The following is a 54,011-nucleotide window of genomic DNA, read 5'->3' as shown; positions in this document are numbered from 1 at the left end:
GTCACACCTTTCCGGCCCGCGAGGCATAGCCATGGCCCCCAATGGCAAGCTCTATATCGCTGACACCGACAACGGTCGCATCCGACAGCTAGCGCCGCCATTCCCTGACGCCGGACTCGAAAACATGCTAATACCGTCGACCGACGGAAACGAACTGTATTACTTCGATTCGAAAGGGCGTCATCTGAAGACGGAGAACGCCTTGACTCGCGCGGTGCTGTACCGCTTCGGCTACGATAGCGCGGGGCGCCTGATTTCGGTCACGGACGTTGACGGTAATGTGACCACCATTGAGCGAGACGCAGCGGGCAACCCCACGGCCATTGTCGCCCCGGATGGCCAGCGCACCGCTTTGACCCAAGATGCTAACGGCTATCTCGCGACGGTTGTGAATCCCGCCGGCGAAACTCACGCGATGAGCTACACCGCGGATGGCCTTCTCACCGGCTTTACCGCCCCGAAGGGGAACACGAATACCTTTACCTATGATGATCGGGGACGGTTGATCCAGGATGTCAACGCCGGGGGCGGCGGCTGGATGCTGCTCCGGTCCGAAGGGAGTTCCGGATTCAGCACCGCCATGACCACGGCGGAGGGACGGACCACCACGTTTGGGGTGGAGTATCTCGCGACCGGCGATCGCCGGCAGCTCAACACCTATCCGGACGGCACGGTGCTCGATCGCCTGTTCCAAACCAACGGCGAGGAAATCGGCACCGCTCCGGACGACACCGTCACCACGGTCCTGGAGGGCCCCGATCCGCGCTTTGGTATGCAAGCGCCGGTGGCAACCTCGACTACCGTGAAAACCCCGAGCGGCCTTACGGCCACGGTGACCCGGAACCGCGCCGCCACCCTGGTCGATCCCGGCAATCTTCTGAGCCTCACCACGTTCAGCGAGACTCAAACGGTCAACGGCCGAACCTCCCGAACGGTCTTCGACGTCCTCAGCCGGATCTTCACGGCCACCTCTCCCGTGGGACGGACCCTCACCACGGTCGTGAACGATCGGGGCCGACCGGTGAGCCGCCAAATCCCGGGACTGGAGCCGGAGCAGTTCGCTTATGATGTGCGCGGACGCCTGCAGGAGGTGATCCTGGGCCAAGGCTCGGATGCGCGTACGGTACATTACGACTACTATGCCGACGGTCCGAGCCAAGGCTGGCTCCACACCGTCACCGATCCGCTCGGTCGGACGGTGAGCTACGAGTACGACCTCGCCGGCCGAGTGATCCTCAAAACCCTGCCCGACGGCCGGTCCGTGCAGTTCGGCTACGATGCCAACGGCAATCTCACCTCGCTCCTGCCGCCGGGCCAGCCCGCGCACCTCTTCGACTACACGCCCCTCGACCTGACCGAGCACTACACCCCGCCCACGGTCGAGGCGACGGACCCGGCCACCCGCTACCAGTACAATCTGGACAAGCAACTCACCCGGATCACCCGGCCGGGCGGCGAGACCGTGACCTTCGCCTACGATGCGGGAGGACGGCTCCAGACGGTGACGGCGCCCCAGGGCGAGACCACGTACGCCTACGCCTACGACGCGGCCGGGCGCCTCCAAAACCTGACCGCGCCGGGAAGCCTCGGGCTCAACTACGCCTACGACGGCGCGCTCCTCACCCAAACCGCCTGGACCGGGTCCATCGCCGGCACGGTCGGCTACGCCTACGACACCGACTTCCGCGTGAAGACGGTTTCGGTTAACGGCTCGCCGATCAGTTTTGGCTACGATGCCGATAGTCTACTGACCTCCGCCGGTGCCCTGACCCTGACTCGCCATGCCCAAAACGGTCTCTTGACCGGTACGGCGCTCGGGACGGTGACCGACAGCCTCACCTACAGCGGTTTCGGCGAGGTGCAAGGCTACACGGCCAATGTCGACAGCAGCCCCGTCTTTTCGACTGGCTACACCCGAGATGCCCTCGGCCGGATCACTCAAAAGACCGAGACCGTCAACGGCCAGATCGACACCACCGTCTACACTTACGACCTCGCGGGTCGCCTCACCGAAGTTAAGCATAACGGGACCGTCCAGGCCACCTACGGTTACGACGCCAACGGCAATCGGACTCACGTCAATGGCCTCGAAGTCGCCAGCTACGACACCCAGGACCGGCTCACGATCTACAACGGGACCGCCTTTGCCTACACCGCCAACGGCGACTTGAAAACGAAAACGGTGGGCGGGCAGGTCACCGGCTTCAGCTATGATGTGTTCGGCAACTTACGGCAGGTGACCCTGCCGGGCGGTACGGTGATCGACTACCTGATCGACGGACGCAACCGACGGATCGGTAAAACGGTGAACGGCACCCTGGTCCAAGGTTTCCTCTACCAGGACGGGCTCCGCCCGATCGCGGAACTGCATGGCCAGAACCAGATCGTCAGCCGCTTTGTCTATGCCGATAAGGCCAACGTGCCGGCCTACCTGATCCGGGGCGGCAGCACCTACCGGATCATCTCGGATCACCTTGGGAGTCCCAGGCTCGTCGTCAACACGGTCGACGGCACCGTCGTCCAGCGGCTGGACTACGACGCCTGGGGCCAAGTCATCCTCGACACGAATCCCGGCTTCCAGCCGTTCGGCTTTTCCGGCGGCCTCTACGACCGCGACACCGGCCTGGTCCGCTTCGGCGCAAGGGATTACGATCCGGAAACAGGACGCTGGACGGCCAAGGATCCGATTCGGTTCGAAGGAGGCGATGCGAATCTGTATGCCTATGTTCTGGATGACCCGATAAATTGGATTGATGCTCTTGGGCTGGCAGGCGAAAAATTGCCGATCTCTCCGGGCAGTCTAGTGCTAGATTTACTATTTCACGTCAATGAATTAGGAAACGGTGAGCTTCCGGTTCAGCCCCCTGCTGGACTGCCACCTGATTGGATATTGAAGCCAACCAAAAAGGGAGGTGGACTCCAATGCATTAATCCAAACAACCCTCACGAGCGGTTCCGATTTATGCCAGGAAATCCTAATAGTCCAAATCCGGCTCAACAGAAGCCATATTTCAAATACACGAAAGATGGTACAGCTTACGATATTAATGGGAATCCCGTTAATACGAATTCCCCGGAAGCTCACATTCCTATAAACGAGTTTAAATTCCCATTCCCATGATTCAAAGAGAAGAATGGTCGTAAGAGGGTTTTTGCCATGATGGACAGAGAAAAATGGATTTCAGGGATCTTATCAGTCATTGGTAACATCGCAAATGCAGAAAAGCAGTATAGAGCATGGGTCCTTCATGAGAATATCTGTTTTCCCTCGTTAGATGAAATCTATTGCCAGATTTTTGATGACTACGATCTTGATAACCTAATTGATAACTATGCGGATCAATTTGGATTAACAAGCCAACAAAAAGTAAGCCTCAATAGATTAAGAAATCTTCTAAATAGTTTCGATTATGAGGCAATAGAAAATATTGATATAAAAGTTTTACTTGATAGCCAAGAGTGGAGTGTCATTACCCACTCTGCCTCTGAAGTTTTACACGAACTGAGCCAATGTATATGAGCTCGGGAGGAATGATCTGTGCAATTTGGCGAGCCAGCTCGCATAGGATGCGCCGAGGCACGAACCGCATCGATCGCGAACTTACGGTCATGACGCCAACAGCGACCTGTAAACGAAAACGGTGGGTGGCCAGGTCACCGCCTTCAGCTATGATGCGTTCGGCTACTTAAGACACGTCACCCTGCCGGACGGCACGGTGATCGACTACCGGATCGACGGCCAACACCGGCGCATAGGCAAGCAGGTGAACGGGACTCCGGTCCAAGGCTTCCTCTACCAGGACGGGCTCTGCCCGATCGCGGAGCTGGACGGTGAGAACCAGATCGTCAGCCGCTTCGTCTATGCCGATAAGAGCCACGTGCCGGCGTATTTGATCCGGGACGGCCACACCTACCGGATTATTTCCGATCACCTCGGCAGCCCCCGACTGGTCGTCCACACCGCAGACGGCACCGTGATGCAGCGGCTCGACTACGACGCCTGGGGCCAGATCATCCTCGATACGAACCCGGGCTTCCAGCCCTTCGGCTTTGCCGGCGGCCTCTACGACCGCGACACCGGCCTGGTCCGCTTCGGTGCGCGGGATTATGATCCGGAGACGGGGCGCTGGACGGCGAAGGATCCGATACGGTTCCGCGGCGGCGATAGTAATCTCTATGCCTATGTTCTGAATGATCCGATCAATTGGGTTGATCCTTTAGGGCTTGTTAACACCGATCCTGCCAGCCCTTTTGGCCCATTCGGTCCGGGAGGTGGGGGTGGCGGTGGTGGCGGCAGTGGTTTTGGCGCCGGTTTAGGGGGAGCTAAATTTGCGCCCCCTGCAAGTGCGCCAAGCGGTAGAAATGGATTTCCGTTACAAAATGCTCCATATCAACAAACTCGTAATCCGGATGCAGTTGTCAATGGTCGCCGGTATTGCGGACATGCACTAGATCAGATGCAGAATCGTGGTTTAACACCATCAGTTATTGAAGACACAATTAAGAATGGCCAACGTTCGCCAGATCCTATTCCCGATCGAACGAGAATTTACAACTCAGACAATAACATCACCGTAATAGTTGAGGGTAATGACGTTGTTACCGTAATTCCAGGGAAGCGATAGCTGTGAATGAACACGATATCCGGCAATTAGCATTAATGCATAAGCAGATTGACTCCTATACCAAAGGGACAATTGGCTTGAGCGCTTTGATAGGTGATCTTATTTTTTTGAGAGATGCACTATCGAAAGTGGAGTCAGATTGGGAGCATCAATTTACAAGTTGTATCTCAGATTTGGAGTCGGCATGGTCATATGCGCTTGAAAAAAATAATGGTGTTCTGGACTCCATTAGCGAAAAGGTTGTAAATGAAGCTCTTTTCAAGTTGCGTCAACTACTGGAACAGCCCGCATAGGTTGCGCTGAGGCACGAAGCGCATCGGTCGCGGAACTCAACGGCCAGAACCAAGTTGTCAGCCGCTTCGTCTATGCCGATAAGCCGGCGTAGATACTGTTATACGGGTCAAGCGCCATGAAGCCCGCGTAGGATGCGGTGACGCAGGAACCGCATCGTTCGAGTTCACGATCGATGCGCCTCCTTCGTCGGCACATCCTACGCGGGCTATGCCTACACCGCCAACGGCGACTTGAAATCGAAAACGGTGGGCGGGCAGGTCACCGGCTTCAGCTATGACGTGTTCGGGAACTTACGGCAGGTGACCCTGCCGGACGGTACGGTGATCGACTACCGGATCGACGGGCGCAACCGGCGCATCGGCAAGCAGGTGAACGGCACTCGGGTCCAAGGCTTCCTTTACCAGGACGGGCTCCGCCCGATCGCGGAACTGCATGGCCAGAACCAGATCGTCAGCCGTTTCGTCTATGCCGATAAGAGCCACGTGCCGGCGTATTTGATCCGGGACGGCCACACCTACCGGATTATTTCCGATCACCTCGGCAGCCCCCGACTGGTCGTCCACACCGCAGACGGCACCGTGATGCAGCGGCTCGACTACGACGCCTGGGGCCAGATCATCCTCGATACGAACCCGGGCTTCCAGCCCTTCGGCTTTGCCGGCGGCCTCTACGACCGCGACACCGGCCTGGTCCGCTTCGGCGCAAGGGATTATGATCCGGAGACGGGGCGCTGGACGGCGAAGGATCCGATTCGGTTTGCCGGTGGGGACACCAACCTATACGGATATGTATTGAATGATCCGATAAATTCTATTGATGCCGAAGGCACATTATCCCCAGCGGCAGCCATTGGTATTATTGCTACTGGCTATGCAATTTATAACGTCATAGATAATCTTATGACCGCACAAAATGCAGCAAAGAAAGCAAATGACGCAGGGAAACAAAGACATCAAGAGCTAGATAAGTTATTAAAAGGGGAGCCAAACAATGCTGAAAAAGCAGACGATAAATACCAAGATGCCACAAAGCAGCTAGCAAAAGATGCATCAGAATTCGGTGTTGCTAGCAAGAAGCTTGAATTCAATTTCGGTAACAAATTGCCAAAGATAGCCTCAAAGCGCTGCCCTTAATCTAAGCAATTAATTAATGAGCATGACAATTAACTCGAATTCTATCGCTAAGGTTTTGATCGTAATTGGGGTCGCGTTTCTAGTTAACTACTTTTCCAACCATATCTTAAGATATGGTTGGAAAATGTGGATAGGAAAAGAGATTTGTTGGCGTAACATAAAGCTATTTGTCGATGATGATTATTTTGTTTTCCCAAATACTGATTCATCTTTATTTTCAATTTCGAATGATCAGCCTATATTAATCGGTAAATTTGACACATCTAAAACAACCTTCCCTAATGAAAGCTATATTATGATTGGAGATGCAAAATTTGATATTGACCGATTATCAGAAGCATTAAGTAAGTTGTGTGCAAGAATAAACTGCGAGAACTATAAGAAATACTCCTATATTGAGAATGGCGTGCCTGTAACATGCATTCAGTTCGAAGGTACTTCAGAGACTTTGGATAATCGGCAGTTCCACGTATTTTGCAAAGTGCAAGCAAGCAAGATTTTAGTTGAGTATCACGGAAGTCAAGACAATTTTGATGAGTTCAAAACACAACAACAGCAGACTATAAAAGCTATTGCAACGAGCGTAATCAACCCGTAAAAGGGTTAGCCCGCGTAGGGCGAAATAGCGTACTCGCGTATCCCAATCGCAAACGGTTGTCCGGGGAGCGCCCGGATAACCCTTCCGCCGTATGAGAGCGGTCCATTCGGCGCATTACGCTGACGCTAATACGGTATCTACACGAGCTGAAGTCAGGCAGAACGGAGCCGTCCAGGCCACCTACGGCTATGACGCCAACGGCAACCGGACCACCGTCAACGGTGTCGAAGTCGCCACCTACGACGCCCAGGACCGGCTCACGAGCTACAACGGAGCCGCCTACGCCTACACCGCCCACGGCGACTTGACATCGAAAACGGTGGGCGGGCAAGTCACCGGCTTCCGCTATGACGGTTTCGGTAACTTAAGGCAGGTGACCCAGCCGGGCGGCACGGTGATCGACTACCGGATCGACGGCCAACACCGGCGCATCGGCAAGCAGGTGAACGGGACTCCGGTCCAAGGCTTCCTCTACCAGGACAGGCTCCGCCCGATCGCGGAACTGCATGGCCAGAACCAGATCGTCAGCCGCTTTGTCTATGCCGATAAGGCCAACGTGCCGGCCTACCTGATCCGGGGCGGTAACACCTACCGGATCCTCACGGATCACCTCGGTAGCCCCCGGCTCGTCGTTAACACGGCCGACGGCACCGTGATGCAGCGGCTGGACTACGACCCTTGGGGCCAGGTCATCCTCGACACGAACCCCGGCTTCCAGCCCTTCGGCTATGCCGGCGGCCTCTACGATCGCGACACCGGCCTGGTCCGTTTCGGCGCGCGGGATTATGATCCGGAGACGGGGCGCTGGACGACGAAGGATCCGATAAGGTTTGCCGGCGGGGACACTAACTTATACGGATATGTCTTGAATGACCCGGTGAATTGGATCGACTCGGATGGGCAACTTTTTCAGCAAATAGCGGCCGCTGTCGTTGTTATTGCTGCTGGAAAAGCAATTTATGATTTTATCGACGCGTACTCAGAAGGTATGCGAGACGCGGAACGCGTGAAGAAGGCTAAACGTGACGACGATGAAGTGATGAGCAACATTCTAGCGGGCAAACCAATCCCGAAGAATTATTGCCCAAATGCAACCTCTGATGCGATTAAGGACCTGACGAAATCAGCAGCAGACGCTGCGCTGAAAGGCGCACAGGTTCCTGGGACATATGCTGGAGGAGCTCTTGCTGACCCCGTCCCAACATTCAAAGACCCTTAAAGATCGCAACCAAATTTCTTGCTCTATGAAAATTCGGCGGAGTTTCGTTCTTCTTGTCGCAGTGTGCATAATTTCGTTGGCATCGTTTGACATCGACAGGAGTGCTTTATTTGTCCAGAAATATTTGAGGATATATGACACGATTTTCGTTGGAAGTGCTATTGTTAATCGTCCAAAAAACTGGGTAGTCTCATATTCAAAGGAAAAGAGCTCGAAACGCGGATTTATTTACGGTATTTTTCCTGCTATTAATGCTGACGAAGCGGTTGATGAAGTTATTTATGTTTTCGAGAAGGTCAGCGAACCTAATAAGAAAGTAATATTTTCTGAGCTTGGTCCTTCAATGGTCAGAAAAGCTAACGATGTAATGGTTATGCTTGAAAAGGAGCCAAGCCATAACCCTTATGCTCGTGTTCAGGTGTTCGGATTTGATGCTATTCTTAAAAAAAATAATAGGAATTCTGAGAAGCAATATACAATTAACATTCCGGATCTTTCGGTATTTATCGTTACGGAATGTTTAGAAGATTTGCCGGAGTTTAAAATCACTGGTCAGAAGAATCTGCATTGAATGCGGTGAGCCACGAAGTGCCCTTCGATTAAACTCCGCATAGGCATCGATCGCGAACTTATACCTACACTGCCAACGGCGACTTGACATCGAAAACGGTGGGCGGGCTGGTCACTGGCTTCACCTATGACCTGTTCGGCAACTTAAGGCACGTCACCCTGCCAGCCGGCACGGTGATCGACTACCGGATCGACGGCCAACACCGGCGCATCGGCAAGCAGGTGAACGGGACTCCGGTCCAAGGCTTCCTCTACCAGGACAGGCTCCGCCCGATCGCCGAACTGGACGGTGAGAACCAGATCGTCAGCGCCTTCGTCTATGCCGATAAGGGCAACGTACCGGCGTACCTCATCCGGGGCGGCCACGCCTATCACATCATTTCCGACCACCTGGGGAGCTCCCCGCTCGAGCATTTTCATACCTACTGTACGGGTACTTGCGAGTAGGTCGGAAATCCTTTTCCGACGGTACAGTTGGGCCAACGGGTTCGTCGGCAAAGGATTGCCGACCTACGACTGTAGCACCCTGTAGGTCGGGAGTCCTTTCTCGACGCCACGCCCCGGCCGAGCGTCTGTCTATTTCAGCGTGCATCTCCAGCCGTCCGACGAAAACCAGGATGCAAGATTAACGAAAGAGTTATTCCGCTCGTACTGCCAAGATATACCAACACCCGGCAAGGTGTTTTTTACAGCGGATCTGGTCGGTAACGAACCGAGGAGCATGCCTATCGGCATCCGGATCGTCGAACAGGAGTTTACGGGCGGCGATGAAAGCGATGCTGAAAACTTCAAGGATCTGCGCACCATATCGGAGGTTCTCGCCAAAACTTATTCCAAAGGTGTCATCGAATCGCATTTTGACCTTGATACGAATGGGTATTACGCGATCTACCTGATCAAGGGTGGAACAGATGCCGTTCCGGAACAAGACATACTGAGAATCCCGCTCAATGTCGGCGCCGACTCCGGCGTAGAGCGCTTGACGACACGAATCGTAAGCCTGTTCGGTATCGCATCGGGCCTAGCGCTGATTGGCTTTGCGGCGTCTCGATATCGGCGAAGGCGCAAGACTCTGTAGATGGCCGTCCGAGGCCTTTCTTGAACGATGGATCGAAAGACGCGTTACCGATTTTGCAACACGGGTAACGACAATACCTATTAAGGTTAATGACGCGATCAACATCAGGTCTTCTCCCACGCATTTGGACGATTATGCAAAGGCAAAGGTTTGCATAAGGTCGAACGCCGCGCATTGATCAATCTCATCGTAATCTGCCGGCACTCGGCCAATTCCTGCGGACCGGCAAATACCGGTGGCGGCGAGGCCACATTCAGGTCTGATCGGCCGTTCTTGCTCGTTGACCGCTTTGGGCGAAACTTGCGAGCCGCCGTTCGGTCAGGTGCGGGGATCTCCCGATGTTGCCCGAGCAGACCGTCGCGCCTTAGGCGAAGACCTGGCGGCTGTTTCAGGCGCCGCGCTACTCTCAGGCCGGCTTTCCTGTTTGAAATAGCGGTTGGTTTCTGCCTTGATGACTTTCGACAGCAATAGGAGGCCGATCAGGTTGGGAATGGCCATCATGCCGTTCATCAGGTCGGAGAAGTTCCAGACGAATTCCAGGCTGGTGGTGGCGCCAACGATTACGGCGGCAACGAAGAAGATGCGGTAGATGCGGATGGAGCGCGGCCCGAACAGGTATTCCACCGCTTTTTCGCCGTAGTAATTCCAGCCTATCAGGGTGGAGTAGGCGAAAAGCGCCGTGGCGAGCGCGACGATGAAGGTCCCGGTACTGCCCAACGTTTCCGCCATGCTGGCGCTGGTCAGTTCTCCGGCACTGACGTCTTGCATCCATGGGTTCGCGGTGAGGATCACCAGGGCGGTCATGGTGCACACCACCAGGGTGTCGATGAAGGTTTGCGTCATGCTCACCAGCGCCTGCTTGACCGGACCGTCGGTGCGCGCGGCCGCTGCCGCGATGGGCGCCGAACCGAGTCCGGATTCGTTGGAGAACACGCCGCGTGCGATGCCGTAACGCATGGCGGTGGCGAGGGTGGCACCCGCGAAGCCACCACCGGCCGCGATCGGATTGAAGGCGTGGTAAAAGATCAGGTACAGCGCATGCGGAATTTCGGCGGCATTGAGGACCAGCACCACCAGCGCGGCGCCGATGTAGCCGACGATCATGAACGGAACCAGCAGCGAGGTGAACCGGCCGATGGAGCGGACGCCGCCCAGGATCACCAGTGCCGTCAGTACCATCAGCACCAGGCCCGTTGTGAGTGGAGTAATGTGAAAGGTGCTTTCGAGTATCCTGGCGGTGGAATTGGCCTGCGTCATGTTGCCGATACCGAAGGTGGCCAGCGCGGTAAAGACCGCGAACAGTCTGCCCAGCCAAGGCAAGCCGGCACCCTTGGCCAGATAGTACATCGGCCCGCCGCGCATGCCGTACTCTCCCTTTTCGCGGTACTTGACCGCCAGCACCGCCTCGGAATACTTGGTGGCCATGCCCACCAGACCCGTCAGCCACATCCAGAACACCGCGCCGGGACCGCCGAGGGTGATGGCCGTGGCAACACCGACGATGTTGCCTATGCCTACCGTGGCCGCAAGCGCCGTCATCAGCGCGGCGAAATGGCTGATATCGCCGGCGTGGCCGTGATCCTTCGCGAAGATAAGGCTAAAGGCTCGGGGCAGGGCGCGGAACTGCACGCCGCGCAGCAATATCGTCAGGTACAGCCCGGTTCCCACCAACAGGGCGAGCATGGGTGGTCCCCATACCCAGCCCGATAATGTGGCAATCAGCGTTTCGATTTCGCGCATGGATTTTCCTTGAAGGGTTTCGGACAGTATACGGAGGAATGCCGTTTCAAGGCTTATTCCATCCGACACTCAAGTGAACATTAGAGCGGCTGTCGGATTGGTTTACGGCTTGTGGGAGCGGGCTTTAGCCCGCGATGAAGCGATTATCGCGGGCTAAAGCCCGCTCCCACACTAAGTACATTCCGCAAATATTTGCGGAATCTCGACAGATTGGCTTGATTGGCGGGGTTGTCCGGCAGGTTGCCTATGCCGCAAGACTTCCCTGAATGTACTTAGAGCGTTTTCCGAATCGGTGTAAGGGATTCGGATATGTAGGTCGGCAATCCTTTGCCGACGAACCCGTTGACCCAACTGCACCGTCGGGAAGGGATTCCCGACCTACTCGCGAGTGCCCGTACAGTAGGTATGAAAATGCTCTAAGGCCATTTGCAATCAATCATCACGTACGAATGGAAACTGCTCTAATCGCAGGGTGAGTTAGCCCCTCGGCTTCGCTCGGGACAGGCCCTTCGACAGGCTCAGGACAGGCTCCGCGTAACCCACCGGTTCGAGGCCGCTCGGTGGGTTACGGCCTCGCGGCCTAAACCCACCCTAAAAAAATCCTTATTGAAAGCGATGCGAGCACGGCGGCGGTCTTCGTTCTGACCATCGCCGTTAGGGGCGATCAGCGTCGGGTCCAGGCCAGCGGCAGGCGGACGACGAACTCGCTGCCTAGGCCGGGGCCTTCGCTCCTCGCTTCGACCGAACCGCCGTGCAACTCGACCAGGTGGCGCACTAGGGACAGCCCGAGGCCGAGCCCGCCTTGCGACCGGTCGATGGAACGGTCCGCCTGGGTGAACAGATCGAAGACATGAGGCAGCATTTCGGCCGAGATGCCGATGCCTTCGTCGCGGATGCTCACCACGGCATCCGGCCCTTGCCGCTCCGCCAGGAGCCAAACGTGTCCGCCCGCTGCCATGTACTTGGCGGCATTGTTAAGGAGATTCGACAACACCTGAGTGAGCCGCACCGGATCGGCGTCGAGGCACACGGGTTCCGGCGGGAGCGAAACTTCAAGCGTGTGGTTGCCGGCCTCGATGAGTGCCTGACTGGTCTCGACGGCATGGCCGATGATGGTCGCCAGATCGACCCGCTCCATTTTCAGGGCGATCTTGCCTTGAGTGATGCGCGATACCTCCAAGAGATCGTCCACCAGCCGGACCAGATGATTCACCTGCCGTTCCATCATCGTGAGCAGCGTCTGGGTGCGTTCCGTCGCAGGGCCCGTGCCGTCGGACTTCCGCAGCACGTGCAGACCGGTGCGGAGCGGCGCCAGCGGGTTTCTGAGCTCGTGAGCCAGCATCGCCAGAAACTCGTCCTTGCGGCGGTCGGCCTTGCGCAGGGTCTCCTCAATCAGTTTGCGCCGAGTGATGTCGTTGAAAAGAACCGCCACTTTTCTTTCGGATGGCGCGCCAATCCGAAACGCGTACACGTCGTAATGGCGATGAAGTTGCGCGGCGGAACTTTCGAAGCGCATCGGTTGGCCCGTCAGCGCGATCTTTCCGAAAATCTCGAACCAGTGTTCCTCCAGCAAAGGGGCGATTTCCCGTATTCGCCGGCCGACCGCGTCCCGAATTCCGGTCTGCCGCTCGAAAGCCGGATTGACGATGAGGAACCGGTAATCCACGGGTCTCTCGCTTTCGTCGAACAACACTTCGATGGTGCAGAAGCCCTCGTCCATGCACTCGAACAGAGTGCGGTATTTCTCTTCGCTCTCGCGCAACGCTTCCTCGGCCCGCTTGCGATCGATGAGATCGGCGGCTTGCCGGGCGAGAATATCCAACAGGCGCAAATCCCGCTCGGACGGCTGGTGCGGGCGGCGCCAGTGCGTGGAAATCATGCCCACCAGCTTGCCGCTCCGCGAGAACAGGGGCGTCGTCTGGCAGGCATGAATTCCGGTTTGCAGATATATCGTGAGATCCTCGGTGCCCTGCATGAAATCGCAGCCCTCCAGATCCGGCGCGATGACGCGCCGGCCCGTGCGCAAGGCCGCGCCGCATGTCGAATCCGAGGAGTCAGCGCTTACCCACTCCCAGAACTTTGCCGCTTGCGGATTGAACCCGCGGAACGCCAGCAGCCGAAGCTCGCCGCCGCGGCCGCGCTCGGGGTAGAGCATCTGCATGCTCGCGTATTCCGAGTGCATGATGTGCGCCGCCGCATCGATGATTTTTTCGTAGAGGGCCTGGATGTCGTCCTCGTGAAGAAGCGCTGCGCTGATGCTCTGCAGGAGCCGAGTGTCCTGCAATTCCGCCTCGAGCTGGGCCCGGTTCTCGCGCAATGCTTCCTCGGCTTGTTTGCGCTCGGTGATATTGCTGGCGGCACCGAACCATTCGACGATATCGCCATCCGCACTCATCAGCGGAACTGCACGCGAAAACGTCCATCCCAAGCTGCCGTCCGCTCGTCGGACGCGATGCTCGAGCTCAAAAATGCTCTTGGTCCGGATGGCTTCACCGATGGCGGCGACGACCTGCGGTTGATCGTCCGAGGGAATGTACTTCTGAAGCCAGGTGCGGCTCGGCTCTTCCGTGTCGGCGAGGAAATCCCGGCCGTAAAGCTGATACATCTCGGTCCAATCCGAGCTCATGCGATAGATCGTCTGGGAACTGGCCATCACCAGAGCGCGGAAACGCTCTTCGTTCTGGCAAAATGCTTCCTGAGCCCGCTTGAATTTCGTCGTCTCGCGCAGCGAAAAGACGAGGCCCGCAGTCGCTCCGTCGTTACCCTTGACGGGCGTCAGGCTCCAGTCCCAATAGGTGGTGCCGCGTTCGGGCTGATCGGGGAAAACGAAGGGCCTGTCCTTGTAAAACACCGCATCGCCGGAATCCCGGACTTTTCGGAAGATCGCCTCGTTTTCCGCGTTGGGATACAAGGCGAAATGGTTGTTGCCCACCATGTCCTCCGGTCTCATCCGGCAGGTTTCGGCATAGGCCGGATTGACCCAGACGAAGTTGAACTGCCGATCGAGAAAGACCAGCATCACATCGGTGGCCCGCAGGACACTATCCAGCAGGCTTTGCTCCCGCCGCAACGACTCCTCGACCTGCTTGCGTTCAGTGATGTCCTGGATCGTGCTGAGGAGAAGCGTTTGGCCGCCGATGCCGACCCAATCAACGTTGAGCGACAGAACGAGCCTCGCTCCGGATCTGGACTTGTGCGTGATTTCCAGGTCGCGCACTGCCGCGCGCTGCCGGAGTTCGGCGGCTATCCGGCTCCGTAAGCATGGGTCCGGGATGCCCAGGTTTCCGGTGTTTTTTCCCAGCACGTCTTCCCGGTTGCACTCGAAGAGCTTCAGAAACGCGTCGTTGACGGCTACGAGGGTCCGTTCGGGCATCTTCGTCAGCGCCATGCCGAAGGGGGTCTTGTCGAAGATGGCGGAATAACACTCCTCGCGCTCGCGGGCGGCGTCGGCCTCACGCCGGATGCGCGCCGCATCCGAGCGGGCCTCGGCCCCGGTTTCCCTTCCCCCGGCGTCGACGGGCGACGTCTCGGCTCGAGGTTCTTGTTCCGCCCGGACTGGCTCGGCTACATCTTCGACGTGGTGAATGATATAGAGAACATCGCCATTTTCATCGAGCACCGGCGTGTTCGAGGATTTCGAGAAACGGCCCTCGAACCCGCCGCCCTGTTCGGGCCTGCGGATATCGTGCTGCCGCATGGCCTGGGCGTCGGGGAGGCGGTGCCGCAGCACCCGTTCAAACGAGGCCCGGCTGTTCGCTTCCGGCCCGAAGGGACTGTCGGGATTGTCGGGGAAGACTTCGAAGACCGGCCGTCCCACGATCTCCTCGCGCCGCTTCTTGGTTGCCCGCAGATAGGCGTCGCTGGCCGCCAGGATGGTGAAATACGGGCTGTCGGGTGCCAGCACCAAAATACAGGCCGGGACGGACTGGAAAAGGACCTGGAAGTCGGGGCGCGATGCCGGTATATCGCGCTCAGCCGTGCTCATGCTTTTCCCTCCTGCCGTTTCAGCGGATAGGGTTGCGGCTGGCAACGCCGGGTGGACAGCTGCGCGACCGGCCGCACCGCGAGCATGTCCGCCCCGGCCGGACGCGGTCGCCGTGCGCCGAAACCTCGGTGCATCACGTACGGCGTTCCGCCAGCGAGCGGGAAAGCCGGTGCAATGTCCGGCTGCATTGGGGCCAGGCCGGGGATAACGCGGCCCGGGACACGGGGCGGTAGGGAAGCATTAAAGTTGAACATCACGGGAGCTACTTGGCACTAAGTTGCGGCGCACCCGCCGGATGGCTTTTCAAAAGTGCCCGAGGGCGAACAGGAAGAAGTGGAGGATCTGGAGCGGGGCCATCCAGTTCGGCTTTATTTCAGAGGCGTAATGGGTGCGCGCACATAGACCCGTTTCGGATGTCTTGCGGACGGCGACCGAACTATAGCCTATAGCCCACATCTTGAAACATCTTGGATTTTGAGGCGTTCCCTCGGCTCATTGGACGCGCCCATCGAAGTCGTAATCACCTTCATCAACCCTATAGAGGACCTCGAAAAACCGCCTTCCCGGCGGTTTTTCTCTTCGCCAAGCCCAAACGCGGTTTGGGCTTGGCTTACGTTTTCAACTGCTTACGCGGCTGAAAACGACGGGGCATCCCTGCCCCGTACGAGCACCTCGAAGTTTTTCGAGGTGCCCTATAGCGATATTCATCTGAACGGGCGCTCATTTTCGCATTAGGCAGGACGCAAAAAAAGAGCCGATGGCTTTACGGTAATTGAACGGACGAGCATGGGGCGGGGAGTTCGCGTCACGGTTACATCCGCCACACGTGGCAGATTCGAGGCCTGCCGTCGCAGTTCAGGTTTTTTGTGGCGTTACTCTTGAGTCGGTAAGCCGCGTTCAGTTTCCAAAAACCGTTTGATATGCGGAAGAACGAGATCGCTGCGGACGAAGCTTTCGGTATGCTTGAGACCGGGCAACGGGACGAAGGCGGCGTGAGCGATGTGTTTGGCGCATTCCCGGACGGCCGGATATCTCGCATCTTCCTCCCCGACGAGGAGCAGGCACGGCATGGCCATGGTCGGGAGGACGTCTTCCAGTGCCGGCCGCTCTTGCGCAGCGGCCGCGAGCGCCCGCAGGTCGTTGGCCAGCACAAGTGGCCTCAGTTCCGGCGGGATGCGCTGTTCCAGGACGGACTCGAGAGCGGTGAGGAAAGCTCCGGGGTCCGCGCCGTCGATGTGCCGGAAGGCGTCCCAGCTTTGGTCGGCATAGGGATGCGCTCCGACGACGAGCAGGGCGTCGACGCGTTCGGGCGCGTATTTCGCCATGCCGAAGCCAATCCAGCCGCCCATCGAAAAGCCGAGGAAGTTCGCTTTCGGGATCTTTAAGGCATCGAGCACGGCGACGACGTCCGCCACCCGGTTCGGCAGCGCATAGGCAGCCGGGTCGTGCGGCTTGTCGCTGGCGCCGTGGCCGCGGGCGTCGAGCAGAATGCACCGGTTATCGCGGCACAGTGCCCGGACATACCCGAACTGGCGCCACGCCTCGGAACTGCTGGTAAATCCGTGGTGCAGCACCAGCGGCGGTCCTTCGCCTTCCGCCTGGTAATGGATGCGAACGCCTTGGCTGTCAACGTAAGGCATGGGCGTCGTCCCGAATCGAGCGATAAACGTCCGCTATGGCGGACGCGACCGACGGCCAGGCGTAGCGGGTCCGGGCTCTTTCGGCCGCGGCGGCGCGCATGCGGCGGCGTTCGTTCTCGGGTGCCAAGAGGGCGTCGAGAATGCGGGCGGCGAATGCGGGAGGGTCCGCGGGATCGGCCAGATAACCGTTCACGCCGGGTGTAACGATATCGGTGGGTCCGCCGTGTGGCGTGGCGATCACCGGGGTTCCGGAAGCGAAGGCCTCGACCAGCACCAGCCCGAAAGGCTCATAAGGGGAAGGGCAGAGGAACAGGTCGGCCGCCGCGTAATACTGAAACAGTTCCTGATCGGTCAGGCGGTGAAACCAATGGATGGCGTCCGCGATCCGAAGCTCGTTCGCCCGCCCGAGCAGGGCGTCGCGATAGGCCGATTCGTCGGGCGAGGGCTTTTCCGGGCCGATCGGAATCAGGAAAGTCACGGTTTTGCCGGTTTCCCGCAGGGTTTTGACGACCTGGGGAATGGCCTCGATCAGCTCGAGAAAGCCTTTGCGGGGATCGAGCCGGCCGACCGTAAACAGCAGGTAGTCGGAGCTGAAGCCGAGCTGGCGTTGAAGCTTCGTCTTTTCCAGGCACAGGTGGAATACTTCCGTGTCCACGCCTCCCGGAACGATGCGGACCTTCTCGGCGCTTGCTCCGTAGCGCCCCGTCAACGCGTCCCGCTCGGTCCGGCTGAGCGCGATGACGGCATCGGCCGCGTCCAGGATCTTTTTTTCCGCGCGGATTCGAACATCGTAGCGGAACTTCGAGCCGTCCGGGGTGGGATCGGGTACGCGGTCCCGTTTCAGGAGCCCCAGGGAGTGGCTGGTAAACAGCAAGGGCTTGCCGAGAGCGAGACTCGCCATGAGCGCGCTTGCGCCGCCGTCCCAATAGTGGCCGTGGATGGCATCGGCATGCCTCAGCCAGGTGGTCTGCCTGAATAGCGTATGCTCGACGAATTCCGCGAGATGGGGGCCCATGTCCTCCTTGCGGAGAAAGCCATCCGGCCCCATCGGATAGCGGAAGATCGTGGCGCCGTCGCAAATGTCCTGGCGCACCGCTTTCCCGCCCCAGCGGCGGGTGTAGACCCGAACCTCGTGTCCCTGGCGGGCGAGCTGTTCCGCCACGCGAGCCTCGTAAATGCATTGTCCGCCCGCATCCGGTTCGCCGGTTACGGCCAGGGGGTCGCTATGGGGGCAGAAGAAGGCAATCCGCATCGCTGCTACCGCTGGGTGTCTCGTTTGGCCTTCGAGCCGCTCGCAGCGAGCGGCCATAATCCGTAGTGGCGAAGTCCTTGGATGATGCCGTCGCCGTAGAACGCGTCGGCGATAAACAATCGGGCGCTATCGTTACGCTTTTGCTGCTCGGAAGCCTGAGCCCGGACGTCTGCCGGAGTATTGCCGACCAGAACGCCGCACACGCCCGAGAGCAGCGCGTCGAGATCGTTCCCGGAATCGCCCGCGAAGAAGATGCGGTCGCCGGCCAAGCCATAGCGCTCGGCGACGTGCCACAAGGCGTGGGATTTCCCGGCATTGGCGGGAATGATGTCGAGCAAAGCCCGTCCGGAGGATTCCTCGATGCTGGAAATCATCTGCAAATCGTTTCTCACCGCCCGGACCCGATACATGATTTCCGCCAGCAGCTCCCGGCTGACGGGCTCCGGGTAATAGAAGCTGAACTTGTGCGGTCCTTGCTTTTGCGGCTCCTGAGGCGCCAGGCGCGAGATCCTGTAAAGCGACCGGCGCAAGGCTTCGCGGTCTAGCGGCGGTCCGAGCCGGCTTTGCCATTCGCGATCCTGCGCGCCCGTCTGATCGTAAACCTCGGTGCCGACGTTGCAGATCCACCAGGTCGGCTGCGGCAGCCGGAACACGGCCTGCCCTTGCTTGGCCAGAGCCAGATAGCGTCCGCTGACGACGCAGACAGGGCAGTCGGCTTCGATCAGAGTCCGAAGAAGCGCCTGGGTCCGCTCCAGGCAGCCGGAGTCCGGAAGTTTGCCGGTATTGGGCAGCAGCGTGCCGTCCAGGTCGGACGCGAATAAGAACGGAACGCCCGCGCTCATGGAATCAGACTCCGTACGCGCTGGCTGACCTCTTGTTCCAGTTGCACGAGCCGCGCGGTGTTGGACGCTTCCATGCTGATTTCCAATTGCGGGGCGTCCGCGCTCGGCAATACGTAAACCCAATCGCCGTCCAGATCGAGCCGCACGCCTTCGGGGGCGGCATTCATGCGCGCTTCCGGTCGTTGACTCAGTTCGCGCATCACGCGCCCGATGTGATCCCAGGGACAGTGTAGAATCAGGCGCCGGCAATGGCTGATCGGGATCTGGCGCTCGAAATCGTGCAGGGTCAGGTGTTCCCTGCCGAGGAATTCGAGCAGCCGAAGAGACGCCGCAACCGCGCCATAGCCGAGATAGAAGTGGACGAAATGCAGCCAAACGCCTTCGGATTGCATGGCTTTCTTGACGGCATTCAGTTGGGCCGCCGGCTCCTTGTGCGTAATGATCAGTCGCCGCACTCTGGCGTCCGCCAGCTCGGCCAGAAATTTCGGATGATCGGGCGGCAGGAAGACCGGCTCCTCGGGCGGAGCGCCGATGATGAAGGCTGCGGTCAGGAGCTCCTGCGTCCGTTCCGCCCGGTGTATCGTTCCCAATTCGTCGACCAAGGTCAGTTGTTCGCCGCTTCGCTCGATGATCAGGGCGATCTTCCGGTTGAGCCTGGCGATCTCCGCGATCGGTTCGTAGGGTATGGCGGAGACATCCGAATTTTCTCTACATTCGCTCTCGAGATGATGCAAGCCGTTGCTGCCGAGCAGGTCGCCGAGTATCCGCGCCAGATTGCCTTCCCGGCAGTAATGGAGTACGCGATCGACCCAGGGTTGGGTGGCGGATCGGCTGAGATGCTGGCGAAGGTGTTCGGCATATCGTTCGTCGACGCGGCCGGGATAAGTCAGGTTACCGACGTTCTCGATGGACACCTTGGGAAACTCGGCCCGGTAGAACATCGCTTCGATCTTGCGGCGCGCGCTGCGCAGCAAAGGCAAACCGTCGGTGTCGAAAAGCTCGATGACGGCCACGCTGGGGTGCTCGTCCGAAATGCGGATATGGACGCCGCCGCTCAAATGGCGGCCGAAGCAGGTGATGAAGCGCGTCTCCGGCAGGCTGGCCTCTTCCAGGTCGTCGATATTGACGCCCACCGCCAGAAGACCGGAGATGAACGCCCGCTTGATCAGCCGGGAGAATGGGTGCGCATCGCGGGCGACCGCCACTCGGGCGCCGCGCTGAATCCAGCTGCCGAAGGCCTTGCCCAGCGCCGCCGCATATTCCGGCGTGATGTGGAGATTGGCCAGGCCGCTGACGCCGCGCGATCCGAAAATCGAAGGACGCAGCAGCGATTCCCAGACCAGGTTTTCGCGTATCGTCGTGTTGCTGTTGATTTCCTTGTCGGGCCAGATCGAAACGCCGGGTATGACCACGACCTGGCGTCCGAGATGGCAGCGGGAGCCGATGATCGCGTCGTCGCCGATCTCGCAGCGGGCCTCGATGACGGTGCTGCCGCCGACGATGCAGTTGCGCAGGTCGCTCGACTCGCCGACGAACGAGTTTTTCATGACGATGCTGCGGTTGACGGTCGCCCTCGCGTCGATTTCGACGTCCGGCGCGATGACGGAATACGCGCCGATCTTGACGCCGGATCGGATCCGTACGTTGTCGCCTATCCAGCAGGGCGAGCCGAGCTCCGCGTCCTTGGCGATCCGCGCGCCGTCGCCAAGCCATATCCGTTCTCCGATGAGATTTCCGCCGAGCGGCAGACGGACCTTTCCGTCGAGCAGGTCCCAGTGCGACTGCTTGAGCTGATCCAGGGTGCCGATATCGCTCCAGTAACCTTCCGCGACATAGGCGAACAACGGAATCTCCTGTTCCAGGAGTTTCGGAAAAAGGTCGCTGGCGAAATCGTATGGAATGTCCTCGGGTATCGCCTCCAGGATTTCCGGTTCTATGAGGTAAATGCCGGTGTTGACGGTGTCGCTGCACAATTCGCTGAGGCCTGGTTTTTCCAGGAAACGGACCACGCGGTCGTCCTCGCCGGTTACGACGACGCCGAACTCGCCGGGGTCCGACACCCGTTTCAGGCACAGGCTGACTTTTGCGCCCTTGGCCTTGTGAAAGGCCCAAAAGGCTTCGAGATCGAAATCCGTCAGCGCATCGCCGGCGATGACGAGAAACGTCTCGTCGAGGAAATCCGCGCCGAGCTTGACCGAGCCGGCCGTTCCCAGCGGCTTGTGTTCCAGGGTGTAGTGCAGGTTCACGCCGAAATCGCCGCCGTCTCCGAAATGGTCGCGGATGGCGCGGGGCCGGTAATGCAGTGTTGCCAGCAAATCGGTGAAACCGTACGAGCAGAGATGCCGCGCGATGTGCTCCATGATCGGCTTGCCCAGCACGGTGACCATCGGTTTCGGTATGTTCTCGGTAATGGGTCTTAGCCGTACTCCCTGACCCCCGGCAAGAATGACTGCTTTCATGAATGATCTCCCGCACCGAGTTGGATCGATTTCTGATGATGGCTCATAATTTGATTTCAAAATGTTTGTTGGGATTTGTCAACCTCGTTGATTGCGGATGACAAGATAACCATATGTTAATGATATGGTGGGTGCGGACGAGGCTCCAGAATTGACAGGAAGTGCAAGCTGAATAATTATTTGACATCAAAATAAAAGAGACCGGATCAGTGGAAACGCTTATGACTGAAAAAACGCGGGGCGACGATTTGATCGTGCAATTGCGCGCGTTTCTGGACGCCAGCCCCACCGTGGGCCATCGGGTGCTCCATCAAATTCGAAAACTGGAGCGCGGTTTTTTGCAGCGTTCCGATCTCTGCGACGCTTTCGCCGACGTTTGCACCGCGGAAGATGCGCCCGAGGGGCTAAAGCAAACGCCCTTGGCGAAAACCATACGCTTTACTCAGGAGGCCGCCCTTAACGACGCCTGGGTCTATCTTGCCATCCGGCTTCGCATCGCCACCTGGCGCTATGTGCGCATCGCGCTCGAAGGGCTGACGGTCGAGGAGGTGACGGTGCGGGACTTTCTGCGTTTCAAGGAAGGCTTGGCGACGAGGCAGCACGATATAGACGAATGGCTGCTGGAAATCGATTTCGGGCCGTTCTCCCGCGAGTTTCCAAAGCTCCAGGAGGCGAGATCGATAGGCCGCGGCGTGGAGTTCTTGAACAAACATCTGTCCCGGCAACTGTTCGACGAATTGGGCGAGGGCGGCGAACGCATCTTGAATTTTCTGAGCATTCACTCGTTCCGTGGCCAGACCCTGATGCTCAACGAGCAGATCAGGAGCGTTCGCGACTTGCGCAGGGCCTTGCGCCAGGCCGACGACATGCTCGCCGGCCACGAGCCTTCGGCGACCTGGGAGGAAGTGGCGGCGGCCTTGCGCGCCCTAGGGTTCGAGACCGGCTGGGGGCGCGAGGTCTCTCGCATCCGCGACACCATGAGCCTGCTTCAGGATCTCCTCGAGGCGCCCGATCCGAGAGGATTGGAAACTTTTCTCGCGCGTTTGCCCATGGTCTTCTCGCTGGCGATCATTTCGCCGCACGGCTATTTCGGTCAGGCCAATGTGCTCGGCCGTCCCGACACCGGCGGGCAGGTGGTCTACATCCTCGATCAGGTGCGCGCCCTGGAGACCGAAATGCGTTCCCGCCTGTTCGAGCAGGGGCTCGACATCGAGCCGCAAATCGTGGTGGTGACGCGGTTGATACCGCAGGCGGAGGGGACCAGCTGCGACCAGCGTCTCGAGCCCATTTCCGGGACGTGCAACGCCCGGATACTCAGGGTACCTTTCCGCAACGTGTCCGGCGAGATCGTGACGCACTGGATTTCCCGGTTCGAGGTCTGGCCTTATCTGGAGCGCTATACCCTGGACGCGGAGCGCGAGTTGCTCGCCGAACTGGGCGGGCGTCCCGACTTGATCGTCGGCAACTACTCGGACGGCAATCTGGTTGCGACCCTTCTGTCGCAACGCCTGGGCGTGACCCAGTGCAACATCGCCCATGCCTTGGAAAAGACCAAGTATTGCCATTCCGATCTGTTCTGGCAGGACAACGAATCCCAATACCATTTTTCCTGCCAGTTCACCGCCGACCTGATCGCGATGAACGCGGCCGACTTCATCATCGCCAGCAGCTATCAGGAAATAGCGGGTACCCGCGACAGCGTGGGGCAGTACGAGAGTCACGCGGCGTTTACCATGCCCAAGTTGTTTCGGGTCGTGAACGGGATAGACGTCTATGATCCGAAGTTCAACATCGTTTCGCCGGGCGCCGATGCGGCGGCTTATTTCCCCCACACCGCCGCCGACCGACGCCTGCCCCATCTGCATGCAGAAATAGAGGAGCTGATCTACGGCGAGGCGGAGAAGGCCGACGCACGCGGGGTCCTGCATGAGCGGGACAAGCCGCTGCTGTTCACCATGGCGCGGCTGGACCACATCAAGAACATCGCCGGACTGGTGGAATGGTTCGGCGCTTCCGAGAAGCTGCGCGGGGAGGCCAATCTGCTGGTGATTTCCGGTTACGTGGATCCGGAACGTTCTTCCGACACCGAGGAAATCGGACAGATCCGGCGCATGCACGCCTTGTTCGACCGATACGGGCTGGACCGGCAGGTGCGCTGGCTGGGCCTCAGACTGCCCAAGAATTTGGCCGGCGAGCTTTATCGCTACGTGGCGGACAGCCGCGGGGCTTTCGTCCAGCCGGCCTTGTTCGAGGCCTTCGGACTTACGGTGATCGAGGCGATGGCTTCGGGCCTTCCCTGTTTCGCCACCTGCTTCGGCGGGCCTTCGGAGATCATCGAGGACGGACTATCCGGCTTTCACGTCGATCCGAATCATGGCGATGCGGCGGCGGAACGCATCGCGCGTTTCTTTGCCAGAGCGCGCAACGAGCCGGAATACTGGGCGCGAATCTCGGAGGGAGCGCTCGCGCGGGTTGCCCAACGCTATACCTGGCAGCACTATGCCGAGCGGATGATGACCTTGTCCAGAGTCTACGGGTTCTGGCGCCACGTGACCGATTTGGAGCGCCGGGAGACCCAGCGTTATCTTCAGGCTTTATACAGCCTGCAATTCCGCCGTCTGGCCCAAGCCATGGCCTGATTTCGAGCACGTTTTAGCCTATGGGAATTAAAGAACAATTTGTAGGTCGGCAATCCCTTGCCGACAAGTCCGTTGTGTCGGCAAGGGATTGCCGACCTACCTCGGGCGCTACGCCAAACCGGAAAATGTTTTAGCGTATGGAAATTAACGAACAAGTATTGATAGAGCTCCGGCGCATCGTCCGTGCGCTCGATCTGCAATCCAAGCAGTTGCAAAAGGTGGGACTGACCGGCTCTCAGTTGATGGTTTTGCGCGCCTTGACGAAACAAGGGCCTTTGACGGCCAATCAACTCAGCCAGGCGGTCAATCTGAGTCAAGGGACGATCACCACGGTGCTCGACCACCTCGAACTCAAGGCCCTGATCCGGCGCGAGCGCAGCGCCGAAGACAAGCGGCGCCTGACCATCACCCTCACCGATGCGGGCCGGGAGGCTCTCCGCCACGCGCCCTCGCTGCTGCATGTCGACTTCGTGGCCGCTTTCCGGCAATTGAACGACTGGGAGCAGACTCTCATCCTTTCCAGCCTGCAACGGGTCGCCGGCATGATGGATATGTCGCGCGTCAAGCCCAAGCCGGTTCACGATGCCGAATGCATCGAAGCGGGTTTGCGGTTCCTCACCGACGATGCCGAGGATGCGGGATGCTGACGAGCCGGCTGGCGGGGCGGCCTCTGGCCGCGGGTTAATCCGGGGCAGGGATGCCCCGGCGCGGCGACAAGCCGCGTGAGCCCAGGCCGGGCGTGTACCGGCCTGGGCGGCGGCCCGAAATACCAGGAGGGCATTTACGGGCCTGATTAATAAATTCCGCTCCCGAACATTATTGATCGGCCCCTGTTCAAGATCGTAGAGGTACTGCAACCCAAAACGCTTTGCAACATGTAGCGTCCGGCATCACGCCGTCACGCCAAACGCATTAATTCGAACCAATAAACGCTATCAAAATGGGGGGGTACTTAATGGGTCCTTCAAAAAGAACCCTATATCGATCCGTAATCGATTTGTCGCTGGGGATGCTCGTTTTTTGGCTGGCCCAATCTGCGCTGGCTCAGGAGACGGCTCAGCCGGCGCCGGGCGAGGCCGAGGCGGCGAAACCGGCTCTTTCGGCAGAAGAAGCCTTGAATCCGGTCGATCGCATCAAGGCCGGCCGACAAGAGGTGGCGTCCGCCATGGAGTCGGTCCGAAAAGCCATGGATGCGGGATCCGCATCCGGATCGGACAGGGCTGCCGTACTGAACCAGCAGCTGGAAACCCTGAAACAGCTCGATTCCGTCTTCGAGCGGCAGCTCGCGGCGCAGCAGGAAATCGAGACGCTGGCGGTCGAGGAGCGGAAATACCTGGAAGCTGCGAAAACGCTCGAGACCAGCGATGATCCGGTGTCGGTGAGCGAACTGGATAACGCGTCGTCCGAGTTGAGCGCACAAACGGCGCGGCTGTCCGCGCTGAGAGCCGCCGTCGATCAGGCTAACGCTCAGGTCGAGCAGGCGCGGGCGGCTGTGGCCGGGAAGCAAAAGCAACTGGCCGCCGACGAGGGCGAGAAGGCCGCTTCGTCAGACGGGGAGCCCGATTCCCTGCGTTTTCAATCGGCCCGGTGGGAACTTAAGCAGGCCGAGGAAACGCTGCGGCTCGGGGAATTGAACCTGGAACGGGAAAAACGAAAGCTGACCGTTGCCGAAGCATCCGTGAAGCTGCTCGAACGGCGCCTGAGCCTATTGGCCGGCCGCGTACAATTCACCGACAAGGAGCTCGAGGAGCGGCTGCAGCAAATCGAGAAGGAAGAACTCGAACTGAAGCGCGAATTGAGAAGAATGGATGGCCAGCAGATCGCCAACGAAAGTCGTCTGCACGATGCGAGGCAGCGTATGGCGAACGCGCCCCTGGACAAACTCGGGGAGCTGTCGGAAGAGGTCGAAGCGCGGCGTTTGGCCAAGGAATCCTTGGAAACGAAGATTTCCGGTTTAAACAAGCGTGTGGAGCTGATCGGAACGTGGAATACGGCCTGGCGGCGGCGTCACGCCGTCATCAACGGTTTCGGCAAGCCCGTGGAATGGGTGAAATGGAAGGAGGAAGCGGTCGACGCCTTGGCCGCGCTCGATCAGACCGAACGCGCCGTGATTCTTTTGCTCCAGGACTGGAAAAAGCAACTGATCTCGATCGAAAACAAGCTTTCCAATTCGGAGCGCGACGGCGGAAGTTCCGCGCGCTGGCTGGAACAGCAGCACCAATCGGCGGAATCGCTGATCGACCACTTGCGCGATCAGGATGCTTATCTCGAAAAGACCCGCGGCCTGCTCCAAAAAGTCGTCGAGTCGGTCAACGACCGTACCGAGCACCGAAGCTGGCGCGAGCTGGCGGAGTTGGTCCTGGATACGGAATTGAACGGCAACCGCGTGCGCGACTGGGGTTTGGCGCTGGTAGCAGTGTCCGGGCTGTTCAGCCTGCTGGTGTTCGTTCGGAATTTTCTCATCTCAGCTTTGCAGCGTTATCTCGAGCGTCGGCAAAACGTTCTGATCGGCGAGTTCTTTGCCGGCGTCCGGCAAACCCGCACGGTCTTTTTGCTCATGGTCTCGGTGTTTGCGTCGACGCTGCTGCTGCGCCTGGATCCGGCGCTCAGCGGCATCATACGCAAACTGACCATCGTCACGCTGCTCTTCCAGGTTTCCACCTGGGTGAGCTACTTCCTCAGAGTTTGGGTCTTCGACTATTTGGGCAAAAAAACCAAGCGTGACCAAACCAGCCTGGGAGCGCTGTCGATTTTCAATTCGCTCAGTCAACTGGCGGTCTGGTCGCTGGCGCTGCTGCTCGCGCTGCAAAATTTCGGCGTGGATATCACGGCGCTGGCGGCCGGTCTCGGAATCGGCGGCGTCGCGGTCGCGCTGGCGCTGCAACGGATACTGGGCGATCTGTTGTCCTCGCTGTCCATCGCTTTCGACAAGCCCTTCGTGGCCGGCGATTTCATCATTTTCGATCAGCTCATGGGAACGGTCGAGCACATCGGTATCAAGACCACCCGCATCCGCAGTCTCGACGGCGAGCAGATCATCTGCGCGAACAGCGATCTGCTGAATACCCGGATTCGCAATTTCAAACGCATGCGGGAGCGGCGCGTGGCGTTTCAAATCGGGCTCGTTTACCACACGCCATACGAAAAGCTGGTCAAGGTCCCAAGCCTATTGCGGAATGCCGTCGAGGCCCAGGCCAACGTCCGTTTCGACCGCGCCCATTTCAAGGCTTACGGCGAATTCTCCCTGCTGTTCGAAGTCGTTTACTACGTTCTGAGCGCCGATTACAACGATTACATGAACGTGCAGCAGGGCATCAATCTGATGATTTTCGAATCGTTTCAGAACGAGGGATTGCAGTTCGCGTTTCCCACCCGTGCCTTGTACCTGCAAGGCGTACCCCAAACCGGCGAAGCGGCGCTGTCGGCCCTCAAGTCCGGCGAAGGGAAAACGACCGCACAGCTGCGCGCGGGTTAATCCGGGGCAGGGATGCCCCGGCGCGGCGACAAGCCGCGTGAGCCCAGGCCGGGCGTGTACCGGGCCTGGGCGGCGGCCCGAAATACCAGGAGGGTATTTACGGGCCTGATTAATAACGGCTGGGCGATTCGGCGCTGCCGGCCAGCAGTACCCGATGCCGAAGCCGCCGGATCGCCGTCCAAAGCCGAGGCTGCCAGCTTTTCGCGGCTATGGACTCGTTCGTATCTCTTAAGCCTGTGCTCGGTAGCAGGTATCTTCGTCGGCAAAGGATTGCCGACCTACGACCGTAGTACCCTGTAGGTCGGGAATCCCTCCCAATCGCAAACGGCGTCTTCGGGAGCGCCGAAGCCCCCCTTCCCGACGGTGCGGTCGGGCCAAGGGGTTCGTCGGCAAAGGATTGCCGACCTACGAATGCTTGAATCAATTTACCGTAGCCGAAGGCGCCAGCGACTTCCGCCACGCCTGTTTTGTCGTACGAGCGAAATGAAAACGCTCTATCGAGCGGGATGATAGAGCAGGCTCGGATCGTGCAGGGCGTTTCCGATAATCAGGCTGGTGTGCCAGGTCGGGCGGTATCGCCGCGTATCGGCCAGATACCGGAGCGATACGCGGGTATCCTCGTCTTCTCTGGAAAACACCGCGACTCTCCCGGTCCTGGCCTGCTCTTCGGTCAGCGTCCATGCATCGCCCAGGCAAGCCCCGACGGCCTTCTTGCCTTCTTCGAAACTCTGCCGGGCAGCGGCTTCGTCGGTTTTGTTCCACAGGCAGTAATAATGTTCGTTGCCGCTCCATTTCCACACCTCGCAGGCCGTATCGGGAAAAATGCTTTCCGCATCCCAGCGGTCGCCGAGGCGGTGTATGCTCTTCGCGCCCTTGATGTTTTCGAAGCGATTGTCGGCAGCGGCGATGACCGCTTTCAGGCGGGAACAGGCGTCTCCTTCGGTCGCGGTTTCCCGCCCGCCGGGCTGGCTCGCGCATGAGGCGGCCATTACGGCAAGCATCGGCAGAATCGCGCGCAAGCCAAAAGCACTGATTCGTACGCCCATGTCGTTCTCCTTTCCTAGAGCAGTTTCCATTCGTACGTAAGGATGGCCTTAGTGCGGGAGCGGGCCGAAAACCAATCCGACAGCCGCTCCAAAATCAATCGATCCGACCGCGACCGGAGCGCCCCGGTGCCGTCCGTTCGACTTGAATTCCGATGCCGTCGCGGCTTCCGAGCATTCCGCTCAAGGCGGCTCGGTGCGCCAACTCGAAGGATTCGCACCCATGCGTTCCCCGAGGTCCGCCAGGGCGTTCATCGTTTCCTTTACGAACACGCCCGGTTTCGGCGGCGTCCAATCGGCGGGAACCGAGATGACCCGGATCTCGACATCGGCGCCTCTCTTCAATTTCGAAATCTCGGCCAATGCGTAAAGATGGCGTAGCGCGTTGACGGTAGCCGACTGGGTCGCCAGGTTGGTGCTGCGGCGCATGATGGCGGCCCAGGTCTGCCGGGTGATTTGCGGCAGAAAACGGAACTGGTTGTTGAGGATGACCCAGTAACGCTGCTTGGGGATCGGCAGGTCCGGGTAAGTCTTCTTCCAGACCGCCGAAAAGCTGTCTTCGTCGTGCGTTCTCGCGCCATACAGGATATTTCCGGTCACGCCTCCATCGACATACAGCCGGCCGTCGATCTCGCGCGGCGGGAAGACGCCGGGCACCGCGGCCGACGCGAGGAGGATGCGGTGCACCCGATCCACGTCACCGGTCCGGAGAGCACTTCTCGCTTCCTCGACCACGTCCCAGGCGCGCATGTCCCCATCATCGAGATTGGTGGTATTGACCAGCAGCATACGGTTGCGCCTGCCTTCCCGGACGATGCGGTTCAGAAACTCCGAATCGATCGCTTCCGCGATATCCCGCTCCAGCCCCGGAATGCGGGTGAACGACGCGTAGCGCGGCAGGAAGAACAGAAGCCCTCGAAGTTTCACGATGTCCGGACGCGGTTCGCGGTACATATTCAGGACCTGATCGATGGTCCGCTCGGTTCCGAGAAAAGCGAACGGCGCGATCAAGGCGCCGGTGCTGACGCCGGTCACGACGTCGAATTCGGGACGTGCCATGGGCCCCTTCGGAACCCGTCCCCAGCCCTTGAGAAAGCCCGCGCCGAAGGCTCCCCAGTCTCCGCCTCCGGAGATCACGAGAGCGTCGATTACAGGCGGTTCGGATCTGACACCCAGGACATAGTCGTCGTACTCCTGCTTGGCCCGCGTGACGAGCCGCGGCGTGAATCCCTTGATTTCCGCGTTGACCAGACGGTCGCTGGCCTCTCGGGCGCTGAGCAGTTCCTGCTGCGAAAGCGACGGACGCAAGGCGGGACCGCAGCCCGCAGCCAGGATCAGCAGGACGAACAGCAGGCACTTGAAAAGGTTTCGGACACTCATGATCGCGAGCACGACGCGACCGACGATCAGGCTAGCCATCCTGCCAATGCCGGCGTTTTGGCGGATAACTCGCCGGTCGGCGGCCGTTTCCGGTCAACGAGTGAGGATGATGTAAAGAGCGTGAATGACGCCTGGGATGAAGCCCAGCATCGTCAGCAGAATATTCAGCCAGAAGGCGCCTGCAAGCCCGACTTCCATGAAGACGCCCAGCGGCGGGAGAAGAATGGCGAAGATAACCTTGAAAACATCCGTGAAGGTGACCGTCATGATAAGACCTCGCGTTGAAGTTCTGGCGGATTGAATGCAATCCGGTCAAGGCAATGCGAAGGGACTCTTTCGTTTTGACCGAAGCGGCGCCGAAAAAATTGCGTTCCAGCGTGCCTGAATCGGAACCCGAGCCGGCTCCAAGGCTTTCCCGGATGTATCGGGTAGGCCTGACTACTAGCTTCCCGGCTGGCAAGGGCTCGAATTTTCGCTATCGCTGCATCGCTTTCCGACGAAGCGAGTGAAACTAGCCCCGTTATCCTGCGGCGCCGATAGCCGACGAAACGGCGCGAAGGATGACAAGGTCGAAACGCTGCACGATATCGGCATCGAAACGGATGTTGATCCGCCAGGGCATATACGGCCGAATCCGATCCTTGCCAAGAAGGCATTGTCTTGCGGACATGGGGGCTTTGCGCTTGCGGCCATTATTGGTTGTCGAATGAAGGAGCGGAAATACGGGCATTAACGTATCCGTCGGAGCACGACGGGTTTCGCGCCGGACTCGCTTTCCTTGATCTTGCCCGATTCGAAGGGTATGGCTAATGCCGATGGACGTTCCTCGTCAAAGGTCGACGATCATTCGTTCGATCCTGTCCACATCGATATTCGAGTCGTCGGCGGCGCGGTGTTTTCCATCCCTCCCGGCATGCGTCCCGAGTGGCCCGGCGGTTACGGATTGGTTTGCGGTTGTGGCTGGCGTCCCTGCTGATAACCCTGCTCGTAAGCCCGTTGTTCGGACTGTTTGTGCTTGTCGTAGAGATAACTGCCCACCAGTCCGGTGCCCGCGCCGATGGCGGCGCCCAGGCCGGCGTTGCCGGCGATGGCACCGATCGCCGCGCCGGCGCCGGAAAACAGCGCCGCCGACAGGAGGATGGCTTTGGGAAAAAAGGTTGAGATTTGCATGACATTAGGCTCCATGGGTTGAAAAGCAGAAACTTCGGAAATCCGTGGTTGGGCGCATCATGCCGCCGCCCCCATTCTCGCCAGCAGACCCAGCAGGATGAACACCCCGACCAGAGCCGGCGTCAAGGCGACCAGAAACCCCGGCATACAGCCCGGACGCTCGCCGACTCCGGCGATCACGCCGAACTCCAGGCTTCACTTACGGCTCGGTTTGGCCGGTTCTGCCTGTCGCCCGCACGATGCAGCGGAAGCCCACATGGCAGGTGGAGGTATCGACCGGTTCCGGGAAGCGGGCCGCCGGGCGGTAGCGGCGGCAGTAATTCTCCGCGCAGAGATGGGAACCGCCCTTGAGCACCTTGCGCGGAATCCGGATCACGGGCTCACAGGGATCGAAGCTAGCTTCCTCCCGCCCGCCGCGCGGATTCCTGGGAACGCAGCAGGCCGCTTGCCGCGCGGACGGGTGGCCGGGTTCGTACCAGTCGGCGGTCCATTCCCAGACGTTGCCGATCATGTCGTACAGGCCGTATCCGTTGGGCGGAAAGGCTCCCACCGGGGAGGTGCCCTCGTAGCCGTCGACGACGAGGTTTTCCCAGGGAAACCGCCCCTGCCAGTAATTGGCCAGCATCCTGCCCTCCGGCGCCAGTTCCTCGCCCCAGGCATAGGCCACGCCGTCCAACCCGCCGCGGGCGGCCCGTTCCCACTCGGCTTCAGTCGGGAGCGCCTTGCCTTCCCAGCGGGCAAAGGCCTCGGCGTCGGCAAAAGTGACGTGGACTACCGGATGCCGCTCCAGCCCTTGGAGGGAACTCTCGAGGCCTCGCGGATGCCGCCAGTCGGCGCCTTTCATGTAGGACCACCAATTTCCGATGTCGCGGAGATTCACCGGCCCCGGCGGCTTCACGAACACCAGCGAACCGGCGTAGATCATGTGCGGCAAGGCGCCGGGGTAATCGGCCGGATTCGGCGGGATTTCGGCGAAGGTGACATGCTCGGTGGCGGCCACGAAGCGGGCGAACCGCTCGTTGGTCACCGGAAAGCGGTCTATCCAGAAACCGTCCACCGCTACCCGGTGCGCCGGGGCTTCCTCGGGATAATGCCGGTCCGATCCCATCAGAAACGCGCCGCCGGGGATCCAGACCATATCGGGGAAGGGCGGCTCGGGGGCAGGGGAGGCGAAGCGGATCGCCGTCTTGGCTTCGGTGTGGATCATGGTTGAAATCCTTGTACCGTATGCCTTTCACTGCCGGGTGATGATCGCCCGCAATTCCGCCTCCTTGTCCTCGATCAGTTCGCCCGACACGTCCACCGTTACCCGGTTCAGCTTGCCGCTGAAGGCGAACGGCACTTCGTATCGGGAGGTCACCGGAGACGCCGCGTCGTGGCCGCAGGTCAGCCCTTCGCCCAGGCTGATGAGAAGCGGTACGGTGACGGGAAGTTCGGCCTGTCCGACGAGTTTGCCGTCGATGTAGAGCTGGCCGCGGCCCGGCGCGCCTTTGCCTTGGGCGAGGTCGGGCCGGCCGGTGGGTTCGAACTCGAAGCGCAGCTCCGCCTTTCCCTGCGGTACCTCCGCGTCGGATTCGACCGCGAACTCCTCGGTGCCGACGTAGTTGTGCACGTAGCACAGCTTTTTGTCCTTGACGAAGAACGAGTACCCGCCGGTACTGCCGCCGTGGGCCAGCAGCACACCCTCGGCGCCATCGTGGATTTCTACCTCTGCGCTAATGCTGTGCGGCCGGTTGAGGACCTTCACCGCCACGTTATCGGGTACGGGCGAGGTATCGGGATAATAGATGTACCGCTGCCTGCCCCGGGTAAGCTGGGGACGTTCCTCGGCGAATCGCTGGGTGCCGCGGCTGTCGAGGGGCAGGACCTTGTATTTGCCCGCTTCGACATACCACATGGCGATCATTTCGATCAGTTTGTCCCGGTGCTGATCGGCCAGATTGCGGGTTTCGGAGAAATCTTCCGCCACGTGATACAGCTCCCAGCCGTGGGCATCCAGTTCGCGCAGTTTTTCCTCGGTAATCTCCATCTGTCCGAAGGACATTCCGGACTCGGCAAAGGAGGGCCCCGGAACGGGGCATACGGCGCGCCAGCCGTCGTGGTAGATCGATCGGTGGCCGAACATCTCGAAATATTGGGTGACGTGGCGGTTTTCCGCCTTCCCCTCGTTAAAGGTATGAGCAAAGCTCACGCCCTCGATGGGCGATTGGGCGACGCCGCGGATTTCCGCCGGCGGCTCGATTTGCAAGGCGTCCAGTACCGTCGGCAGCAAATCGATGGCGTGAGCGTATTGCGGGCGGATTTCCCCTTTTGCCTGGATACCCTTTGGCCAATGCACGATGAAAGGATCGCTGACGCCTCCGCGGTAGGTTTCCCGCTTCCAGCGCTTGAACGGGGTGTCGCCCGCCCAGGTCCAGCCCCAGGGGTAATGATTGAAATACTTCGGGCCGCCCAGATCGTCCAGCGCCTTGAGATTGGCTTCCAAGGACTCCGGCACATTGTTGAAGAACTTGTTTTCGTTGACCGAACCGGTGGGGCCGCCTTCGGCGCTGGCGCCGTTGTCCGAGATCACCATGATTAGAGTATCGTCCAGTTCGCCCAGGCTTTCGATGAAATCCAGCAGTCGGCCGATGTGATGGTCGGTATGCTCCAGGAACCCGGCGAAGACTTCCATCATGCGGGCGTACAGCTTTTTCTCGTCCGGCGTAAGGCTGTCCCAGCGGGCCACGTCGGGGTCGTGGCGGGATAGTTCGGTGCCCGGCGGAATAAGGCCCATGTCGAGCTGTTTTTGATGGACCTTGTGCCGGTAAGCTTCCCAGCCGTCGTCGAACTGCCCCCGGTAGCGGTCGGCCCATTCTTTCGGCACGTGGTGCGGAGCGTGCATGGCGCCGCTGGCGAAATACAGGAAAAACGGCTTGTCGGGGGCCGCCTGCTTGGCATCGCCGATGAAACGGATGGCCTGATCCGCCAGGTCTTCGGTGAGGTGGTAGCCTTCTTCCGGCGTTTTGGGCGGTTCGACCGCGTGATTGTCGTGGACCAGGTCCGGGTAATACTGGTGGGTATCGCCGCCCAGGAAGCCGTAATACCGCTCGAAGCCCCGTCCCAGCGGCCAGCGGTCGTAAGGGCCGGCGGCGCTGATCTGCTCCGCCGGGGTGAGATGCCATTTGCCCACCGCGAAGGTGTTGTAGCCCTGGCGCTGGAGAATCTCCGACAGGAAGCCGTTTTCGAAGGGAATGATGCCGTTCGCGCCCGGATAGCCCATGGAGCCCTCGGTGATGCAGGCCATCCCGTTGGAATGGTGGTTGCGCCCGGTCAGAAGACAGGACCGGGTAGGCGAGCACAGCGCCGTCGTGTGCATATTGCTGTAGCGAAGGCCGTTCGCCGCCAGCCTGTCGAGGTTCGGCGTCCGGATGGGCGAACCGTAACATCCGAGCTGGCCGTAACCGGTGTCGTCCAGCACGATGAACAGCACGTTCGGCGCTCCCGGTTTCGCCCGCAGCGGCTCCGGCCATGCGGGTGAGGAGGTCTCGGGCGTGCGACCGACGACGCCGGGAAAAGCGGTTCCGGATTTGTATTCCTTCAAAGACATGTCGTACCTCCACTTGCAATGCCTTGCGGGCGGTTTGGTCGATTTTGGGGACAGCGTTAATCCATCACGCGGTAGCTTTCCGCCCCGAGGTGTGAAATGCGGACGGCCCTAAGAAGATGACGAAATTGATCGGCACCGGTCACTGTTATCCATGGTTTCGCTCCTTGAGCCGGAAGTGCTGCGATCAAATGTTTATTTTTGTTAACGTCGACTGTAAATGACATCTGTACGAGCACGTAGTCATCTTCGACGCGGATGGCACGGGCTCAGTGCGCCTGGATAGGAACCCGAGCCGGCGTCAGAGCTCGTCCGGATGTATCGGTTAGGCTGACTATCAGCGTCCCGGCTGGCAAGGGTTCGAATTTTTGGAAATACAGCCAACCGGCCACCCACCCGCCGGGATTCAGCACCCCTTCGGGCAGGGCTCGCCGCATCATTTCGAGACTGGGCAAGTCGGACCCTTGCCAGTAATTCGAGTGGCGCGGGTTATAGGATTCATCGTGAGGAAAAGGACCTTCATGAGCCGGAACGGTGGGATAGAGCGGTTTTAGGTAAGGCGCCACATGGAAATCCCGAAAACCGAATTCCGGATCCACGATCGGCGGGTAGGCCACGGGAGTCAGCATCGGCAGCGTGCCGGGAACAACCGGCCCCCTGTCTTTCGCTTCGACCGGAAAGACCGGCAAGGCGGAGAACTCGTTCCCGGTGGGCGCCGCACGCACCTTGAAGTCGCTGTAGCGGATCAGTAGCGCGCTTTCACCGCGGTTGTCGATTTTCAAGTGTACGGGTGTGGTCTTGAACTCGATGGCTTTGGCTCCCGGCCACGATTCCGGCCGGGCGACGATCCGGACCGGGGAGATGTCGGACGCCACTTCTTTCTCGACCGGGCCGAGTTGCGCATAGTCAGGGATGGGTTTGACCACTGCCGCGTCCCGGCACGACATCAGCGGGACCGAGATCATGAACGTCGCTATCGCGGTGACGAGCACCGGATGCCGGCTCGGAAGTTCCATGTCCAAGACCTCTTTATTTTTTCGGGACTTACGAAAATTAGTCTCGATCCCGGCGGGAAAGTTCGAGCACGGATCGGCCAAGGCGCATCGCTAGTCCGCCGTCTTTCGAGGCTTGCGCCGGCGCATCGTCGTTCTCGTCTCCGATTCGTGACCGCTTACGCCCAAAGGCTGCATGGCGGCTTGTTCGTCGCTGATCTGCATGGCCTCCACCAAAAGATCCAGGTTTCGGGTCAGAGAGATCAAAACCGGATCCGGCAATTCGGTCAGTGCCTGTAGCAACAGACCCTGCCGGGGTTCGGGAGTTTGCTCCACGAGGGCTTGCCCTGCTTCCGTCAAATAAAGGCGTACCACCCGTTGATCGGGATTGGTTCGTTCCCGCCGGATCAGCCCTTTCTTTTCCAGCTTGACCAGCAAATTGCTTACGGTGGATTGATGAACCGACATGGCTCGCGCCAGTTCCGACACTTTCATTCCGGCGTTATTCGACAACTCCGACATCGCCCAAAGCTGGGCGTAGCTGACTCCGCAGCACGATTCCACCCACTGCGAATGCTGTTGCACGGCACGGAAAATCAGGCGAAAGCGTTTGAGCGCTTCGTGGGGCCGTGCCGTCGGTTCGGCAATTTCCGGCGAATCTTCTTGCGGTCTGTATTCAATCGTTTTCATGTGTCCGTCATCAAAATCTATTTGGCGTGCTACGGCCTATTGCCGCTGCACGCTTCGCTTGGAAGCGCCGGTTCTCTTTGCGGGCTTGCGGGAAAGAATGGTCGGAGTACGGACGGCGGTCCGGGACTCCCCGAATTCGACGGGCATCCCGACGTATATTTGCACAAATCATTTTTGTGCAAATATACTTACCCCCCGTGAGAAGCTCCGACCATGTGCCGACGTGATGTGACAGTTTATTGCCCTCTGACGCACAGGACGTCGGGACATCGGGTTTCTCACGTTCTTACCAAGAGAGTCGTCTTCGTTAAGCGGGGGATGGTCGGAATAAGGGGGGACACCTTATCGGGTAGCCCGAATGCCGCGTTACCCGGTCGAAATCTTCCGTTGGCGGCTTTGAAGCCTCAGTCCTCAGCGAGATGGAAACGCTCGAGTCCAGTGCACGTCTCAGTACCTGCTCCTTAACAACTATACCTAATTCTCGGCGGAAATATCTTATGAGTATCTCTCCCAAGAAAATCTTTACGGGATTCGATTCGACGCGCTACACGGCGTATAGCCTCGGCAATTTTCGCGAAATCCCGCAAATGGCACGGCTCAGTGAGGAGCAATTGTTCGAAATCGAAGTCGTGGGGCGAGTGCTGCCCTTCAAGACCAACAATTTCGTGGTTGACGAACTGATCGACTGGGACAATATTCCCGACGATCCGATGTTCATATTGACTTTTCCGCAGCGCGACATGCTGTTGCCGCACCATTACGAGGAAATGGCGGAACTCGTGAAAGCCGGCGCGAGTCCGGCCCTGATCCGCGAGGCGGCGGACCGTATCCGCTTGGAGCTCAATCCCCATCCGGCGGGCCAGTTGGATCTCAACGTCCCTCATTTGAACGGCGAACCTTTGCACGGCATGCAGCACAAATACCGGGAGACCGTGCTGTTTTTTCCGAGCCCGGGCCAGACCTGCCACGCCTACTGCACGTTCTGCTTTCGCTGGCCGCAGTTCGTGGGACTGTCCGGCTTGAAGTTCGCGAGCCGCGAAGCGGAACATCTGGTCGCCTATCTTAAGGCGCACCCGGAAGTGACCGATGTGCTCTTCACCGGCGGCGATCCGCTGCTCATGTCGGCGCGGCGGCTGGCCGATTACCTGGAGCCGCTGATCGCGGCGGAACTTCCCAATCTGCGCCATATCCGGATCGGCACCAAGGCGCTCTCCTATTGGCCTTACCGCTTCCTCACCGACGCCGATTCCGACCACATGGTCGCACTGCTTCGGAAAGTGGCCGCCAGCGGCAAGCATCTGGCAATCATGGCCCATTTCAATCATCCACGGGAGCTGGAACCCCAGCCGGTCCGGCAGGCGATTCAGCGGCTACGCTCGACCGGCGCGGTGATCCGCACCCAATCGCCGGTGCTCCGCCACATCAACGACGACCCGGCGCTATGGGCGCGGATGTGGAATGCCCAGGTCGACCTGGGCTGCGTTCCGTATTACATGTTCTTGGCGCGCGATACCGGCGCTCAGCATTATTTCGCCGTGCCCCTGGTGCGTGCCTGGGAGATTTTCCGGGAAGCTTACCAGCGGGTGAGCGGCCTCGGCCGTACGGTGCGGGGTCCCAGCATGTCTGCCTGTCCCGGCAAAGTCCAGGTGCTCGGTGTCACCGAGGCGGCAGGCGAAAAGATCATCACGATGCGGTTTCTTCAAGGCCGGAATCCCGATTGGATTCATCGTCCGTTCTTCGCCGAGTACGACGACAAGGCGACATGGCTGGACGAACTCAAACCCGCGTTCGGTCAACCGCAGTTTTTCTTCCAGGACGAACTGGAACGGATCTATCGTGAATGCCAGTTCGCTTCATCGTAGGTTTAGAGAACTGAAATCGACAGGGGCCCGGACTGCAGCAGGCCTGTTTCAGGGTCTCGTTCGCGGCAACGGTCCGGGCGGTCGGGAGCGGATTATTCGCCTTGGATATAGATGGTGGGTTAGCCCTTCGACAGGCTCAGGACAGGCCCTTCGGCTCCGCGTAACCCACCGATTGAAGATCGCTCGGTGGGTTACGGCGGACGCGAAGCGCAGTGATTGGCGGTCGGTCAGTGCTGATGTGTGCCTAGCCAATCCAACGAAAATGAATGCCTGACCGAAAGCGATTGGGAATAAGGGAGCTGATTTATTAACCCGGCCTATAAATATAGGCCGGGTTAATCCGGCGCGGCGACAAGCCGCGTGAGCCCAGGCCGGGCGTGTACCGGGCCTGGGCGGCGGCCCGAAATACCAGGAGTGTATTTACGGGCCTGGTTAATAACCGTTGAGCCACGCAACAGAACTGGATAAGGAGATCCTGCATGACCGTCAACCCCGGCTTTTTTTCGTCTTACAAACCCTTGCCCCTTGTGGCGGCCTTGGCAGCGGTCCCAAGCTTCCACAGCGCGGCGGCGGAAAGCGACGCTAGCCAAAATCCCTGGGCCTTCAACCTCACGCTCTACGCATGGCTGCCCGGCGTGGACGGCAAGTTTTCCGCGGGGCCGTTCAACAAGTCGGTCGACTCCACCTTCATCGACATCGCCGAGGAGCTCAGGAACTTCCCGCTGGCCTTCATGGGACGGCTCGAAGCGCATTACGAGCGGCTGGGGTTCTATCTGGACGGCAATTACGTGGATCTGGATTTCGAGCCCCGGTTCGCTCGGGGCATCAGCAAAGGCTTGTCGAGCCAGTTGGGCGTTATGGAGTATGGTGCCATGTACCGCGTGTTCGGCCCGGCCGCCTCGGAACGCATCGCCCACTGGGACGAGAAACCGCGCTCCAACATGCTCGAGCTCTATGCCGGCGGACGCACCCTCTGGCTGGACAATCAGGTCGAGTTCAGGGGCATCGGCAGCGCCTCGACCGGCAAGAGCTTCACCAGTCCGGTCATAGGCGCGCGGTTCACGGTGCAACTCAGCCCGAAATGGTTCGTCCTGGTGGACGGCAACGGCGGCGGCTTCGGCGTGGACAGCATCGACTTCGCCGGGTCCGTGCTGGGGCTGGTCGGCTACCGCACCACCCTGTTCGGCATGCCGGCCTCGATCGAGGCAGGCTACAAGGCCTTGCGCCTGGACGTGAGCAAGCGCATCATCGAAACCGATGTGACCCTGAGCGGTCCGTTCCTCGGGCTGACGGGCTATTGGTAGACATCGAGACGGGTAGTTTGGGCATGCACCCATGTCCGACACGGATGGACTGAAGACTGATTGGAGAAGCCGCCCATGCTCATCGTTCCTTCCGGCTCATGTTTCGGCCGTTCGTTCTTTTCCTGGGTCTGATCCTGTTGACGAATGGAGCCGCCCTTGCCGTGCGGAAAGCCGCCGACCCGCTGCCGTCCTGGAACAACGGCCAAACGAAGCAAGCCATCCTGGCGTTCGTAAAGAAGGTGGCCGACAGGAAGAGCGCCGATTACGTTCCACCTACCGAGCGCATCGCCGTGTTCGACAACGACGGCACCCTGTGGGCCGAGCAGCCGCTGTATTTCCAGGGACTGTTCGCGCTGGACCGGGTGAAGGTGCTGGCCCCGCAGCATCCCGAATGGAAGGAGCGGCAGCCGTTCAAGGCCGCGCTGGAAAACGATCTGGCGGCACTCGCGGCCCGCGGCGACAAGGGGCTGGTCGAAGTGGTCATGGCCACCCATGCCGGCATGACCACGACCGAGTTCGCGGCCATCGTCGAGGACTGGCTGGCAGAGGCCCGGCACCCCAAGTTCGGGCGGCCTTACACCGAACTGGTCTACCAGCCCATGCGGGAACTGCTGGCCCACCTCCGCGCCAACGGTTTCAAGACCTACATCGTCTCGGGCGGCGGGATAGATTTCATGCGGCCTTGGGTCGAAAAAGCCTACGACATTCCGCCCGAACAGGTGGTGGGGAGCAGCATCGAGACGAAGTTCGAACTGCGCGACGGCAAGCCGGTGCTGGTAAGGCTGCCGGAGGTGGATTTCGTCGACGACCGGGCTGGCAAGCCGGTGGGCATCCACAAGTTCATCGGGCGACGGCCCATCGCCGCCTTCGGCAATTCGGACGGTGACCTTCAGATGCTTCAATGGACGGCGGGTGGCGAAGGGGCGCGGCTCATGGCGCTGGTCCACCATACCGACGCCGAGCGCGAGTGGGCCTACGACCGCGAGTCGTCCGTCGGCCGGCTTGACCAAGCGCTAGACGAGGCGAAGACTCGCGGCTGGATGGTGGTGGACATGAAGCGGGACTGGAAGCGGGTGTTTCCATTTTCCGAGTGAGCCGAGTAATTCCATTCGGCATTCGAGTGAATATTCATCGTAGGATGGGTAGAGCGAAGCGAAACCCATCGATGGCGGGTTAGCCCCTAGTCTCCGCTCAGGACAGGCTCCGCGTAACCCACCGATTAGAGGCCGCCCGGTGGGTTACGGCCTCGCGGCCTAACCCACCCTACAAAGTTGATTCCCCATTGAAAGATTGAAAGCAATTTTGAATAAGCGTTCGATGCGCACGCGTTCAAGGCCTGGACTGAGATCAATAACTCGTGTGCGGGTGTATCCAAGCGGGTGCGGTCTGCTATTACAGGACCGAGGTCCGTTAGAGGCTGATGTCGGGTTTGGCTATAACTTTCAAGCGGAATGCAAGACAAAGAATTAAGGAGTACAGGGATGGTCGAAGCTGGAATGAGACCGGCAACAAATCGTCCGAATTCAAGACTGGGTTTGAGTCTGTTGTGGCTTGTAGCGGCGCTGGTGGCCGCCTGCGCGACGACGCACCTCAAGGATTCCTGGAAGGACCCGCAGTTCAGCGATGTGCCGTTTCGCAAGGTCCTGGTCATCGGCGTCAGCCGCAGCGATGCGAACCGACGTCTGTTCGAGGACGGTTTCGTACAGGCGTTGCGCACATCCGGAACCGAAGCCTCGGCGAGTTATTCGCTGCTGCCGGAAGAAGGCCCCCTGCCGAAAGAGAGAATCAAGCAGGCGGTTGCAAAAACCGGCGCCGATTCGGTGTTGGTCACACGGGTCCTCCGGGTGCAACGCAAGGTGGACGTCAGCCCCGGTTACGTCGGACCCGGTCCAGGATTTTACGGCTGGTACGGGGCAACCTGGGCGGCCGCGCCCGAAATCCACGCGTATGACGTTATGACCATCGAGTCGACGCTGTGGGACATCAAGCGCGAGCAAGCGGTGTGGTCGGGAATCAGCGAGTCGATCGACCCGAAGGATGTCACCAAAGTGACCCGGGAGCTGGCTGAAGCGCTGATCGCCAAGATGAAGGAGGACAAGGTGTTGTGACCGACGCCGAAGCGGCTCCCTCTCGAATCGAGGACACCGGCCCCCCTTGGCCAGGAAGCGTATGGAAACCTGCGACGACGAGTTCCGTAACGAGAAGAACTCCAACCGGGAGGGCGCCTTCCGCATCCCGCTGCTGCTGCGCTGGCCCGGCAAAATCCCGGCGGGCATGGTCTCCAACGAAATCGTCCAGCACCACGACTGGCTGCCGACGTTTCTCGCGGCGGCTGGCGAGCCGGATGTCGTGGAAAAGTGCAAGAAAGGCCACCAGGCGGCGGGCAAGACCTTCAGGGTCCATATCGACGGCTACAACCTGCTGCCCTAGCTGACCGGCCAGAAGGCGGCCAGCTTCACTATCGATCAGGCCCTGGCGAAAATGAGCGAAGTCGCCAGCGGCGCCGGGCGCTAAGCGTCCGCGGCTCGTGAAACGGCCCGCGGACACGGCCGAAGATCGCGAGAGAGACGCTCATGGGCGTGGCCGCGCTGCTGTTGCTCGCGGTTAAGGTCAGCATCCTTCTCATCGTCTTCGGCCTTGGCCTTTTCCGCAAATCCCAGAGGCGCTGGGTATCTGTTCCGTAGACCGGTGCGGCTGGTTCGGTGGCTGCCGCTGTTCACCCGATGTTACTCGGACGGATCGGGCCTTCCGGCCGGTCCGAGATCACCCAGCACTTCTTCCACCAGTTCCCGCAGCTTGGGTTTGACCTCTTTCAAGGCGGTCCGGCCCTGGTCGGTGATCCGGTAGTACTTGCGTGCCTTGCCGCCCACCACGGTTCGCTCGACGCTGAGATAGCCCGCCTTCTCCAGGCCATGAAGAATGGGATAGAGCGTGCCGGGGCTCAGGCGATAGCCGTGGCGCTGAAGTTCCTCCAACATCGCTGCGCCGTAGAAGGGCTCCTCGGCGGCGTGGTGAAGCAGGTGGACTCGGACGAAGGCGAGGAATATGTCGTAATACAATTTGCTCATTCGTTTTCGATCATCGACCCGGCCCGCCGGCTGCCGGAAGGTGGAGCGTAGCGGCGTCTGGAGTGAGTCGGGTGCGGTGCCTAGCCGGATGATCGGCTTGATGCGCTGGAAGCGTCATGCCGCCGCTTCGCGACCGCGTGCCAGAGGAGACCGGCGGCAATAAGTCCTAAACCGGTCAGCCAAATCTGCCGCTCCACCCAGAACGCCAGGAACAGACACGCCAGTAATCCCAGTCCTGCGACCCAGGGCGGATAAAGCCGCTGCTCGGCAGGCAGCCGCAGCGCCGCGGCATTGGTCAGGGCATAGTAGATCAAGACGGTGAATGCGCTAAATGACCACGTCGTATTGACATTGCCGATCAGCACTAGCCCGCCGATAACCACACCTACCGCCAGTACGGCCCAGTAAGGCGTCGTCTTGGCTTCATCGAGGCGTTCAAAAATGACCGGCATATCGCGGCGGCGGCCCATCGCCAGCAGCACGCGCGACAGTCCCAGAATCAGGTTGAGCAGCACGCCCAACATGGCCGTCACGGCACCGATCGCCAGAATGTGCGGGCTGAAAGGGATGGGAAACTGCCGCGCGGCCACGGCCAGCGGTGCGGCTTGTGTGCTCGTCGCATCCGTCGCCGCACCGCTCAGCCCCTCGGCTCCAGCGGCTCCGACGCCGACCGCCGCCACGGCGATATAGAGCACCATGGTCACGATCATGGTGAGGATGATCGCTGTGGGAATCGTGCGCTTCGGTTCGTGCACTTCCTCGCCCAAGGTAGCGATACGTCCATACCCCGTGTAAGCCACGAACATCAAGGCGGCCGCGTGAAACAATGCGCCGAGAGGGCCGGTCTCGTCCGCTCTGGGCGCGAAAAACGGCGTGAAGTTGGCGCCCGATGTGACCGACAAGCCGGCCATGACGAAGAAAAGCAGACTCAGCAGGGTCACCGAGACAATGACGACGTTGGTCACGTTTGAACGGTGGATGCCGCTCAGCGCAACCAGCGTGAGCGCTATCACCGCCGCCAGCGCCAGAAGGACCAGATAATCCTGCGAGAGGCCCAAGGCGCCCAGCGTGTAACCGGCGAAACCCAGGGCGGCGGTGGCAGCGGAGGCGGACTTGGCAATCAGGAACATCCAACCGGCGGTGAAGCCCAGCCAGGGATTGAGGTATCGATAGCCGTACTCGTACGTGCCGCCGCTGACGGGATGGCTGGCGGCGAGTTGGGCGCTGCCGAGTCCATTGCAGATGGCAACCAGGGCCGCCAGCACGATAGCCAGAATGGCGGATGGCCCGGCGATGCCCGCCGCAATGCCGATGCTTACGAAAACGCCCGTGCCGACCATGGCACCCAGGCCCATCATGACCGCGCCGAACAATCCCAATCGCCGTTGGAGCCGAGGCGAGCCAGGGGCCTGTGTTGCTTGACGGATCCGTGGTTCGCTCATCGTTTCACCTCTCGCCAGCGCCGGCGACCGTCAGGACCATTCCGTATCGAACGGATCGCGCGTCGAGTTCAGCACGGTGAGACGGGTCAAACGACTTCATGGGATGTTCTCCGATTGCATTCAGGTCCGAGGCGAAATCATACTATCGAAATCCGTTATCGGATATCGATAATATATCGTGCCGGGGTTGTGCGAGGCCCCGACAAGCGATATCTGTCTAAGGAGATAAATCGCTTTCTTGGCGGACACCACGAACGGAGGGATGGACGATGAAGGTACTCATCATTTTCAACAGGCCGCCCTATGACGGCACCGACGTGACATGGAATGGGCTGCGGCTGGCGGGGAAACTGCTTGAAGCCAGTCAGGATGTGCGTATTTTCCTGATAAATGATGCCGTCGACATGGCGCGGGACACTTGTAAAGTTCCGGAAGCTTACGACCAGGACCTCGTCATGATGCTCAAACAGTTGATCGCAAGAGGCGTTATCGTGAAAGTTTGCGGAACCTGCATGGCGCGATGCGGCATCCATAAGAACCAGCCTTACTACGAAGGCGCACGCCAGTCCACCATGGCCGAGCTTGCGGAATGGGTGGTCGATAGCGACAGGGTCATCACCTTATGAACTGCCGGCTCAACCATCGCGACGGCGGTCCCGTGAAAGGACGCCGCTCCGTTTCATCGTTGGCCCGCCGGACACGGGGCGTCCCCTGGGCAGCGGCTCTTCTCGCGGTTACGGTTCACGCCCAGGAGGCGGGGCAGCCTTTGATGGAAAAGGCCAGGCAGCTGTTCGAACCGCTCCCCAAGGATATGGCGACCGAGGAGTTTCCGACCGATCCCGCGCGTGTCGCACTGGGCCGGAAGCTGTTTTTCGATCCCCGGCTGTCCCTGGACGGCACCGTGAGTTGCCAGACCTGCCATCGTCCCGGCCTGTACGGAACCGACGCCTTGCCTAAATCGATCGGCGCCGAACATCGCCTGAACGCCCGCAACGCGCCCACCGTGCTCAATGCCGCGCTCCAGTTCAAGGCACTCTGGATCGGCAATCGCGCCGACGTGGAGGACCAGGCCATGAAATCGTTGACGGGACAGACCAGTTTCGGCAATCCCGAAACTGCGGCCGTGATCCGGAAGCTCAAGGCGCTGGGCTACGAAGCCGAGTTCAAACAAGCCTTCCCGAACGATCCGGAGCCGGTGAAGCCGGAGAACTGGGGCAAGGCCATCGGCGCCTACGAGCGCACCCTGGTGACGCCGTCGCCCTTCGATGCCTATCTCAAAGGCGATGCCAAGGCCCTGACGCCTCAAGCGCGGAATGGCTTGAAGACCTTCATCGACCTCGGCTGCGTCTCCTGCCATAACGGGGTGGCTGTCGGTGGATCGGCATTCCGGAAATTCGGGATGTTCGGGGATTACTGGACGGAGACCGGCAGTCCGTCGATCGACGAAGGGCGTTTCAAGGAAACCCAGAATCCCGCCGACAAGTATCTCTTCAAGGTCCCGGGCCTCCGCAACGTGGCCATGACTCCGCCGTATTTCCATGACGGCTCGGTGGCCACCCTGCCGCAAGCGGTGCGCGTCATGGGCAAAGTGCAACTCGGCAAAGAGCTTACCGACCAGGATGTCAGCGACCTGGTGGCCTTCCTGAACAGCCTGACGGGCGAGTTGCCCCAGGAGTTCGCCACCGAGCCGGTATTGGCGCCACGGACCTTCTCGGCGACGCCGCCATGATTCGCAGGAAGACTCCTGCTGAACCGCTTAAAGCGTTTTCATCGCGCTCGTACGGCAAAACAGGCTTGGCGGACGTCGTTGGCGCCTTCGGCTAGGGTAGATCGATTCAAGCTTTCGTAGGTCGGCAATCCTTTCCCAATCGCAAACGGTGTCTTCGGGAGCGCCGAAGCCACCCTTCCGACGAACCCGTTGGCCGAACGGCGGCGTCGGGAAGGGATTCCCGACCTACTCGCCAGTGCCCGTACAGTAGGTATGAAAACGCTCTAGCCAGCGACTTTATCGCTGAAAGGAAACTCACTTCATCCGACCACGCGCGGTCTTCAACCCGGTATCTACTTGTTGTCCGTTGAAACGGATTGCAGTCCCGGTCCGTTTCGATTTCAGTCCTCTGCACGTCGGCTACAGATTCGAGGTTGCTCCAAGGTCGGAAGCCAGCTCAACGTCGTGGCGTCCATGGATTTCAACAGAGTCACGAATACCTCGGTGGATATTTTCGGACGCGCGCTTCCAACAGCCTGGAATTCCGCGGTTCCCTGATTGTCATACTGTTTCACGGCTGGTGAACCGTGTCCCAGTAGGGTTGCGATATCTCGCCAGGAACTCTGTTGTCTCTGTTCTAAGGAGCTGAACATGACTAGCAACTCTCTCGCCTTCCCACTTCGATTCTCCAGACTTGCATTTTCGGGCGCCTCCCTGGGTAGAACCCTGCTCAAGCGGTTGCGCGACACCGTGATCGGTGTTCCGGTCGCGGTCCTGCTTTTCACCCTGCAGCTAAACCACGCTGTCGCAGCACCGGCGGAGACCACTTCCTCCGGCTCGACAACAGTGCGGCTTGCGCCAGAGTTTGTGCAGGCGCTGAATGATCTCGGGGTCACGCCCGACGCCATATCACCGGCCCAGTTGCGGATGAACTCGGACGGGGTACGGGCCATCTTTCCGATTACAACGGGCGTGGTGGACCTCGAGCCTGTGCGCGCCGAGATAGACCACTCGGGCGGGCTCTCGCTCACGGCTGGCGACACCCGCGTGGAGCTTTCCAGCTTTATCATCGATCTGACCGGAGACCGGCCCGTCTTGACCGGTCTGGTGGTGGCGAACGACGATCTGGTTGCGCGCCTGCCCCTGTTCGACCTTTCCCTGGAGGCCGCGAAAGTCGATAGCGGCGACGATGTCCTAACGGTGGAGGAGGTCAAGGTCACCCTATCGGAGGAAGCGGCCAGTGCGCTGAACCAGCAGTTCGGCGTCCAGGCTTTCACGAAAGGCTTTCCGATCGGTCAAGCTAACGTGCGCGCCGTTCTCGAATCTGAGGACTAGACATACGGCACATCCGCTGACAGGCGGGTTCGCCGGGGGTTCAAACAGCCGGATCAGCGATGATCCGGCTGTTTTCTTTCTGTAAAAGCGGATAGGTTTTGCCACCGGGCATTCGGGGAAACTTGGAAGGTAGATTCAAGTTCCGATGCTGCCGCAAGGTGCTGAAGTGCCGAGGTCTGCAATCGACCGGTTTGAACCATCCAATCCACGCGACTTGACCGTGGCAGAGCAACGTCCACTTCCTCCGACCGCGAGTGGTTTTCCACGAGGCATGTCGTCCCGACAAGCGAATTGCTGCATTCCCGGCCCAACTTGATTTCAATCCTTCTACACGCCGGCTACAGCGGCTCGACGAGCGGCACGCCGTATTCCTTCAACAACTTGTTGACTTGGCCGCGCTTCCTTGCCAGCGCTTCATCGAGCGCGGCCCGCAACGGCTCGTCGCCTTTTCGCACGCCCATCGCGATCGAAAATTCGAACGGCTGCGCTTGCGCCTCGGCGGGCGTCGGCAGGGGTACGACCTCTAGCTTGACCGGCTGGCGTTTGGCGAAGTAGCCCGCCAGCGGTCCCCAGGCGATCGCGACATCGACCTCGCCTCGGGAGACCGCCTCGATCAGGCGTGCCGGCGGATTGGGTTTCCGATAGTCGCCGTAAATGCTGTAGCCGACCACGTTCCGGATGATGCCGCGCCGGGCCAGGGCTTCGGCCGGGGGCGGATTGCTGTAGTCGTCGCCGATGAAATGAAGACCGATCCTGAGCGTCCGAAGTCGCGGATCGTCGAGTGAACGCGGCGCGTAGCCGGCGTTCTTGCGGTATACCAGGGCATAGCTGGAGCGGTAGTACGGGCGGGTCGTCAGGGCCATTTCGAATCCGCTAGGCACGCCCATGACCAGGTCGCAGCGCCCTGCGTTCAGCGTGTTTCGAAAGAAGCCGCGGCGCTGTGCCCACCAGGTGTACTCCAGCTTGCGGCCGAGTTCGCGGGCCATGATCTTCGCCAGGCGATTCTCGAAGCCTTCGCCGCGCTGGTTGGAGAAGGGCAGGTTGTTGGGATCGGCGCAAATCCGCAGGATTTTCGTCCCTTCAGCGGCATAGGCGCTCGCGGCGACGCTCAGCGACAAACACAATGCCATCCGGCGCAAGCCTCCGATCATGGCTGCTCCTCCGGCAGCGCGAAGACGTATAAGGTGCCGCCTTCGCCCGTGACTTTGGGCAAGTCTTGCATCGCCCCGACGAAACCCAGTGCGCCGTACGGAACCTTGGGGTCCAACTCGCCCGACACCACCGCGCCGGACCAGCCGCCGACGCCCGCCAGCACCGCGACATATTGTTTGCCATCGGGGCCCCGGTAGGTGATGGGCTGGCCGATCACGCCGGAGCCGGTCCGAAACTTCCACAACTCCCGGCCGGTCTTTGCGTCCACCGCCTTGAACCAGCGGTCCATGGTCCCGTAGAACACCACATCGCCCGCCGTCGCCAGGGCGCCGCTCCAGGCCGGAAACGGCTCGTCGATGGCCCACACTTTCTTGTTCTGGACCGGGTCCCAGGCGGTAAAGAAGCCGCGGTTGCCGCCCGGTCCCGCCTTCATCGCGACTTCGGCGCCCACATAGGGCGTTCCCGCGATATAGCCCACTTCCATGGTTCTCATGTCGAAACAGAGGTTGTTGTGGGGCACGTAAAGAAAGCCCGTGCGCGGCGAATAAGCCATGGGCTGCCAGTCCTTGCCGCCCGGCGGGGCGGGGCAGATATCTTTCACGAACTTGCCGAGTTGCGGTTCTTTGCCGGTCGCCAGATCCGGGATGCCGGTCTTCAGGTCGACGCGCTTGACCGTGTTGGTATAGACGAACGGCTCGGCGGAAATGATTTCGCCGGTCAGCCGGTCCATCACGTACATGTAGCCGTTGCGGTCGGCATGCACCAAGACCTTGCGATCCTGGCCGCCGATATTCAGGTCGAGTAGCACGTTCTCGTTGATGCCGTCGTAGTCGTAGAGATCGTGCGGATTCCACTGGTAGGCCCAGCGCGCCATGCCGGTGTCGGGATCGCGGGCGAACACCGAAGAGGTCCATTTGTTGTCGCCGGGGCGTTGCACGGCATTCCAGGGGCCGGCGTTGGAGGTGCCGTAATAGATCAGATCGGCTTCCGGGTCGTAGGAAATCCAGCCCCAGACCGTCCCGCCGCCGATTTGCCAGGCCGTCTCGGACGGCCAGGTGGTCGCGCCCAGGTTCTCGCCGGTTACGTAAGGCGGCTTGAAATCCGGTCCGATCAATACGTCCTTGTCCGGCCCCGTGCTGTACGCCTGCCAGAGGATCCGGCCGTTACGGGTATCGAGCGCGGTGATCCAGCCGCGCACGCCCATCTCGCCGCCGCTGTTGCCGACCAGAACCTTGTTCTTCACCACGATGGGGGCCATGGTCATGGTTTCGCCCATGGCGATTTCGCCCAGCTTGGTTTTCCACGCTTCCTTGCCGGTGGCCGCATCGACCGCCACGGTATGATTGTCCAGCGTGTTGAAGAAGATTTTTCCCTCGGCGTAGGCCGCCCCGCGGTTCACCACGTCGCAACAGGCCACGCCTTGCGCGGCTCGGCTGGGGTTCGGCTTGTACACCCACTTGATCGCGCCGGCCTGATTCAAGTCCAAGGCGTAGAGAAGATTGGGCCAGGGGGTGACGAGGTACATCGTATCCTTCACGACCAGCGGCGCCGCCTCGTGGCCGTTGAGCACTCCGGTCGAAAACACCCAGGCGACGCGGAGCTGTTTGACGTTGCCGGCGTTGATCTGATCCAGGCCGCTGAAGCGGGTATTGGCGTAATTCTTGGCGGCCATCACCCATTGGCCGTCGTCTTGAGAAAGGCGGACGACCTCGTCCGAAGCCGGGGCATTCGCCAGCCATCCCGAACAGGCGGCAGAAATCAGCAAACACAGCATCGATCGGATCATCCGGTCTCTCCTCCAGCTGTAGATCAACAATCCTTTGCCGGAAAACCGGCTTGTCGACCCGCTGTGTCGGGAAAGGATTCCCGACCTACTTCGGGCGCGACGTTAATCGTAGGTCGGCAATCCTTTGCCGACAAATGCGCCGTGAAAGGATTCCCGACCTACATCGGACGCGGTCCCAGCCATTCAGCGCAGAGTCTGGAGATAGGCAAGCACCGCCTGCAATTCCGGGCCGGAGAGATCCATGGTCGGCATGAAGCAGCCCGGCTTTTGCGCCTGCGCATCCGCGATCCATCCTCCGAGATTGCCCACCGTATTCGGGAGCGTCCCCGCGCCGATGTAACGCCGGCTCATCAGATGGGTCAGGTCGGGACCCAAAATGCCATAGGCATCGGTTCCGCGGACGGCATGACAGACGCCGCAGCGCTCGATGAACACCTGGTAACCCTCACGTTCGAGCTGCGCCACGGAAGGCGCCGCGATGGCCTTGCCGGCCAGGCAAATCGTGAACGCGACGAGGTGCCTGAGTACTAGTGCCTTCATCGTTGGGAGCCGCGTCCACGACCCGAACCGGGATGGGCCGGCTTTTCCGTCGAGCCGGCGTCCGGTGCGGGCGCTCCGCCGAGCGTTCGGATATAGGTCACCAGTTGCCAAATGGACTGCGGCGGCAAGGCCCGGCTCCAGGCCGGCATACCGTTGGGACGGCCTTGCGCGATGCTGAGATAGATCGCGGCGGGTTCTCCGCCGTAGATCCAGTCGCGGTCGCTCAAGGGCGGACCCATGCCGCCTCCGCCCAAGGGGGCATGACAACCGCTGCAATTCAGGCTGTCGAACAGCTTTCGGCCCTGCACGATGGCGCCGGCATCGTTCGCGTACGGATTCTCGATCGGCAGTCCGCGCCGCGGGACGATCGGATTGCCGGAGATGGGCACTTCCAGCAATTGGGCGGCGCTGGGGCGATGCAGCGGTCTCGCCCCCCATTCCTGGCCAAATACGGGAAATAACGCCGATGATGCCGCTGCGGCGGCCGAGCTCAACAATACAAGGCGCTTAATGCTTCCCATCTAAAGCGGCCGATAAACGATTGAGGCGGGCGATACCTCAAATTAGACGAAAACGACGCGTCTGTCGTTAGCGGATATTACGTATGATCGAACGCGCCGGCAGGCTGAATCCGCGACTCTTTCTCGATCCGAAGCGGCGGAACTCCCACGATCTCGAAGGTTGCCGAAGCGAGTTCGATGCCGGCCTGTTCGAAGCCCTGGAGGATGTCGCGGCTCAGCGCGTCCTTGGCTTCGCGAATGCCGCGGTCGCGCACGATGAAGCGCACGGTCAGCTCCAGCCAATTATCGGTCAGGCGGTAATAGACCCGCGGCCCGATCTCGGTCGGTTTCAGGAAATAGCGCCGCTGCATCTCTTCCAAGGCCTCCTGCCCGAGCTTATTGGTCGTGATCGTGTGGCGCAGGGCAGCTTCCGTGACGATGCGCTCGGCGCGTTCGCGGTCGGCCCGGTACGGAATCGGGAGGCTCAGTTCTTCCCAAATATAGGGGAAGTCGCGGGTGTAGTTGTAAACCGGCTCGTCGAAAATCCTGGCGTTGCTGACCGTGACCAGACGGCCGGTGTATTCCCGGCTTCGCACCCACATGGCCGGATCGGCAGCCTGCACCGACGGCGGCTGGCCCATTTCCATGATCGTCGTCTGCATGAAGCCCAAGGCCACCACATCGCCGCGCACGCCGCCCATGACGATGCGGTCGCCCACATGGAAGGTCTTGCCTCTCAAGATCACGAAATAACCCGCTGCCGCGGTGACCACCCGCTGCAGGGCGAAAGCGAGACCTGCCGTCACGAGGCCCAAGGCGGTGGCGAGCCGGGTCGGGTCGTTGAACCAGATGGAGGCGAGTCCCAACAACAACAGAAAGGCGGTAATGAGCTGGATCGTTTGGCGCGCCCAGAATTCGGTCTGCTCGTCGGGGCGGCGGCGGAAGATGAATTTCGAGCCCTGACGGATCGCCCATCGCAACAGAAAAATCATGGCGATCAGGAGAAGACTCATCAGGAGCTTCTTGCCGTTCTCGGCATTGATGCCGACCAGCCGAATCCCGAAAATTTCCACGGCCCGGCTAGGGCCCACCAAGCGAATGATTTCATCCATGTCGGCAGTTTCCTGTTCGCCTTTACGGTACCGACCGGCGACGGACGGTTTTTATCCGCATTGGCTCGAATCCGGAAAGACAGAGCCCGATCGCGCAGCCTTTATTCCCCGAACGGCAGTTCCAAGCCCAGCGCCCGCAGCACCACGTCAGCCGCAAGAAACATCCCGAATCCGACCAGCAGAATTCGCAGCACTCGGGGCAGCCAACGGCGAAACAGCGTTTCCGGCCTGGCCCTCCACGGCACTTGCCGGCCGGGCAGCAGCTTATGGATCAGCAGCAGAATCAAGAGAGGCTAGGCCGCGGTCGAGGTCTCGTGTTCGCTGCCGCGCACCCCCGCCAGGCTCGAAGCGCCGCCGGTGTCGATGTTTTGCAGGACGCTGAAGCTGCCGTCGGTTTCCAGAACCACCGCGCCCACTTGGTCGGGCGACGCGATCCCCTGGGTGCGGAGAGCCTGCAGGATTTCTCCCTCGGTAACCCGTTCCGCCTTGAGCGCCGCGTGCAGGAATTGGCCTCGATGGAACAGCAGGCGCGGTTCGTCTTTGACCATACGGCTTACCGTGCTGGACCGGGCCGACAGCCAGGCCAAAGCCCACTGAAGAAAGATGAGCAGGGCGAAGGCCAGCACGCCATCGGCCAAGGTCACGTTCTTCGTCAGCAACACCGTCGCCAAGGTGGAACCCAATGCCACGGTCACCACGAGGTCGAAGGCGTTGAGCTTGGACAGGGTGCGTTTGCCCGAGACCCGCAAAAGCAGCACCAGCAGGACATAGGCGCACACACCCACCACGCCGGTTCTCACGAGACTCATCCAATTGTCGAAAAACATAGTGCCTCCTTGCGGTAAGAAATCCTTAGAAATATTAATCAGGCCCGTAAATACCCTCCTGGTATTTCGGGCCGCCGCCCAGGCCCGGTACACGCCCGGCCTGGGCTCACGCGGCTTGTCGCCGCGCCGGGGCATCCCTGCCCCGGATTAACCCGGCCTATAAATATAGGCCGGGTTAATAACACTGCCGTTCGCCGCGTCGTCGAATGTCCAGGGTGGCGCAATGGAACGAACCGCCGAGCGGCGCATAGCTCGCAAACGAGCAGGGAATCGGCTCGAAGCCGTGCCGTTCCAAGAGCCGTATCATCGACGGCTGGTCTTTTTCGACGATCATTCGCTTTTCGTCGATCGAGAGCACGTTGACGCTCAGCCAACGGCTGGACATGGATACGAGCTGTAGAAACGTGCTCGGCGTCGGATCGGGCTCGGGTGCGACCAGGATATCCCAAGACTTGAGCATCTCCGGAAGCCGGCCGACGTCGACGTATTCCGGATTGACCAGCAACCGGCTTTCCGCCAAAGGCAGAATGGTGGTGTCGATGTGCATGGGTTGCCGGCAGCGGCTTTCGATTTCGTGAACGCGGATAAATGCAACATCTCTACCGTGATTCATGGGGTTTGCGCACAAGCCTCCGATGCCCTTTCTCGCCGGCCGATTGACATTTCACATTGCCGGAACGGAGGCCGTTCCACTATGCCTTATCGAAGTGACTCGGGCGGCATTGGATTGTTCCCTATGGCGGCATAGGTATCTGCACAATTTGTCACCCGGCACGGAAGGGTGGCTTTGGATGCTTGTGTAGATGCCTTGGTTAGGGCTGGCGGGACTATGTCTTAGCCGCGCGAAGGTTTAGAATCGATTCGGCGCTAACGGCAAGGATCGCCGGCGGGTGTTTCTTTCTCGGAAGTAATTGCACGTCTATCTGACATGGAGGTCCGATGGTGCATTCAATTCTAAACGCTAC

At 60.0% G+C, this 54,011-nt stretch carries 47 protein-coding genes and 1 pseudogene (1 of these 48 only partly in view); 22 read left to right on the top strand and 26 right to left on the bottom strand.

The features are described 5' to 3' along the window. From B2A78_RS14470 to B2A78_RS14425, 10 genes and pseudogenes are all read left to right on the top strand, one after another. On the top strand, positions 1-3,121 hold a 3,121-nt coding region (locus tag B2A78_RS14470), incomplete at its 5' end, for an RHS repeat-associated core domain-containing protein (protein WP_205780786.1). 36 nt (positions 3,122-3,157) lie between these two features. After that, entirely contained in the window at positions 3,158-3,520 is a 363-nt protein-coding gene (locus tag B2A78_RS14465; RefSeq protein ID WP_077730713.1) for a hypothetical protein, read from the top strand. Between the two features lie 121 nt (positions 3,521-3,641). After that, complete coding sequence (locus tag B2A78_RS14460) at positions 3,642-4,625, top strand: RHS repeat-associated core domain-containing protein (RefSeq protein ID WP_077730712.1); 984 nt, start codon at positions 3,642-3,644, stop codon at positions 4,623-4,625. Positions 4,626-4,627: 2 nt separating this feature from the next. Beyond that, positions 4,628-4,918 carry a hypothetical protein gene (locus B2A78_RS14455; RefSeq protein WP_077730711.1) on the top strand — a complete coding sequence of 97 codons (291 nt, stop codon included), beginning with the start codon at positions 4,628-4,630 and terminating at the stop codon, positions 4,916-4,918. Between the two features lie 153 nt (positions 4,919-5,071). Continuing rightward, positions 5,072-6,052: an RHS repeat-associated core domain-containing protein gene (locus B2A78_RS14450; RefSeq protein WP_139841061.1), complete on the top strand. Its 981-nt coding sequence runs from the start codon at positions 5,072-5,074 to the stop codon at positions 6,050-6,052. Between the two features lie 16 nt (positions 6,053-6,068). After that, entirely contained in the window at positions 6,069-6,650 is a 582-nt protein-coding gene (locus B2A78_RS14445; protein WP_077730709.1) for a hypothetical protein, read from the top strand. A 91-nt stretch (positions 6,651-6,741) separates the two neighbouring features. Then, entirely contained in the window at positions 6,742-7,869 is a 1,128-nt protein-coding gene (locus tag B2A78_RS14440) for an RHS repeat-associated core domain-containing protein (protein WP_077730708.1), read from the top strand. 76 nt (positions 7,870-7,945) lie between these two features. Continuing rightward, positions 7,946-8,440: a hypothetical protein gene (locus B2A78_RS14435; RefSeq protein ID WP_143735175.1), complete on the top strand. Its 495-nt coding sequence runs from the start codon at positions 7,946-7,948 to the stop codon at positions 8,438-8,440. A 77-nt stretch (positions 8,441-8,517) separates the two neighbouring features. Then, positions 8,518-8,886, top strand: a pseudogene (locus B2A78_RS14430) (RHS repeat domain-containing protein); the annotation flags it as partial. A gap of 274 nt (positions 8,887-9,160) precedes the next feature. Then, positions 9,161-9,517 carry a hypothetical protein gene (locus tag B2A78_RS14425; protein ID WP_077730705.1) on the top strand — a complete coding sequence of 119 codons (357 nt, stop codon included), beginning with the start codon at positions 9,161-9,163 and terminating at the stop codon, positions 9,515-9,517. A 318-nt stretch (positions 9,518-9,835) separates the two neighbouring features. Here B2A78_RS14425 and B2A78_RS14420 read toward each other — a convergent pair whose 3' ends face one another. The 6 genes from B2A78_RS14420 to B2A78_RS14390 form a co-directional block, all read right to left on the bottom strand. Beyond that, complete coding sequence (locus B2A78_RS14420; RefSeq protein ID WP_077730704.1) at positions 9,836-11,257, bottom strand: sodium:alanine symporter family protein; 1,422 nt, start codon at positions 11,255-11,257, stop codon at positions 9,836-9,838. Positions 11,258-11,921: 664 nt separating this feature from the next. Next, positions 11,922-15,242, bottom strand: a complete 3,321-nt coding sequence (locus B2A78_RS14415) for a PAS domain S-box protein (protein WP_077730703.1) — start codon at positions 15,240-15,242, stop codon at positions 11,922-11,924. Positions 15,243-16,114: 872 nt separating this feature from the next. After that, on the bottom strand, positions 16,115-16,882 hold the full coding sequence (locus tag B2A78_RS14405; RefSeq protein ID WP_077730701.1) for an alpha/beta hydrolase: 768 nt from the start codon (positions 16,880-16,882) through the stop codon (positions 16,115-16,117). Continuing rightward, positions 16,869-18,134 (bottom strand): glycosyltransferase, encoded by a 1,266-nt coding sequence (locus tag B2A78_RS14400; RefSeq protein WP_168175435.1) that lies wholly within the window; start codon positions 18,132-18,134, stop codon positions 16,869-16,871. Before B2A78_RS14400 ends, B2A78_RS14405 begins: the two co-directional genes overlap by 14 nt. Positions 18,135-18,139: 5 nt before the next feature. Next, positions 18,140-18,976 carry an HAD-IIB family hydrolase gene (locus tag B2A78_RS14395; RefSeq protein WP_077730699.1) on the bottom strand — a complete coding sequence of 279 codons (837 nt, stop codon included), beginning with the start codon at positions 18,974-18,976 and terminating at the stop codon, positions 18,140-18,142. Further along, positions 18,973-21,435 carry a sugar phosphate nucleotidyltransferase gene (locus B2A78_RS14390; protein WP_077730698.1) on the bottom strand — a complete coding sequence of 821 codons (2,463 nt, stop codon included), beginning with the start codon at positions 21,433-21,435 and terminating at the stop codon, positions 18,973-18,975. The genes B2A78_RS14395 and B2A78_RS14390 overlap by 4 nt, the downstream gene beginning before the upstream one ends. Before the next feature lie 221 nt (positions 21,436-21,656). Between B2A78_RS14390 and B2A78_RS14385 the strand changes: the two genes are divergently transcribed. The 3 genes from B2A78_RS14385 to B2A78_RS14375 all read left to right on the top strand — a co-directional run bounded on the left by B2A78_RS14385 (position 21,657) and on the right by B2A78_RS14375 (position 27,549). Beyond that, positions 21,657-24,074, top strand: coding sequence for a sucrose synthase (locus B2A78_RS14385; RefSeq protein ID WP_077730697.1), 2,418 nt, complete (start codon positions 21,657-21,659; stop codon positions 24,072-24,074). Positions 24,075-24,211: 137 nt separating this feature from the next. Next, positions 24,212-24,721: a MarR family transcriptional regulator gene (locus B2A78_RS14380; RefSeq protein ID WP_077730696.1), complete on the top strand. Its 510-nt coding sequence runs from the start codon at positions 24,212-24,214 to the stop codon at positions 24,719-24,721. A gap of 362 nt (positions 24,722-25,083) precedes the next feature. Then, positions 25,084-27,549 (top strand): mechanosensitive ion channel domain-containing protein, encoded by a 2,466-nt coding sequence (locus B2A78_RS14375; RefSeq protein ID WP_168175434.1) that lies wholly within the window; start codon positions 25,084-25,086, stop codon positions 27,547-27,549. 494 nt (positions 27,550-28,043) lie between these two features. On the opposite strand, the gene B2A78_RS14365 is transcribed toward B2A78_RS14375, so the two are convergent. The 10 genes from B2A78_RS14365 to B2A78_RS14325 all read right to left on the bottom strand — a co-directional run bounded on the left by B2A78_RS14365 (position 28,044) and on the right by B2A78_RS14325 (position 36,410). Then, positions 28,044-28,595: a hypothetical protein gene (locus B2A78_RS14365; protein ID WP_077730693.1), complete on the bottom strand. Its 552-nt coding sequence runs from the start codon at positions 28,593-28,595 to the stop codon at positions 28,044-28,046. Positions 28,596-28,775: 180 nt separating this feature from the next. Beyond that, complete coding sequence (locus B2A78_RS14360; protein ID WP_077730692.1) at positions 28,776-30,011, bottom strand: patatin-like phospholipase family protein; 1,236 nt, start codon at positions 30,009-30,011, stop codon at positions 28,776-28,778. 54 nt (positions 30,012-30,065) lie between these two features. Continuing rightward, positions 30,066-30,239, bottom strand: coding sequence for a YqaE/Pmp3 family membrane protein (locus tag B2A78_RS14355; protein ID WP_077730691.1), 174 nt, complete (start codon positions 30,237-30,239; stop codon positions 30,066-30,068). A 253-nt stretch (positions 30,240-30,492) separates the two neighbouring features. Beyond that, positions 30,493-30,642 carry a hypothetical protein gene (locus tag B2A78_RS26100; RefSeq protein WP_168175433.1) on the bottom strand — a complete coding sequence of 50 codons (150 nt, stop codon included), beginning with the start codon at positions 30,640-30,642 and terminating at the stop codon, positions 30,493-30,495. Between the two features lie 266 nt (positions 30,643-30,908). Then, positions 30,909-31,142, bottom strand: coding sequence for a glycine zipper domain-containing protein (locus B2A78_RS14345; protein WP_077730689.1), 234 nt, complete (start codon positions 31,140-31,142; stop codon positions 30,909-30,911). Between the two features lie 57 nt (positions 31,143-31,199). Next, positions 31,200-31,322, bottom strand: coding sequence for a hypothetical protein (locus B2A78_RS26895; RefSeq protein WP_276205397.1), 123 nt, complete (start codon positions 31,320-31,322; stop codon positions 31,200-31,202). A gap of 19 nt (positions 31,323-31,341) precedes the next feature. Beyond that, positions 31,342-32,349: a formylglycine-generating enzyme family protein gene (locus B2A78_RS14340; RefSeq protein ID WP_205780785.1), complete on the bottom strand. Its 1,008-nt coding sequence runs from the start codon at positions 32,347-32,349 to the stop codon at positions 31,342-31,344. A gap of 27 nt (positions 32,350-32,376) precedes the next feature. After that, positions 32,377-34,731, bottom strand: coding sequence for an arylsulfatase (locus B2A78_RS14335; RefSeq protein ID WP_077730688.1), 2,355 nt, complete (start codon positions 34,729-34,731; stop codon positions 32,377-32,379). A gap of 266 nt (positions 34,732-34,997) precedes the next feature. Further along, on the bottom strand, positions 34,998-35,744 hold the full coding sequence (locus B2A78_RS14330; protein ID WP_077730687.1) for a hypothetical protein: 747 nt from the start codon (positions 35,742-35,744) through the stop codon (positions 34,998-35,000). Positions 35,745-35,834: 90 nt separating this feature from the next. Next, positions 35,835-36,410, bottom strand: a complete 576-nt coding sequence (locus B2A78_RS14325) for a MarR family transcriptional regulator (protein ID WP_077730686.1) — start codon at positions 36,408-36,410, stop codon at positions 35,835-35,837. Positions 36,411-36,907: 497 nt separating this feature from the next. Here B2A78_RS14325 and B2A78_RS14320 point away from each other — a divergent pair, with 497 nt between their 5' ends. The 5 genes from B2A78_RS14320 to B2A78_RS14300 all read left to right on the top strand — a co-directional run bounded on the left by B2A78_RS14320 (position 36,908) and on the right by B2A78_RS14300 (position 42,006). Beyond that, positions 36,908-38,272, top strand: a complete 1,365-nt coding sequence (locus B2A78_RS14320) for a lysine 2,3-aminomutase (RefSeq protein WP_077730685.1) — start codon at positions 36,908-36,910, stop codon at positions 38,270-38,272. A 479-nt stretch (positions 38,273-38,751) separates the two neighbouring features. Continuing rightward, positions 38,752-39,576 carry a hypothetical protein gene (locus tag B2A78_RS14315; protein ID WP_077730684.1) on the top strand — a complete coding sequence of 275 codons (825 nt, stop codon included), beginning with the start codon at positions 38,752-38,754 and terminating at the stop codon, positions 39,574-39,576. A gap of 98 nt (positions 39,577-39,674) precedes the next feature. Beyond that, positions 39,675-40,670 (top strand): HAD family hydrolase, encoded by a 996-nt coding sequence (locus B2A78_RS14310; RefSeq protein WP_077730683.1) that lies wholly within the window; start codon positions 39,675-39,677, stop codon positions 40,668-40,670. A gap of 402 nt (positions 40,671-41,072) precedes the next feature. Further along, complete coding sequence (locus B2A78_RS14305; protein WP_139841064.1) at positions 41,073-41,684, top strand: DUF4136 domain-containing protein; 612 nt, start codon at positions 41,073-41,075, stop codon at positions 41,682-41,684. A gap of 61 nt (positions 41,685-41,745) precedes the next feature. Beyond that, positions 41,746-42,006, top strand: coding sequence for a sulfatase/phosphatase domain-containing protein (locus B2A78_RS14300; protein ID WP_077730681.1), 261 nt, complete (start codon positions 41,746-41,748; stop codon positions 42,004-42,006). 296 nt (positions 42,007-42,302) lie between these two features. On the opposite strand, the gene B2A78_RS14295 is transcribed toward B2A78_RS14300, so the two are convergent. Beyond that, the gene (locus B2A78_RS14295) at positions 42,303-42,644 is read right to left on the bottom strand and encodes a PadR family transcriptional regulator (protein ID WP_077730680.1); all 342 of its coding nucleotides are present in this window, start codon (positions 42,642-42,644) and stop codon (positions 42,303-42,305) included. Positions 42,645-42,724: 80 nt separating this feature from the next. Next, complete coding sequence (locus B2A78_RS14290; protein ID WP_077730679.1) at positions 42,725-44,086, bottom strand: APC family permease; 1,362 nt, start codon at positions 44,084-44,086, stop codon at positions 42,725-42,727. 269 nt (positions 44,087-44,355) lie between these two features. On the opposite strand from B2A78_RS14290, the gene B2A78_RS14285 reads away from it, so the two are divergent. The 3 genes from B2A78_RS14285 to B2A78_RS14270 all read left to right on the top strand — a co-directional run bounded on the left by B2A78_RS14285 (position 44,356) and on the right by B2A78_RS14270 (position 47,129). Further along, complete coding sequence (locus B2A78_RS14285) at positions 44,356-44,712, top strand: DsrE family protein (protein WP_077730678.1); 357 nt, start codon at positions 44,356-44,358, stop codon at positions 44,710-44,712. Further along, positions 44,709-45,815: a cytochrome c peroxidase gene (locus tag B2A78_RS14280; protein WP_077730677.1), complete on the top strand. Its 1,107-nt coding sequence runs from the start codon at positions 44,709-44,711 to the stop codon at positions 45,813-45,815. Before B2A78_RS14285 ends, B2A78_RS14280 begins: the two co-directional genes overlap by 4 nt. 630 nt (positions 45,816-46,445) lie before the next feature. Next, positions 46,446-47,129 (top strand): hypothetical protein, encoded by a 684-nt coding sequence (locus tag B2A78_RS14270; RefSeq protein ID WP_077730675.1) that lies wholly within the window; start codon positions 46,446-46,448, stop codon positions 47,127-47,129. A gap of 338 nt (positions 47,130-47,467) precedes the next feature. Here B2A78_RS14270 and B2A78_RS14265 read toward each other — a convergent pair whose 3' ends face one another. The 8 genes from B2A78_RS14265 to B2A78_RS14230 all read right to left on the bottom strand — a co-directional run bounded on the left by B2A78_RS14265 (position 47,468) and on the right by B2A78_RS14230 (position 53,659). Beyond that, the gene (locus B2A78_RS14265) at positions 47,468-48,280 is read right to left on the bottom strand and encodes a substrate-binding domain-containing protein (protein ID WP_077730674.1); all 813 of its coding nucleotides are present in this window, start codon (positions 48,278-48,280) and stop codon (positions 47,468-47,470) included. After that, on the bottom strand, positions 48,277-50,067 hold the full coding sequence (locus tag B2A78_RS14260; protein WP_077730673.1) for a methanol/ethanol family PQQ-dependent dehydrogenase: 1,791 nt from the start codon (positions 50,065-50,067) through the stop codon (positions 48,277-48,279). The genes B2A78_RS14265 and B2A78_RS14260 overlap by 4 nt, the downstream gene beginning before the upstream one ends. Before the next feature lie 183 nt (positions 50,068-50,250). Next, the gene (locus B2A78_RS14255) at positions 50,251-50,607 is read right to left on the bottom strand and encodes a c-type cytochrome (RefSeq protein WP_077730672.1); all 357 of its coding nucleotides are present in this window, start codon (positions 50,605-50,607) and stop codon (positions 50,251-50,253) included. Next, positions 50,604-51,128, bottom strand: a complete 525-nt coding sequence (locus B2A78_RS14250; RefSeq protein WP_077730671.1) for a c-type cytochrome — start codon at positions 51,126-51,128, stop codon at positions 50,604-50,606. Before B2A78_RS14250 ends, B2A78_RS14255 begins: the two co-directional genes overlap by 4 nt. Before the next feature lie 77 nt (positions 51,129-51,205). Beyond that, the gene (locus B2A78_RS14245) at positions 51,206-52,219 is read right to left on the bottom strand and encodes a mechanosensitive ion channel domain-containing protein (protein ID WP_077730670.1); all 1,014 of its coding nucleotides are present in this window, start codon (positions 52,217-52,219) and stop codon (positions 51,206-51,208) included. Between the two features lie 101 nt (positions 52,220-52,320). After that, on the bottom strand, positions 52,321-52,506 hold the full coding sequence (locus B2A78_RS14240) for a hypothetical protein (protein WP_077730669.1): 186 nt from the start codon (positions 52,504-52,506) through the stop codon (positions 52,321-52,323). Positions 52,507-52,512: 6 nt separating this feature from the next. Next, positions 52,513-53,046: a YetF domain-containing protein gene (locus B2A78_RS14235; RefSeq protein ID WP_077730668.1), complete on the bottom strand. Its 534-nt coding sequence runs from the start codon at positions 53,044-53,046 to the stop codon at positions 52,513-52,515. A gap of 175 nt (positions 53,047-53,221) precedes the next feature. Beyond that, positions 53,222-53,659, bottom strand: coding sequence for a hypothetical protein (locus tag B2A78_RS14230; protein WP_077730667.1), 438 nt, complete (start codon positions 53,657-53,659; stop codon positions 53,222-53,224). A gap of 326 nt (positions 53,660-53,985) precedes the next feature. Here B2A78_RS14230 and B2A78_RS14225 point away from each other — a divergent pair, with 326 nt between their 5' ends. Then, on the top strand, positions 53,986-54,011 hold the beginning of the coding sequence (locus B2A78_RS14225; protein ID WP_077730666.1) for an FAD-binding oxidoreductase. Its footprint extends 1,579 nt past the window's final position; the window shows 26 of its 1,605 coding nt (coding positions 1-26); its start codon is at positions 53,986-53,988; its stop codon lies beyond the right edge, outside the window.

This window comes from Methylocaldum sp. 14B (genome assembly GCF_002005105.1).
Classification (GTDB): domain Bacteria; phylum Pseudomonadota; class Gammaproteobacteria; order Methylococcales; family Methylococcaceae; genus Methylocaldum.
The sequence above is the reverse complement of the archived record's forward strand: the minus strand, read 5'-3'. Positions and strand labels throughout refer to the sequence as shown.

Coding starts and splice junctions, on each gene's coding strand:
- B2A78_RS14315 (WP_077730684.1), top strand. CDS start 38,752: ATGACCGTCAACCCCGGCTTTTTTTCGTCTTACAAACCCTTGCCCCTT.
- B2A78_RS14395 (WP_077730699.1), bottom strand. CDS start 18,976: ATGAGCGCGGGCGTTCCGTTCTTATTCGCGTCCGACCTGGACGGCACG.
- B2A78_RS26100 (WP_168175433.1), bottom strand. CDS start 30,642: ATGTCCGCAAGACAATGCCTTCTTGGCAAGGATCGGATTCGGCCGTAT.
- B2A78_RS14265 (WP_077730674.1), bottom strand. CDS start 48,280: ATGATCGGAGGCTTGCGCCGGATGGCATTGTGTTTGTCGCTGAGCGTC.
- B2A78_RS14415 (WP_077730703.1), bottom strand. CDS start 15,242: ATGAGCACGGCTGAGCGCGATATACCGGCATCGCGCCCCGACTTCCAG.
- B2A78_RS14360 (WP_077730692.1), bottom strand. CDS start 30,011: ATGGCTAGCCTGATCGTCGGTCGCGTCGTGCTCGCGATCATGAGTGTC.
- B2A78_RS14440 (WP_077730708.1), top strand. CDS start 6,742: ATGAGAGCGGTCCATTCGGCGCATTACGCTGACGCTAATACGGTATCT.
- B2A78_RS14330 (WP_077730687.1), bottom strand. CDS start 35,744: ATGGAACTTCCGAGCCGGCATCCGGTGCTCGTCACCGCGATAGCGACG.
- B2A78_RS14335 (WP_077730688.1), bottom strand. CDS start 34,731: ATGTCTTTGAAGGAATACAAATCCGGAACCGCTTTTCCCGGCGTCGTC.
- B2A78_RS14235 (WP_077730668.1), bottom strand. CDS start 53,046: ATGTTTTTCGACAATTGGATGAGTCTCGTGAGAACCGGCGTGGTGGGT.
- B2A78_RS14270 (WP_077730675.1), top strand. CDS start 46,446: ATGACTAGCAACTCTCTCGCCTTCCCACTTCGATTCTCCAGACTTGCA.
- B2A78_RS14425 (WP_077730705.1), top strand. CDS start 9,161: ATGCCTATCGGCATCCGGATCGTCGAACAGGAGTTTACGGGCGGCGAT.
- B2A78_RS14340 (WP_205780785.1), bottom strand. CDS start 32,349: ATGATCCACACCGAAGCCAAGACGGCGATCCGCTTCGCCTCCCCTGCC.
- B2A78_RS14285 (WP_077730678.1), top strand. CDS start 44,356: ATGAAGGTACTCATCATTTTCAACAGGCCGCCCTATGACGGCACCGAC.
- B2A78_RS14390 (WP_077730698.1), bottom strand. CDS start 21,435: ATGAAAGCAGTCATTCTTGCCGGGGGTCAGGGAGTACGGCTAAGACCC.
- B2A78_RS14300 (WP_077730681.1), top strand. CDS start 41,746: ATGGAAACCTGCGACGACGAGTTCCGTAACGAGAAGAACTCCAACCGG.
- B2A78_RS14295 (WP_077730680.1), bottom strand. CDS start 42,644: ATGAGCAAATTGTATTACGACATATTCCTCGCCTTCGTCCGAGTCCAC.
- B2A78_RS14310 (WP_077730683.1), top strand. CDS start 39,675: ATGTTTCGGCCGTTCGTTCTTTTCCTGGGTCTGATCCTGTTGACGAAT.
- B2A78_RS14385 (WP_077730697.1), top strand. CDS start 21,657: ATGACTGAAAAAACGCGGGGCGACGATTTGATCGTGCAATTGCGCGCG.
- B2A78_RS14445 (WP_077730709.1), top strand. CDS start 6,069: ATGAGCATGACAATTAACTCGAATTCTATCGCTAAGGTTTTGATCGTA.
- B2A78_RS14380 (WP_077730696.1), top strand. CDS start 24,212: ATGGAAATTAACGAACAAGTATTGATAGAGCTCCGGCGCATCGTCCGT.
- B2A78_RS14375 (WP_168175434.1), top strand. CDS start 25,084: ATGCTCGTTTTTTGGCTGGCCCAATCTGCGCTGGCTCAGGAGACGGCT.
- B2A78_RS14305 (WP_139841064.1), top strand. CDS start 41,073: ATGAGACCGGCAACAAATCGTCCGAATTCAAGACTGGGTTTGAGTCTG.
- B2A78_RS14405 (WP_077730701.1), bottom strand. CDS start 16,882: ATGCCTTACGTTGACAGCCAAGGCGTTCGCATCCATTACCAGGCGGAA.
- B2A78_RS14245 (WP_077730670.1), bottom strand. CDS start 52,219: ATGGATGAAATCATTCGCTTGGTGGGCCCTAGCCGGGCCGTGGAAATT.
- B2A78_RS14260 (WP_077730673.1), bottom strand. CDS start 50,067: ATGATCCGATCGATGCTGTGTTTGCTGATTTCTGCCGCCTGTTCGGGA.
- B2A78_RS14280 (WP_077730677.1), top strand. CDS start 44,709: ATGAACTGCCGGCTCAACCATCGCGACGGCGGTCCCGTGAAAGGACGC.
- B2A78_RS14325 (WP_077730686.1), bottom strand. CDS start 36,410: ATGAAAACGATTGAATACAGACCGCAAGAAGATTCGCCGGAAATTGCC.
- B2A78_RS14345 (WP_077730689.1), bottom strand. CDS start 31,142: ATGCAAATCTCAACCTTTTTTCCCAAAGCCATCCTCCTGTCGGCGGCG.
- B2A78_RS14400 (WP_168175435.1), bottom strand. CDS start 18,134: ATGCGGATTGCCTTCTTCTGCCCCCATAGCGACCCCCTGGCCGTAACC.
- B2A78_RS14255 (WP_077730672.1), bottom strand. CDS start 50,607: ATGAAGGCACTAGTACTCAGGCACCTCGTCGCGTTCACGATTTGCCTG.
- B2A78_RS14365 (WP_077730693.1), bottom strand. CDS start 28,595: ATGGGCGTACGAATCAGTGCTTTTGGCTTGCGCGCGATTCTGCCGATG.
- B2A78_RS14230 (WP_077730667.1), bottom strand. CDS start 53,659: ATGAATCACGGTAGAGATGTTGCATTTATCCGCGTTCACGAAATCGAA.
- B2A78_RS14250 (WP_077730671.1), bottom strand. CDS start 51,128: ATGGGAAGCATTAAGCGCCTTGTATTGTTGAGCTCGGCCGCCGCAGCG.
- B2A78_RS14355 (WP_077730691.1), bottom strand. CDS start 30,239: ATGACGGTCACCTTCACGGATGTTTTCAAGGTTATCTTCGCCATTCTT.
- B2A78_RS14420 (WP_077730704.1), bottom strand. CDS start 11,257: ATGCGCGAAATCGAAACGCTGATTGCCACATTATCGGGCTGGGTATGG.
- B2A78_RS14320 (WP_077730685.1), top strand. CDS start 36,908: ATGAGTATCTCTCCCAAGAAAATCTTTACGGGATTCGATTCGACGCGC.
- B2A78_RS14465 (WP_077730713.1), top strand. CDS start 3,158: ATGATGGACAGAGAAAAATGGATTTCAGGGATCTTATCAGTCATTGGT.
- B2A78_RS14290 (WP_077730679.1), bottom strand. CDS start 44,086: ATGAGCGAACCACGGATCCGTCAAGCAACACAGGCCCCTGGCTCGCCT.